Raw genomic sequence first — 42144 nt, 5'->3', positions numbered from 1 at the left:
CCCCTTGAGATGAGATTTCCCTTTGCTTTAAGCAAATAAGATCCCTCAGAGACGATGAGGTTGATAGGTCCGAGGTGGAAGCGTGGTGACACGTGGAGCTGACGGATACTAATGGATCGATGACTTATCTATCTGATCAATATCGTTCGTGAAAAGACTCTTCCTTTTTCATTCTTGAATGTTTCCTTATCCAGTTTTGAGGGTTTACCTCAAACTTTATATTGATGTGGTGGTGAAGGCGAAGAGGTCACACCTGTTCCCATGCCGAACACAGCAGTTAAGCTCTTCAGCGCCGATGGTAGTCGGGTTTACCCCCGTGAGAGTAGGACGCCGCCACATTGATACTCTTTCCTTCTTGCAGCATTGGAATATTTAAAATTATTCCAACGTAGCTCAGTGGTAGAGCAATCGGCTGTTAACCGATCGGTCGTAGGTTCGAATCCTACCGTTGGAGCCATTCTTTCTTTAGATTAAGGTTAACAGTTTATTATGGGAGTACATTCATTTCCCACATTATCGCGGGGTAGAGCAGTCTGGTAGCTCGTCGGGCTCATAACCCGGAGGTCACAGGTTCAAATCCTGTCCCCGCAACCAAATTTAATGATAGTACCTTTCTTTTTTTTTATAAAAAATGGTCCGGTAGTTCAGTTGGTTAGAATGCCTGCCTGTCACGCAGGAGGTCGCGGGTTCGAGTCCCGTCCGGACCGCCACTACTTAAAATTAAACTTTCAGCCTTAGGATGTTTTCCTAAGGCTTTTATTATGGATTTTTTTATATCTTCCCTTCTCTTGGTATAATAGGGATACTAGCTATTATACGATGAGTTGGATTCCGGTTGTCTTGCCGGAAGCAGCCATAAGAGAAAGGGACATACACATGGATGAGTTTTCATTTATTCGATCGATCCAACCGGAATACTATCAACAATCTTCTTTAATTAAAGGAATCGATGATGATGCAGCTGTCTTTCGTCCGACTGACAGGGATATAGTTACGGCAGTAGATACGATGGTCGAGGGGGTTCACTTTTCAAGAGAGACGATGGAGCCTGCTCATATAGGTTATCGAGTTCTGGCCGCCAATTTGAGTGATTTAGCAGCTATGGGGAGTACTCCCCTGTTTTACATGGTTTCGATTACCATTCCTCCGAATTGGCAACAGGAAGAATTGGAAGTTTTATATGATGGGATGAATCAATTGGCTTCCCGCTATAAAATGGACTTAATCGGTGGTGACACGGTGTCTGGCCGGGAACTTTCGTTGACAGTTACTGTGATAGGGTCTGTTCCTAAGGAAAAAGCACGCTATCGCTCTGTCGCAAAACCAGGAGATATTCTGTTCGTTACGGGGACATTAGGGGACTCTAGAGCTGGACTAGAATGGCTTTTGAATGATGGAAAAGGGGCCACGGAAGACATTACATATCTCATTGAACGACATCGAGAGCCAACCCCTAGGGTAGAGTTTGCCGAGCAATTGGAAGAGCTTGAAAGGGTAGCTCTGAATGATGTGAGTGACGGTATAGCAAATGAAGCCAATGAAATTGCGGAAGCATCGGATGTTGATCTCCATATGGACTTGGAATCTCTTCCTTTTTCTAAGCAAATTCGGATAAGCTATCCAGATCAATATGAAGAATGGGGTTTGTCCGGTGGCGAAGATTTTGAACTCTTAGGCACTGTATCCGAAGCAGAATGGATCTCAGTAAAAGAAGCAGCTGAGAGGACAGGCATTCCAGTAACAAAAATCGGCCAGGTGAACGTAAAACAAGGATCATCTGGAGTCGTTAAAATTTACAAAAAACAACAATGGGAAGTCTTGAAGCCTTCCGGTTATACACATCTGACGGGAGAGGGTGAGTAAATGGCTGTATTTGAATGGAAGAGTTCATCCGTTGAAGAAACACAGAGGGTAGCTGAGCAGCTTGGTGAACGACTGCGGCCTGGCGATGTACTTACATTAGAAGGAGATTTGGGTGCAGGGAAGACGACGTTCACGAAAGGACTTGGAAAAGGTCTTGGCGTGAAAAGGACCATCAATAGTCCAACCTTTACAATTATGAAAGAATATCAAGGACGTGTGCCTTTTTATCATATGGATGTTTACCGTCTGGAAGATAGTGATGAAGATCTCGGTTTTGACGAGTATTTCGATGGAGATGGGGTAACGGTCGTGGAATGGGCCCAATTCATTGAGGAGTTTTTACCAAAAGAACGCTTAGACATCACGATTCGTTATATGGATGACTCGACACGTTTATTAATAATGGAAGCCTCATCCGACCATTTTGAGGAACTATGTAAGGAGATTTTAGGATGAATATACTGGCGATTGATACATCGAATTATGTCATGGGCGTAGCCGTCATGAGGGATGGGGCTGTAGCTGGTGAATACATCACGAATATCAAAAAGAACCACTCCATCAGGTTGATGCCGGCTATTGATCAAGTGATGAAAGAGACAGGGATGAAGCCAGAAGATTTGGACAGGATAGCCGTTGCACATGGCCCAGGATCTTACACAGGTGTCCGTATTGGTTTGACGACCGCAAAAACAATGGCATGGTCGCTAGGAATACCTGTTGTTGGTGTGTCCAGCTTAGAGGCTGTAGCCAGGCAGGGCGCTTTTTTCCAGGGGTATGTCTGTCCATTCTTTGATGCAAGAAGAGGTCTTGTCTACACAGGATTGTACAGGTCTGATATGAAGCTTGAAAAAGAAGAGACGAATGTGTTGATGGAAGAATGGCTGCATCAACTGAAGGAGTTGGAGGCTCCTATTCTATTTCTAAGTCAGGATCTTGCTGTCCATAAGGAGACGATTGAAGAGGTCCTTGGTGAAAGTGCGTTCATACCTGGGGCCCCATATCAATATGCACGTCCGGCAATTATTGCTACAATAAGCGCAGAAAAAGAACCCTGTCCTCTTCATGAGCTTGTGCCGAACTACTTGCGCATTCCTGAAGCTGAAGCGAAGTGGCTGGAGCAGCAGGAGAAAAAGTAAGATGGCGATAATCAGAAAGATGACGATTGACGATGTTGAGGGAGTGATGGCTGTGGAGGAGGCTTCATTTGCCGTGCCATGGTCAGCTGATACGTTTCATAAGGAAATAGATGATAACCCGTATGCCCATTATTATGTAGTGGAAAAAGAGGGGAGAATCATTGGGTATTGTGGTTTGTGGCTGATTATTGATGAGGCCCATATCACAAACATTGCCATTCATCCGGAGCAACGTGGGAATAAATATGGAGAGCGATTGTTTCGGCATACATGTAAGGAAGCGATTGAGCATGGGGCGATCCAGCTGTCGCTTGAAGTAAGAGTTTCTAATACAGCCGCGCAGCATATGTACCGGAAGTTCGGAATGGTACCTGGAGGCATTCGCAAAAGGTACTATACGGACAATGGAGAAGATGCGTTAGTTATGTGGGTGGGATTAAAATGAAGCAAGATCAATACATTTTAGCGATTGAAACAAGCTGTGATGAAACAGCCGTCGCGATTGTCAAAAACGAAACAGAACTAATCACAAATGTGGTGGCTTCTCAAATTGAGAGTCATAAACGATTCGGTGGTGTTGTTCCGGAAATTGCCTCAAGGCACCATATTGAACAAATCACGATTACACTGGAAGAAGCGCTTGAGGATGCAGGAATGACCCTCGATGATATGGATGCCATTACGGTCACAGAGGGACCGGGTCTTGTTGGGGCTCTTCTTGTAGGCGTTAATGCGGCTAAGTCCATTGCATTCGCCAAACAGAAGCCGCTAGTTGGAGTCCACCATATCGCAGGTCACATTTATGCGAACCGTTTAGAGAAAGAATTTGAGTTTCCATTGCTATCCTTAGTGGTTTCAGGAGGGCATACAGAACTTGTTCTTATGCGGGAGCATGGCTCATTTGAAATCATCGGCGAAACCAGGGACGACGCTGCAGGGGAAGCGTATGATAAAGTGGCGCGTACCCTTAAACTTCCTTATCCCGGTGGTCCTGAGATCGACCGCCTTGCTCAGGAAGGGGAAGAGACGATTGATTTTCCTCGGGCATGGCTTGAAGAGGCCTCCTACGACTTCAGTTTCAGCGGATTGAAGTCAGCTGTCATCAATCGTCTTCATAAAGCGAAGCAGAGAGGGGAATATTTGAAGCCAGAAGATGTGGCTGCAAGTTTTCAGGCAAGCGTTGTGGATGTCTTGTCCACCAAAGCCTTCCTAGCAGCTGAAGCATATGGTGTCAAACAGATCATTGTCGCTGGTGGTGTAGCTGCTAACAAAGGTTTACGTGCAGCTTTAAAGGAAAAATTCCAGGATAGTAAGGCAGAACTCCTAATTCCGCCATTGGAGTTATGTACGGATAATGCAGCGATGATCGCGGCTGCCGGTGCCGTTGCTTACAATCAAGGACACCGTGCAGAGTGGGGTTTAAACGCTAATCCAGGCCTCGATCTTGAACTTTTTGGCTCAAGGAAAAAGTGAATCAGTGTCTTGATGAGTGCATGTACGTGCAAAGCTCTCCTTTTATATAAGGGGAGCTTTTGCCGTTTTAACGGGGTGTGAATAAGTGAAGAGGATAAAGGAAAGGAGTCCTATCCACATGTGTATAAACATACAGTGGACAAAATAAAGGTGGATAAGTAGAAATAGTAAAGAAAACGGTCCCAAAAATGTGGATAACATCTGCTGTTTTTGTGGATAATGTGCATAACCCTGTTGAGAACTGTAAAAAACGGTGTTCACCTGTTGAAAACTATGTGGACAATAAATACCTATTCATACACCTTTATACATTTGGAAGAAAATAGTGTACCAGGTCATCCAATTTCTGGATGACCTGGTACACCTGTTTTTGGAAGTCAGGATTCGTGGAGGGTTTCCCATTCTTCCATGAGTGCTTCCAGTTGTTTTTGGATTTGGTCGTTGTCTTCTGTAATTTCAAGTGATTTCTCGTGATCTTGATAAACCTCAGGGTCGCACAGCAGTTTTTCATTTTCTTCGAGCTTCTCTTCCAACGCTTCGATTTCTGTTTCGATTTCTGCTATTCTTCGGATCTTTCTTCGTTCTTCCCGCTTGGCTGCTTTATCTTCTTCAAAGCTGTTCTTCACAGCATAATCCTGTGGCTGTGGTTCGTTCTGCAGTCGTTCGGCTTCTTCGAGTTGGGCAAGCTCAGCTTCTTCTTGTTTCTTATTTACATAGTAGTCGTAATCTCCAAGGAAAAGCCGGGTTTTCTCTGGGTTCATCTCTATCACCTGTGTGGCAATCTTGTTGATAAAATAACGGTCATGAGAAACGAAAAGAAGAGTTCCCGGATAATCCACAAGTGCCGCTTCCAATACTTCTTTACTGTCTAGATCCAGGTGGTTGGTCGGCTCGTCTAGAATTAAGAAGTTAGCTTCCTTCATCATTAATTTGGCAAGCGATAACCGGGCTTTTTCCCCGCCACTAAGAGCGGATACTGGTTTTAGTACATCTTCACCGGAAAAAAGAAAGTTGCCGAGGATGGTGCGGATATCTTTTTCGTTTTTCATTGGGTAATCATCCCACAGTTCATTCAGAACCGTTTTCTTTGAATCCAACTTGGTCTGTTCCTGATCATAATACCCTATTTGTACGTTCGTCCCTATCAGTTTTTCCCCTTTAGATGCCTCCAAATCACCGATGATTGACTTCAATAAAGTTGTTTTTCCAACACCGTTTGGTCCGACAAGAGCGACAGAATCGCCCCGGCTGAGATCAAGGGACAAGTGTTCAAAAAGGTAATCTTTACTGTCGTCATAGCGGAAAGCATAATTGCGTAGCTTCAACACATCATTTCCGCTTCGTTTGGCCGTCTGAAAGCTGAATTTTGCTGATTGGTTATCGTCTTTTGGCTTTTCAAGCTTATCCATTTTCTCCAGTTGCTTTCTCCGACTCTGGGCTCGTTTACTTGTCGTCGCACGGACAATGTTCTTTTGGATGAAATCCTCCATCCGCTTGATCTCTTCCTGCTGTTTCTCAAAACGCTTGAGTTCATGTTCGTAGTCTGCTTCCTTCTTCTTCAAGTAATCACTGTAATTTCCGTGATATTTCTTTGAAGATTGAAAGGCCACTTCATAGACTGTATTCACAATCTTGTCGAGAAAATAGCGGTCGTGGGAAACGATTACAACCGCTCCCTGGTAGCCCTGCAGGTAGCTCTCCAGCCAACTTAGTGTATCAATGTCCAAGTGGTTGGTCGGCTCGTCAAGGATCAGAACATCAGGATTTGTCAGCAAAAGCTTCCCTAAAGCCAGACGGGTTTTCTGACCACCGCTCAAAGAGTTAATGGAGGTATTCCAGCTGATGTTTTTGAAATTCAGGCCATTCAGTACGGCCCTAATATCGGCTTCGTACTGATAGCCGCCTGCTGTTTTGAAATATTCCTGTTTTCGGTCATAATCAGCAAGCAGCTGCTGGTAGCGTTTCTGATCTTCCAACAGACCCGGATCGGCCATTTGCACTTCCATGGAGCGAAGTTCTTTCTCCAAGTCCTTCAGGTAGGTAAATACTTTCTCCATCTCATTCCAAATTGTTTCTCCGGACTCAAGTCCAGTATTTTGTGCTAAATATCCGATGGTTGTTTCTTTTGGTTTGAAGATATCTCCCGAATCGTGACTCATTTCGCCGGCCATGATTTTGAGCAGGGTCGATTTTCCCGCCCCGTTACGACCCACGATAGCAATCCGGTCATTCATTTGAACTTCCAATTTGATATTCGATAAAATTAACTCTGCGCCAAAACGCTTCGTCAATTGGTTTAATTGCATGAGAATCATGTCGTTTCACCTCAATAAAATCAGTGTATCTCATAGACACATCCCCTAGCAACAGAATGCCCTCCAAGTATGTGAAATCTTTAACGACTATCGTTTGATTTTTTGATAGAATAAGAGTAGTGTTTCAATCAGTACTTAACGATCTTCAACAAAAAGGGGTAGGCGAAAATGGCAGAGTTCACTCATTTCAATGATCAAGGGCGTGCCCGTATGGTCGATATTTCTGACAAGAAGGAGTCTGTACGGACGGCTGTCGCAGTCACAAGTATCGAAGTGGACGAAGAGATTTACCGGAAAATCACCCATCATGAAATTGGAAAAGGGGATGTGCTTTCTGTTGCGCAGGTAGCCGGCATCATGGCAGCGAAGAACACCTCCGACTGGATTCCGATGTGTCACCCATTGTCCCTCAAAGGGATTGACGTTTCCTTTGATTGGAAACTTGAAGAAAAGCCTACATTATTAATAGAGGTTTCTGTGAAAACGAAAGGGAGTACAGGGGTGGAAATGGAAGCGCTAACGGCCGCTTCAGCCACAGCCTTAACCGTTTATGATATGTGCAAAGCTATAGATAAAGGGATGGTCATCGGTCCGACATATCTTAAGGAAAAGACCGGTGGCAAGAACGGTGACTACAGTAGAATAGACCGGTAAAGGAGTCAGATGCTATGGATATAGAACAAACGAAAATTCCCCAGGCGACAGCGAAGCGGCTGCCGCTCTATTATCGCTTTTTAAATAATCTTCATACGCAAGGGAAATTACGCGTCTCCTCAAAAGAATTAAGTGAAGCAGTCAAAGTCGATTCAGCAACCATCCGCCGTGATTTTTCTTACTTCGGGGCTCTTGGAAAAAAAGGATATGGCTACAATGTGGAATACCTGCTGTCCTTTTTCCGGAAAACACTCGACCAGGATGAAACGACACGTGTGGCTTTAATCGGAGTCGGAAACCTGGGAACAGCTTTTTTGAATTACAACTTTATGAAAAATAATAACACGAAAATTGAGATCGCTTTTGATGCGAATGAGGAAAGGGTCGGTACAGAAGTCGGCGGGGTAGATGTTGAGCATATTGACCATTTAGAAGAAAAGCTTGGAGGTATTTCCGTAGCTATCCTTACTGTGCCGTCCTCAGCTGCGCAAGGGATTGCTGATCGACTTGTGAAAGCAGGTATCTCGGGGATCCTAAATTTTACTCCTGCGAGAATTAGTGTACCTTCCGATGTGCGTGTCCACCATATCGACCTTGCTATCGAACTTCAGGCGCTTGTCTATTTCCTGAAGCATTATCCATTGGACGAAGAAAATATAGAGGAAGAAGAGTAAACAAGAGGATGCTGTGTGACGGCATCCTTTTTTTCTGCCCACTCTTTTAATTCAAGCTTTCAACGGATTTAAATGTGCCGTTTGCTGCTATTATGGGTTTTGCGAAGAGGATCCCTTTAAACTTCTGCAGGGAGAGAAAGCAGGTGCGCGATCATGGTTAGAGGGAGAGACAAGTGGTATAGTAAATAATAGTTCGTGTATCGAAGAAAAGGGAGGAGGAAGCCATGAGTAAACTGCCGAATAAATGGCTCGTTGTTGTTTCTGTTTTGTTTGGAACCTTCACTGTAATTCTCAATAATAGTATGTTGAACCCTATTTTACCGAGGTTTATAGAGATCTTCGAATCCAATGCCGTCGCTGTGGGATGGATTCTAACGATCTTCATGGTATCGATGGGGATGACGATGCCGCTCACCGGCTATTTTGGTGACCGGTTTGGGAAGAAAAAGGTCTATCTAGTTGGCTTATGCATATTCCTGATTGGTTCAACCCTTGGGTTCTTTTCCACCACCCTCGCCATGGTTATTTTATCTCGTGCCATTCAAGGGATGGCCGGAGGGTTGATGATGCCGATTGCCATGGCACTTATCTTTAATTCTTTTCCACGAAATGAGAGGGGACTTGCTGTTGGTGTCTACGGGGTAGCGGCAATGGTCGCTCCTGCGGTTGGACCGACGATCGGTGGTTTTCTCATTCAATACTTCGAATGGCCATGGCTGTTTGCCTTTAATGTACCGTTTGGACTCACAGGGCTGGTTCTTTCCTATAAATTCCTGGAACGTACGGAAACGGATCCATCAAAACGGTTTGATTTCATCGGCTTCCTTATTATAGCTACAGGTATTGGCTCGGTGCTGTTTGCACTTGGAAGAGGAAAAACACTCGAGGCTCTTTTTGATCCTTTCAATGTGACCTTGATCATTATAGGAATCCTTGCCCTTGTCAGTTTTGTCTTTTATGAAAACAAGCAGGATGATCCACTGCTGAATGTATCAGTTTTCAAAGTGCCTACCTATTCAGTATCCATTTTAGTCACATCTGCTGCTTCGATCGGGCTGTTTTCAGGTATCTTTTTATTGCCTTTGTTAATCCAGAATGTCTACGGCCTCAATGAAGTGATGACAGGGTTATTGTTCTTGCCGGCGGCCGCTGCTAGTGGAATATTTATGTCGATCGGTGGCCGACTCCTTGATAAAAAAGGGCCCAAATACGTCGTCCCCCCAGGGCTTACGATTATGGCTTTAGCCACAATTGCTCTCAGCTTTTTGCAATTGTCCACACCGTACTGGCTGATTTTACTGTTAAATACAGTGAGAGGTCTTGGCATGGGGATGGGGAACATGCCGGCAACGACATCTGGTATGAATAGTATCCCGGACCATCTCGTTGCCCAAGGATCAGCAATGAACAACATCATCAGGCAGATCTCCTCCTCACTTGGGATTGTCTTTTTCTCCATTTATTATGAAGTAAGACGAGCACAGGTGTCGGCGAATCCGGATATCGATATGCAGGCAGCCACATTGCAGACGTTAAATGAAGCCTTTCTCGTGTCTGCAGTCGTGCTCATCATAGCGATCCCGTTTTCATTCATCTTGAAGGGAGTCCAGGACGACGAAGAAGTGGAAAAAGAAGCATAAAAAAAGCAGGTCCATTCGAAAGGACCTGCTTTTTTATTTTAGCGACGTTTACATATAGAGCGGCTGCTACTTTTTCTTCGCATTCTTAATCTTATGATGTAAATTGTATAGCCGGATCGAAACGGCAATATTGAACGTCGCAACAATGGCCAGGATGATGGTCATCGCATTCCAAACCGTTTCTTCAGCCGCCTGGGCAGCAATATAGGTGAACGCAATGCCCATCATCATGTAAAGAAAAGCCATGAATAAGGGTGATGTTCTCATAATTATAAAAAGCCTCCAATAAAGATGGTCTCCAGCTGTTCCTGCATCCGACGGATATCTTCCTCTGTGAGGAAGTACTGTGAAATGACAACAAATGAGTTCATCGCCATATGAGCCACGATTGGTGTAATAATTCGTTTTGTTTTGACATATAGGAAGGCGAACACGACTCCCATGGAGAAGTACACTAACATGTGACTGAAATCGAAATGGAAGGCTCCGAAGACTAAAGCAGACACGAGGACAGCCAACCAAAAATTCGTCCGTTTATAAATCGAACCGAATATAATTTTACGGAAAATAATCTCTTCCGTAATCGGCGCGAACACGACAGGAAGCAGGATGAACAACGGAGATTCACGGGCGATTTCCATCAATCCCATTGTATTTTCGGATCCTGGCGATACGCCGAACCATTCACGTTCAATACTTGCAGCAATCGCTTGAGCGAACAACGCTAGAAAGACACCAGCAATCGACCAGAGGACCACTTTTCCCGGACCGGCTTTATTCTCCTCACGCACCATGGTGTCCGGTTCATTGTTGCGCAGTAAAAGCAGAATAATGAGGGTTGCCACTGTAAAACTGAAAACAGACCAGATGGCAATCGCATCGAAGCGGGGCATCCCCGCCCACATCATCACAGGTGTAGCAATCAACGCTGAGAGCTGTGTCACAATATAGGTCACGATAATGTACCAATAATATTTTGGCATAAAGGCACGACTCCTTTTATAAATACCATTTAAATCCTTCAATATACATACTTTATGTATTCTATCACAGTTTCAAAACCAGACGTAAGGAATAAGGGTTACTGTAAGAATTTTGTCGAAAAAAGAAGTGTAAAAATTCTATAGTTTCTACTTGAAAAACGAGAGTGAATTGATTATTATAATAATTGTGTTAGCACTCACTAACGGAGAGTGCTAATAACCGACAAAAAATTGATAGAACCATATCAAGGAGGGTGTCCTAATTGTTAAAGCCACTTGGTGATCGTATTGTTATTGAACTAGTTGAAGAAGAACAAACTACTGCGAGCGGAATCGTACTTCCAGACTCTGCGAAAGAAAAGCCACTGGAAGGTAAAGTCGTTGCTGTCGGCACAGGCCGCGTAACAGATAACGGTGAGAAAGTCGCATTGGAAGTTGCTCAGGGAGACCGTGTCATCTATTCTAAATTTGCGGGTACAGAAGTGAAGTATGAAGGCAGCGAATACTTGATTCTTCGCGAGTCTGATGTACTTGCTGTCATCCAGTAGTCACTTTTTCTATAAGAATACTTAGAGATACGATTTTAATAAGGAGGGCATTATAAAATGGCTAAAGAAATTAAATTTAGTGAAGACGCACGCCGCTCTATGCTGCGCGGTGTAGATACATTAGCAGATGCTGTAAAAGTAACACTTGGACCAAAAGGACGTAACGTGGTTCTAGATAAGAAATTCGGTTCCCCACTAATCACAAACGACGGGGTAACCATCGCGAAAGAAATTGAACTAGAAGATCACTTCGAAAATATGGGTGCACAGCTTGTATCCGAAGTTGCTTCAAAAACAAACGATGTTGCTGGTGACGGTACAACTACAGCAACCGTTCTAGCACAAGCGATGATCCGTGAAGGTCTTAAAAACGTAACCTCTGGTGCGAACCCAGTTGGAATCCGTCGTGGAATCGAACAGGCAACTGCCGTAGCAACAGAAGAACTTCGTAAAATCTCCAAACCGATCGAAGGCCGTGATTCAATCGCGCAAGTAGCAAGCATCTCTGCTGCTGACGATGAAGTTGGCCAGCTGATTGCTGAAGCTATGGAGCGTGTAGGCAACGACGGCGTTATTACAATCGAAGAATCTAAAGGATTCAACACAGAACTAGAAGTGGTTGAAGGTATGCAGTTTGACCGCGGCTATGCTTCTCCATACATGGTTACAGACCAGGATAAGATGGAAGCGGTTCTTGAAGATCCTTATATTCTTATTACAGACAAGAAGATCAACAACATCCAGGAAGTCCTTCCTGTTCTTGAACAAGTGGTTCAACAATCCAAGCCACTTCTATTGATCTCTGAAGACGTTGAAGGCGAAGCACTTGCAACACTTGTTGTGAATAAACTTCGTGGTACATTCAATGCCGTAGCTGTTAAAGCTCCTGGCTTTGGTGACCGTCGTAAAGCGATGCTTGAAGATATCGCCACATTAACGGGCGGCCAAGTCATCACTGAAGATCTTGGACTTGACTTGAAGAATACAACGATCGACCAGCTTGGACGCGCGTCTAAAGCAGTCATCACAAAAGAAAACACAACGATTGTCGAAGGTGCTGGAAACCCTGAGCAGATCTCTTCCCGTGTCGCTCAAATCCGTGCCCAAGCAGAAGAAACTTCTTCTGAATTCGACAAAGAAAAACTACAAGAGCGCCTTGCGAAACTTTCTGGCGGCGTAGCTGTTATCAAAGTAGGAGCAGCGACAGAAACTGAATTGAAAGAGCGTAAACTACGCATCGAAGACGCCCTAAACTCTACACGAGCAGCTGTAGAAGAAGGCATCGTTGCTGGTGGTGGTACAGCTTTAGTTAACATCATCAACTCTGTCCAAGGCCTTGATCTATCAGACGACGAAGCAACAGGTGCAAGCATCGTTCTTCGTGCGCTTGAAGAGCCAGTTCGCCAAATCGTTCACAACGCGGGTCTTGAAGGATCCATCATCGTTGAGCATCTGAAAGGCGAAGAAGTCGGCGTAGGCTTCAACGCAGCGTCCGGCGAATGGGTGAACATGGTTGAACAAGGAATCGTTGACCCAACGAAAGTGACACGTTCTGCGCTTCAAAACGCAGCTTCCGTAGCCGCTATGTTCTTGACAACTGAAGCGGTAGTCGCTGATCTTCCAGAAGAAGATAACGGCGCTGGCGGCGGCATGCCTGACATGGGTGGCATGGGCGGTATGGGCGGCATGATGTAATCATGCCCCCATGACCCTTGATATCAAGGGTTTAGCTTCACCCATAAAGTCAAAATGACATACTTTTGACATACTTCTCTTAAAACCCTATGAATTATCTAAAGCCTCTCATGAGTTCACCGAACTTTTGAGAGGCTTTTATGCTTCTACTGCTTTTCGTACGTCATTCCTTATTAATTACTAAATGAATCAGGGAGGAAGTACTATTAATGCTAATGCTATTAAGTTGATACGGGTGACCAATGTTAATGATAATTTACAAAGAGCATCTTTTGAAGTTGACCAAGGTCGTAATATTGTTGTTATTGATTCCAATAAGAATGTTTACCCTAAAGCTTATAAAGATTATTACCAAGAAATAGTTGATATTCATAAGTTGAAACTCATTACTGAAGGCTGGAGGCATTTCTGATTTTGGCTTGTTAAGTAAAAACATTAATAGTTCAGCGATCCTTTGAAGCCATGGAATCTGCTTTAGCATTGATGTGTAAAACTAAAAAACTTTCGTGATAATATTAAATATCCAAAAATCCTCTCATGAGTTCACTGAACTTTTGAGAGGATTTTTCTTCCATGTTTTCAGTGATATGAGCGTAAATATTCATGGTTGTATTTATGTCTCCATGCCCTAATCGTTGTTGAATTTCCTTAACTCCTACTCCTGCTTCAATTAATAGAGAGGTGTGGGTGTGGCGTAAGGAGTGAGGGGTAAGTTCCTTATCGATACCACTAATTTTTAATAAACGTCTCATATGGGTGTTTACGGTCTTTAAGAATTCAGGGTATCCAAGGTTCTTAACTTCCTTAGCAAAAACAAAATCCAGTTGAGTATATTCGTTCTTCATTTTTTCAATGAGATCATCCTGGTGTCCCTTGTGTTTTTTGAGGACCTCAATAACTCCAACGTCCATTTTTAGCGTTCTTATTGATCCTTTAGTTTTAGGGGTCAATAATTGGTATTCTTTTGTATTATTGTTGGGGTTGTAATATGTTTTGGTTACTCTTAAGGTTTTTTTATCCATATCTATATCCGACCATTTTAATGCGATCAGTTCACCTACTCGTAACCCACTATAAGCAAGTGTCAGAAACATGGGGTAGTCTTTATCAATGCCACTTTCCTTGGCAGCATTAAGAAAACGAATAAGTTCTTCTTTTTCCATAAATTTAATTTCACCTTTACTGCTTTCTACCTCCTCAACGGTTTCCACTTTGCGTGGAATTTTTGCAAAGTCGCAAGGACTGTCCTTAATTATGTTAAATTCCACAGCTTTCCTAAAAACCATTCTCCCTGTTGCATGAATACCATCCAAAGTATTAAACGCATAGCCTGCATTATGCAGCGAAGCAAGCATGGCTTGATACTGTTTGCGCGTGATATCTTTTATTTTTTTATCTCCAAAAAATCTATTTAAGTGATCCAAGTTTTGCTGTCGGTTTCTCACAGAACTAATTTTAGCGGTTTCACGATAAGTGTTAATCCACTCTACAGTAAATTCTTGAAAGGTAATATTCTGTTCTTGAACATATGTGTTTTCATATACTTCCTTTTCTACTTCAACTGCAGCCATCTGAGCTTCCTTTTTAGTCTTAAACCCTCCTTTAGATGTGAATTTCTTTTTCCCGGTGGATGGATCTATACCGGTATATATTTGAAAGTACCATCTACTACCTCTTTTTCGGAAATTAGCCATATTTATCCCTCCTTTTTCATATTAAAGAATGGAGATCTAAAAGATGGTACAATTCGACTCTTAATTTTTTCTAAACGTTCCATGCAAACGTTCTTTGGAATCATAAAATCACGTGACAACTGGTCAACAATTGCAGGGTTAGCAAAGTTATATTCATTAATCATATGGGTGGGAAGTGAGGCATAAAGAGTAAAGTGCCTAGCATCTCTCTCCTGAAGTTCGTAAAAAGGATGTGGCATGATAGATTGGCGTCCTGCATGTCTTACAGCATGGCAAAGCTCATGGAAAAATTGCTCTCGTTGTTGTATATATGGCAGGCGACTATCCAAGACAATTTCTTGAAACTTCCCTACTTTCATGTAACTAGCTTGAGTAGGTCTACAAGTCACAAAGATTTGTGACTCTGATCCAATGTTGTAAACATTTAAATCATTTGGCTCTGTAAACTTGTGTTTTTTATACCACTGAGTTATTAGGTCTTCTAGAATTGTGGTTGTGTAGTAAGGAAACCTCAAACTAATCACCGTCCTTACAAGCATTATACGAACGTGTGTTCTGTTAATCAATAATTGATTACAAAAAATGGATAAGAGTAGGGGAATCGTAAATGGAATTTATATTTCTTATTCTCAAAAAAAAAATAAATATAGGAATTCATCTCCAGAAACATAATGAAATTAAGATTCATAGTTTTGGAGAGTGATATAAGATGTTCCTATCAGAAGCATGGCAAACGTATTATGTCGATAAAAAGTTATTCGTTACTAATTTTGAGAACATATTGCTTACAATTTAATATGTTGGTGAAGTACTTTGGAGATGTTGATACAGAAGAGGTGGCTTTAGAACATATGTCGATTTAATACTGATAAATTTCGTTTCTCTACCTAAAAGTTATTGCGCACCAAAAGAACAAAGGTTCTATATTTTTTATCCCCCATAATATGTAAAAGGTGATACGCTATTATTATTGAATACTTGTAAGTAATCAATTAGGAATGCTAATAAAATAATTAATACTGCACAGGGGGAATTTTGTGACTACTCGAGTAATTAACATATATAGAGTATTTAATTATAATAAAGAACAATATTCAGAGATTATTCAGAACATAAAGTATTCTCGAGCTTTTTTAAGCTTTATAGACTCAAGTAAAGAAAGAGGACATGGTAATAAAAGGTTTGAATCATATTTAGACACAAAAACACACGCATATTTTTTAGAAAGAGGAAATGAGACTATAGATAAAGGAATAGGGGTGAGGGTAGACGCTGAAAGTGATAGGCAGAAGTGGAGAGATTTTATAGAAACATTTGGTGTGGATGAGGATTATTACATTGCAGCAATCAATAAGCACAGTAAAGGACTATTTCTATATGAACAGAATTTTTATGACGAGGCAACTTATATGGATGAAAGTTTTGAGAATACATACAGAGAGTATTTGTCGAATAGTTTCAATCAAAGTAATTATGAGCGTTTTACATTGTTACCATTTTTAGGTTGGTATGAGGGGCAATTAGTTACTCCAATAGTGCAAGTAAGTATTCATAAATCTGGCATAATGAGTCTATATATACAAATTAAACATCAAACCGATCAGATAGCAAAAGAAGAGGTTCCTAGTTATTTCTCCTTAGATAATGTGAAATTTCCTGTTAGAAAGAAGGAATACAGGATACTGGATTATGCTCTTAAAGTGAATAAAGACAATGAACGTGTTTTACCTAATGATTACAATAAAGGAAAGAGTGCGAGCATAGATGAGATCGTCAATGTTTACATAGAAAATATTGAAGTTTGGGGGGGCGTTAAAGACAACTTGGAGGAAGGAGTTAGTTCTATTGGCTGGATAATAATTAATGAAGACGACCACCAAGAAATCCATGATCAATTTGTTGAAAGGAATAAATTACAGTATGTTAAACTCCTTAATAATTCCAGTGAAGCATTAGTAAACAAATATAGCACTTCGAAATTAGATTCTATTTTAGAGGAAGGAAAAGTGTATAATACTAAATCTTTTAGTTATTTTTGTAATGACGTGTCTAACATTTTAAGTATTGAATCTAAAGAACTAGAAAATTCAACTAGGAAAAGTTTAGTAGAATCGGAAGATATGTTTAGAGCTAATGGAACTTATGATTTAGAATACAAAAAAGTTTATTCAAGAATACTCTGTAAAATGATAGCTGATATTATAGGTTTTTATGAGTTGGTTTTGCTGAAAAAAGCTTATTTAAGAAATTTGCTAAATAATATTTCTTCAGGTGAATATGGAGAAATTAATCAATATAATCGAGTGAAAAGTGAGCTAAATCATATAAGGCTTAAATATGACAGTGATGTAATGTTCCAATCCGAAGGGAGTCCGAAGACTATATATAACAAAATTGAGATACTCTCCGGTACTAGCAGTCTTCTTAATAAGGTTGATTACTTTGTGAGAGAATTACGAGATGATATTGAAAAGCAAAACATTGAATATGGTAAGGAAAAGAACCTATCTCACAGGATTTTTGAAAACAATTTAGTTGTTTTAACTCTTATTTTTACATCATTTATGAGTTATTCGGGATTAGATATATTGCTCAAAAACCACTTGGATCCATACGTGGACTGGTTTTCTAATTGGATTACGTTTGGAATATGGCTACCCTTAAATATATGGATTGCTTTTACAGTGTTAATGAAAAAGCCTAGGAAAAAAGCTCATGATAACTAACCTTATAATAAGTCACCGTAAACTTAATTCCTAAATAAGTATCAATTATTTTAGATTATCTTGACTTCGAGTTATCCAGAAAAGGGGCCTTTCTTCAAATATTTCATATAAATATGACAAACAAACTCGAGATGGTGAATATGGCGAACAATTTAAATCGTCCATTTCTTTGGGGGATTTAATAGATTTGAATAGTGGGAAATTCTATTAAATTATTTAAGTACAATAAAAAGGGTTATGAAAAATAAAATAATGTTATTTCAGGGAAGGGCGCACTTCAAGAAGATTGGATTGCGTCCTTTGTTCCGTTAAAGAGGGTGAACCTGAAACACTGGTTGTTCGTTTTTCTTTTTTTTGCAATATCTCTAGTACTATGTAGCACAATCTCTGTTCCCAAGATTGTGCTAAAATTATAATAGATTTACTTTCCTACAATATAGAGAGGTGACCACTGTACAAATGACACAAGGCCCAAGGTGGACAACAAATAATTTCAGGACGATTAATGGGGAAGACCATTTGGGGATTCTTTATGTTGGGATTTCAATTGCGGATACATTGCAATCTGGAATTACAAGTATTACCCCGAGGGCGAGGTATTGGTCGTTCTTCGCATGGGTACTGAAAGATTTTATTGAAAATGTGCCGGATAAAAAGTCAGTACAAAATTTTAAAACCTATTTAAAAAAACAAGAATGGTATTATATTCTAGCAAACATTGCAGAAGCTGAAGAACGAGAAGGAACTATTAATAGTGTGATTGGAAGTACCCATGGATATAAAGTATGGAATTCGGATCAACAGGGATTTTCTGTTGATACAAAGTATGTAAAGGATCCATTTGGAGGATATGGGACGTATCGAAACGTAATGAAGATTATGGGGGTCACCAAAGCTGGTGATGCAAAAAAAGGTGTTAACATTGATAGGTTAACACCTTTTGGAAAAGAGTTAGCCGATTCGTTTGAGCTTAACGTAAAAGATACTACGTATTATAAAACACATAGAAAGCAAGATGAAAATGTCCCAAGAGAAGTCTTAGTTGAATATGGCAAAGTTGCTGCTTTAGCATCATTAGATGCTTGCTCAAAAGATAGAAAACTACTCACAAACATGTTTATGCCAGAGCAACCCAAAAGTCCAAAAGGGGAATGGCGGAGAGATTCACTTCTTTATTATATGATTTTAATTAACCACTTTAACGGGCAGAAAGTATCGATTCAAGATTGGCAACATCACATGTATGATAGCTTTTATCATAATAAAATAAACTTACAAGCTGGAGTGAACGAAGTTGCTATTGGTTGGGAAATTTATCAGGCGAGACAATTTTTCACTTATAGTCTCCTAAATATATGGGCGTATCTTTTAGATAAAATGTCCAAAAGAGTATACACAAAAGCGGAACTAATTTCTGCGGTGTTAGTGGAATTAAGTGATCAGGGCTATGATTTACGACAGACGGTTAAAGATCTGGAAAATGATCTTTCATTTCCATTTGATAGGCGAGAAACATTTCTCAAACATATGGAAGAACAAGAAAAAAGTGTGAAAAATCATCTGTGGCAGCCCTTACTAATCATGTTAGATGTAAATCTGCGGTTACAAAATCGAGCCGACTTTCAGGATTTTCACTATGAATTGCTTCGCCTTGGTGGAAGAGATAGTATTTCTTTTCAAAGTTGGACATCGTTGATAGAAGGACACAAGACTAAACCAGTAAGCAAGTTTATTAGTTATATTTTAAATTATTATATTCTTGATCAACATCAAAAAGTTGCTTTAAATAAAATGATTACGACTAATAATGAGACGTATCACTTTACTGAGAACAATGGCAAGCTATACCTAATTGCCGAAGATACCCCTGTATATAATACGTTTCGTGTATATCAAGGGTTGAGCATTTTAGAAGACCTTGGCTTAATTACGCAAAAAAAGCGCGTCTATCATGTAACACCTTTAGGTGAGGTGAAACTAAATGGATAAGATTAACATACTAGAAGAGTTGAAACATAACGGATACAAGGTCGCACTATTTTCATCCTTTTCCACAGATTTAGTTTTTTTTGAAAAGATGATTCTGCGTCATTTGTTAGATAATGGTTGTACATATATTGGGCTGTTTATTGATCATAATAGTTTACAAGAGTCGGTGAAACATCCAAATATCACCGAACTCGGAAAAAGTTATCTGGTAACACCAATGGAAACTAAACATGCTTTTCATCCAAAAGTGTATTTATTATTAGGTGAAAAAAAGGCAAAGCTGATTATTGGTAGTGGCAATTTAACCCCTTCTGGATTTATAACGAACAAAGAATTATTCAACGTATTCACCTATGAGGTTGGAAGAAATAAAGATCACCTTCACATCATTAATGCTGCTTTAAGCATGTTTTGGCAAACGAAGCCAAGTAATAATAAATTGATGGAAGAGTTGATGGCTCAACTACAGACTTTTTACTATTTAAATAACTTTAATCGGGAAAATAATGCACTATCGATGTTCATGAATCTTGAGAGGTCAATACAAGATCAATTAAGTGAGATCTTACCAGAAGTAATTAAACGAATTGATTGCATGACACCATACTTTGATCAATCCCTTGCAGTTATTAATCATTGGCAGCAAAAATATAACCCTGAAAAGGTTTCCATCTATTTACAAAACAAAACTACGAATTTCCCATTAACTAAAAAGGATGATTCGAGGTTTGATTTGTATGAAATGAATTTCACAGAGGATAATCATAAAAGGTATCATGGAAAAGTTTTTCGATTTATTGGTGAACAGGAAGAGGTTATTGTATATGGAAGTGCCAACTGTAGTCGCCAGGCATTGTTACAAACAAGTGCGGACGGTAATACGGAAGCGGTTATTGCGGAGAAAGGACCAAAGGGTAAGTTCGATCCTTTTTTTGACGAAGAATTTAATTTTGTTCCTTTAACTGATTTGTTTGAACTTATGCCGGAAGAGGTAAATCAGGAACAGCAAAAACAAACGATTCAATTTATTGAGGGCGTATTGGACCAAAACAAGCTGACCATAAAGCTAAAATCGACCATACCAATCGATCAGATTCATGTTTGTGCCGAACAAGGAAAGAAGATCGATCAGGTTGAATCCTACTACACGTATGTGTTCGACCGTAATTTAGACAAATTAAAAGAAACTTTTGACATTTTGATTACAACACCGAATCAAGTTCTAGAATGTGTTGGTTGGTATCATGATACCCAGATGTTGTTGAAGACCTTTGCTAATATGAAGGATTCGCCATACCATTATTTAGAAAAGGATTCAAATATGGAAGAGTATCAAACACTTGTGGGTTTGCTAGATGATTTGAATAATCGGTTAATTCTAACAGAAGACGATATTGAACAAGCGAATCAACAAAGGGGCTCTACAAACATACACCAACAAGCAGAATTACGTGGGGATAAGGAACACATTAGTGATAATTTAGAAGATTATTATGTATCTACGGAGGAACCAGGAAAATCTTATGGGGTTATTGGTGGGGTAGATGTCTTTACTAATTTAATCCGTGCACTGAATCGACATTTTCAAAACACTAGCGAGGAACCGATAGATGTGAAGCAGGAACCCCCACCCTCCGGTAATAATGAAACTACTATAAAAGAAGCGGATAATGTAAAGCTATTAGAGAAAAGAATGAAGCGGTTTATTAAGAAGTTCCATAGAGGTATACACTCGCGGGACTATTTAGAAAAAGTTAATAACGAGATACTAATAAAAAATATAGCAATATATAATGGATTCTTATGGAAGCTATATGATGTTGATTCTGGCTTTATAAGTACAGGGGATCTAATTCAAGAAAACTTAGACATTGCTAAAACAATGGAAAGTTATTGTGAGATGAATATTTTAGATGGGGAAAGTATGGAAGTGCGAGATATAGTAACGAAGTTATTATCCAGTATCGTTGCAAAGGAATACCTATTAGCAAGCGAGGATAACTATGATCAAGTTCGGATACAAAAGAAAGAATTAGCTCTACATCTAAAAAAGATACATCAACATGTGTATCCGATCAGAGAAACCTATAGAGACTTTTGGGAGCAAATCCAAAATCACTTAAATAAACTGAATTTGCACGTCAAACAAATAGATTTTGAAAACTTTCTAGAAACTAGATTTCCAATATGTACGTTTGAGCAATTTATACACCAATTGAGGACAATAACTACTTTTACTGTTGTTCAGGAACCATTTATCGATGAAACTAAATTAATTCTTTCAAGAGAAGTTAACATTAATGCTGAATTTAACTTATTGCAATTAAATTTATTATGTAAAATGCTAAGTGTAGAAGAGTGGGAAGGAATGAAGAGCTTCAAAATTATATGGCGAAATTCCAATGAGCAAGCACCATTAACCAGATTTATTCTTTATTATAATCAACGAAAAAATGTGATGAAACAAAAGTTTGTCTATCGGAAATCCTTAAATCGTGATTCAAAAATAAGAGAAAAAAAGCATGTTTATAAGCATAGCCTACAAGTTGCGTTAGAGAAGGGTAATCCTGAAATTATTGCTAGGGGTTATAAATGAAATTCTCTTTCAGATTTCTTGTTACACAGTACAACGATACTGTGCATTCAAAAAACATCTTTTTGTACTGATTTTATAAAAAATGTACTTAAAGTAACGGGTGCGTTAATTTATTATTTGATACAAGATATCTCGAAATCAAGTCTTCCGTAAACGGGGGCTTAAGTTTAAAGTGGGTTGCTGCGGCAATCCTTGTTTCTTATTCGACTATCGGGTCAAGTTAGTGGAAGAAATAGTTGTGACTAGGAAAATGGATGATAATATAAAAAAAGACACCGAAGTGTCTTATATACTTTCAAATCAATACCTGAAAATATGTGATTAAATAATTTCAGCAGTTTTGAGAAATTCTATTTCCTTATCGTATGTATTACGAGTATAAGGAATTTCCATTAAAGGTATATTATGTGACTTGGCATAGGCACGTTTCAATTCGTCATTCTTTACTTGAGACTCGAATTGTGAAACGCTACCGAATTCAACTACAGGCTTATAATGTTGTTCACCTTGACACTCAATAAGACATTTAATGCTATTATCTGAACCGAGAATAGCAAAATCATAACGCAACAATTTCTTTTGACCTACACCATATAAGTCTGGAAACTCAATTTCAACTCTATATGCTATATTATGTTCTTTCAATATTTTTATAGTTCGCCATTGAAACGATGAAATGTTATGACAGTCACAAAAAGCATTACAATAATATCCATCTAACGCTCTAGACCCGTATGCATCGATTTTTATCTCAAAATCTGATGATTTAAATTCATATTCTTTTCCACACAGATAACAACGACATTTATATAATTTATATACAATAACTTCGCCACCTCTCTTTTTTCGTTTGTCATGTGTAATGATTTTCCCCTCGTAATTTTCATTAATACATTCTAATATCTCTAATGATTCATGTATGGTATTGAAATAATCAATATGATAGCTTTCGTCTTTTACTCTGGGATATGAAGCCAATCTCTTTTTAATACGCTCTTGCTTTAACGCACATTTTTTTTGTTCTCCTATCTCTCCAAGTCCTTCACAATCTCTCCATCTCTTGAAAAATAACTCCCTTTCATTTAAATAAACTATTCTTCCACATTTACACTGACATTTGTATTTCTTTACTGACTTACGTTCTTGTATCCATTTATCAAAAGTATCCACTGATTCAAAATTATTATTAGGATTTTTTCCCCCATTTATAAACTTTTGCTTGTCTTGTTCTAAGCGTTCAATTCGTTTTTTAATGACTTTTTCTTGATATTCTTCAAAACCCCCGATTATAGTAAAACATCCATGTTTTATTCCAATAGGTAATTCCTTGTCCATGTATTTCGATCCTCCCCATTTTTACTAATTTGTCTGTCTATTTGCCTGTATAATATCACGTGTTTGTAATAAATAACACATAAACTAACGGGTGCGTTAGTTGAAAATCTGCTTCAATATCTCGAAATCAAGTCTTCCGGAATTGGGGGCGATTGTTCAATAAGAGCAATCGCTTTTTTATTAATGGGCAGTATTTTTCAGTAAAAAAACACCAAAAAATGAGCATTTACTGTAAAATAATATTAGATCTAGAATTGTGTTAAATAAAAAGCGATTAACTTAATTTTTTGCCTACAAATGTATAATAAAAAAAGTAGGACATGTTAGTTTAATTAGAATTTAATGAATGAAGGTACAGAGCGGAAAAACTATGTAGGAGTGTCCAAAATGAAAAAGGAAATAAACTATTTAACTTTACTTTTGATGATCTTTTTTATGATTGGTTGCACCAATGCCGAAGATCCAGCCACTTCAGAAGGAGAGGTGGAAATAGAAACACAAGAAGTAACCACAGATGATGCAACGAAAGATAATGAATCAGACGGAGAAACAGATATACAAGAAGGAAATTCATCTGCTGATACCACTACTAGTGGTGAAAAAGAAGAAAGCACTGTTGTTGAGAAGGAACCCACAGAGGAAGACTCAACCGAAACACAGGATGACCTATTTTCAGGATATGAACGACTGGAAGTAGATGGTGGGGACCTCAGTGGAGATCGAGCCTCTAATGTCGTAGTAGATATAGGTTACGGAGACAGGGAGTACTGGGCCTTTACGAATGAGTACGGACAGTTAGTGAAAGTCGTGGCTGATGAAATCATTCTGCAGGACGATAGTGCGGAACCGGTCTTATCATCCGGCAGATACTTCTCAGACGAAGCAAAAGTACCTGGTGTCGAAAGTGATAAGTTAGATGAAGGGCATATCATTGCCGACTCTCTAGGAGGGGTTTCTAACGCATATAATATTACCCCACAAGAAAGCACCCTGAACCGGCATGGGGATCAAGCGTACTTGGAAGATGCTATACGGAAGGCAGGGGGCGCTACAAATTTTGAAGCAATAATCACTTATCCTGATACGAAAACGCACATTCCTTCCGATTATCAATATACTTACACGTTACATGGCAATGAAATCATCGATACCTTCGACAATGTAAATCCAGACGAAGTGAATGAATCACTCGGACTAACTAATGACGATTCCTCCAATTCCACCGGCTCCACCGAGGAAGGGGACGTTTCTAGCGTTGATACGAATGGCAATGGTCAGGTGACGATCCAGGAAGCAAAGGATGCTGGTTTCAGTATGCCGATTACGAGTGATCATTGGTTATATCAATACATGAGAGATAATGATGGAGATGGTATGGTTGGGGAGTAAATTTCTTGGACGCTGAGAACAAATAAATGAACGCAGAACATGTCTGTAAGTTTTATATTTATATTAATTTAGAATTCTCTTTAGTAAAGGGTGGTTTCAATAAAAATCGCCTGAAGTAATAGAGCGTGTCTTCAGATACGCTCTATTTTTTGTTTTCCTCTTCAAGCTCTTTTGACTTTCTTAACAGATATTGAAAATAACTTTCCAACTCCCGAATTTGTTCCGGCCCCATAGCCTTCCATTTTTCTAAATCGAAAAATGCAGCATCTTCAATCCCATACTTATCCATGAGCTTATTTATTTCATTGATAGTATTGTATTCATTTTCTTTTGTTTGGTTTACTGTAGTCTCAGACCTACCTAATAAATAATCAACACTCACATCTAATGCATTAGCAAGACTAATAAGCATCTCATTTGAAGGTGTACTATAATCATTTTCGTAGTTACTAATTGTACCCTTGGTCGTTTTAATCTTATTTGCTAATTCATTTTGAGTGAGTCCCTTGGTTTTTCTAGAATATTTAAGTCTTTGTGAGAGCATTTTTAGAATCCTTTCACTTTTTTAGGTACAAGATTATTGTACCATCTTTAGAGTTATTTATTGATGTTTTTAACTAAAGTACAAGAATCTTGTTTTTATCTGTTGACATACAAGTAACTTGTACATATACTTTTAAGTACAAGTTATTCATACAAGGGAGGTGAAATAATGAAAAATAGACGTTTGAAAGAAGCAAGGATTAAAGCTAACATGAGTCAAAATCAACTTTCTGAATGTTTGGGGTATAAGGGAAAACAAAGTGTAGCTAATTGGGAAAATGGATATTCAACACCAACTCTTAAAGTAGCTATTCGTTTATCAGAACTTTTGGGAAAAGATATCCGTTATTTATTCGGTCAAAAAGTACAAGAAAATCATACTTTTAGTTCTGAAGTATTAAAATCTAATTGAAGAAAGGAAATGATTTAATTGTTTGAAGCAAAATTACAACCTGAAGCCGATTTTAATAATAAGGTGTACGATATCTTTTATGATATTGCAAAAAAGGCTCAAGAAGATGTCGAAAGAGAAGCAGAGTTGCCATATTTATTGGACCGAACTAAGTTAGCCGAATATGTCTTTAATGTAAGTGTACAGTCATTAGACGCTCATATTCTAAAGCGAGAAGACTTTCCAAAGATTCACGTTGGAGGTAGAACACTTTATCCTAAAGATTTAGTAATGAGTTGGATTAGAGATCATGTTGAGATCTCCGAAAAAACAGCACCAGAAAGAAGATTTGGTGTGATATAACTCTATAAATCTATCATAAATTAACCGGAATATAGCTGATGGTACAAAACAAGGGGGGAGTTCAATTAATTATAGTAAGTCTGCAAATTATATGAGAGCAGAGAGAAAGGGTATTAATAAAACACAGCAGCAATTGGCAATTGATATGTTTCAATCTAGGGAGTATATCTCTAAGCAAGAAAGAGGAGAACGGAAGATCCCCCCTGTAACCACCAAATACTTTATCGAAAAATATAATAGTCCATGGCTAGCTCTGGAAGCCGTTAATGAATATATCGGATGGGGGATTACACAGTTAGATAGTATTCCTAGAGCCAATAACGATAAATACTTTCTCCAATTGATATTAGAGAAAGAGTTAAAGGAAGCACTTAAACGCATTTCTCAAGTGAAATGGACAGAAGACTTATATAGTATCCACTCTATGGATTTACAAGACATCCATAGGTCTGCAGATATAATGGCTAGTGTAGTTCACTTCTCTACTGTGTATCTGGCAACTTTGTGTGATGAGTACGATATAAGTTGGTTGAAAATATGGGAAAAACACCACACCTGTTTAAAATCTAAAGGCTATGTCGTCTGATTATCCCATGTATAGAAGGAAGGTGAAATAATGCAAGGGTGGCTGAAGCTTCATCGGAAAATCCTTCATAGTGAAATTTTTGAAAATGAAAAGATGCTAAAAATCTTCATATATTGTCTTACAAAGTCAAGTCATAAAAGTACGGAATCAAGGGTAGGGAGGCAAAGTGTAAAACTAGAACCTGGACAGTTTATATTTGGTCGTAAGAAAGCTGCTTCTGAATTGAATATGAATGAGTCTACTGTTCGTGATTACTTGAAAATACTCGAAGAAGATGGAGTTATTTCTATACAATCCACCAACAAATATAGTGTCATAACCGTTGATAACTGGGCAATTTATCAATCAAACGATGAGGATAATGACAACAGAACAACACCATATAACCAGCAGAAGAACAACACTTCACCATCAGATAGACAGCAAAAAGACACATACAAGAATGGAAGAGAACTTAAAGAAGTTAAGAATGTAAAAGAGTTTATTACTACTACTACTTCAGAACAGATGGAATGTCCCATTCAATTTTATCAAAACAACTTTGGCGTTATACGTCCTAAAATTTCAGAAGATATAGTGAGCTGGAGTGAGGACCTTGGAGAACCATTAATCTTGGAAGCTATGAGGCGCTCGTTGGACCGTAATAAACCAACGTGGGGATATGCGAAGAGTATTCTTCAGTCTTGGATCAATAAAGGAATTCGAACAATAGAAGAAGCAGAGACAGAAGAGGTGGAATATAAAATTAAAAAGAATAGAAATGGTTCAGTAACTAATAGGTCTTCCCAAAAGGAAGTAATTCCTGAATGGTTCAACAACCACGAAGAACAAAAAAAGCAGGATATAAATAAACAACCTAGCATTGATGATACAGCTCGGACCATTGAGTTAGCGATTAAGCTAAAAAGATCGAGGGAGAATATTCTTGAATCTATTGATGATCGATATAACCTTTCTGAAGAAGATATAGCTTCTATTCGGGAAGGAAAACGCTCAGCGAAAAATGTTTTATTAGAACAATTAAAGTTTAGAGTAGCTGGTGAGCCATAAACATGGGAGGTGGTAAGTTGAAAACCAATAAAAAGCACTTTGCTTACTATGATATTTCTTCACAAGCTGACAATGTAAAAACCTTTGAAGGAAAAAGGTATAATGTGCATGGCATTTGGGCGGTGGATCGCTATGGTACTGCTGAAAAGCTGTCTAGTATCTATTATCGAATTCGAACTGTAAAGGATGGTCAATTTAGAACCATTGCTAAACGTAAAAACCCTATGAGTGAACTGAAACCCGTTAAGTAAATATAACGATTTTAATACGTGCTTAAATAGCACATTTAGATCCTTGAAAACTACATATCTATGCTAGGAAAAGAAAGGTCACAGAATTTTCCTAGCTGTTGATGAGTGTTGGGTGCGTGTTACTCGAAACGCATCTAGTGACCGGATAAGCGTTATATCAACGATGGTTTTTCTATTTAAAGTGAGGGGACGACTGATGAAACTTTTAATATTAAGACCTAGATATATAAAGTTCTTCGTATATGCTAGAAACGTTGTGCTTTGCAGTACACTATAATCATTAGTGAATGCTGCATAGGGTTGATTGTATCTTGCCAAAAACAATCTTTAAACCATTAAGATAATCTTCCAAATCATGGATTTATATTTGAGTAGGTGTTAGAATCGTTATACAAATCACTTGAGAGGAGATTGATCTGATGGCAAAGCGTTGGATCGGTGGTTTGACTGGATTTGTTATAGTTCTAATCCTGGTTGGTTGCGGGTCACAAGGAGCTACAGGTCAAGTCGAGTCTTTATCACCAGAGGAACTAAGCGAATATATTGAAGGCAATGATGAAGCTTTTATATTGCTTAATAATACGGAAGATAAAACAGAGCGAACAGATAATATTTCATTAGTAGAGAAAGAAATTGATGAAATTAGTGTAAAAGAAATTAATGCTAAGTCAGATGAAATGTTGGATAAGGATTTGAAACCTAGAGACTTAGGACTCAAGGATATTCAATTTGAGACTCTAGGTTTTTATGAAAATGGAATTTTGAAAAAGTATGTTTCTCTGAGGGATGTTGATTATTCCTCAACTGGTGAGAAAGTAGATGCATTAGAAAAATTCATAAAAAATAATTAATCGTGATAGAAGTGATCTTTTAATAGGTCGCTTCTTTTTTTATGGACGAAAACCTTGAAAGGGGGTGAATGTTAATGGGCGTTACTAATCGTGAACTTAAGCAATCAAAAGACTTAGTTCAGACGCTGCTGACCATTCAAGACATTTCTTACAATGAGTGGCTTCATGAAAAGCACCAAGACTACATTCAACAAAACCAAGATGTCGTTATGAAGTCATTGCTCCATTACAAAGGGGTGGATGAAGAAAACAAGAACAAAAATATTTAATAAGGGGAGATTTTAATGAAGTACTTTGCAGATCATTCCATGCTTGCTGCCATTAGTAATTTACAATCTACTGGGGCATCAATTTTAACCGCCATGCAGCTTTTGGGTATTATCTCGGCTGCCATTGCTTTTGGTATAGGAGCCTACCATCTTATATGGGGTGGAGTTAGAGGCCGCCAAAGCTCTATTGTGTGGTTCATTGGTGGTGCCGTTGGACTTGTCGTTCTAATGGGAGCTACAGCTATCGCTGAATACATTGACAGTCAGGTGATCTTTTAAAGGAGTGTAGGTTCATGAGGGTATTATTCACATCAAAAATGGATGGTGAAATTTCGAGCTTTCACCCTTATTCCTTCCAGGAAGTAGTCTTGCTAACGGCAGAATTGGATACTAAATTAAAAAAGAAAAATGCTAAGCCAATTACGCTTGATTTTATGATATTTAATGAAGAAGGAGATAAGCTGTACAACGGATCATATGAAATGGGAGCAGAAGGGATATCAAATATTTATGACCATGTTTGTCAAAAGCTTTTAGAGTTGCCCATGGAAAATAAAAATGAAGAAACAAAAAGGGATGTCTTTCTTCAACAATTAACTTCTAATACACCAGCATCTTATCAAATTGATATGACAGAAGTATTGCAAGAGAAGAAAGTACAAAAATCCAGTTGGAAGCAACTTGGTAAGCGTGGCAAAATTTTTGTGAGTGTTGTCAGCACTACATTAATGATGGCCATAGTTACATCCATTACTCTATTTATACTTTTAAGCAATCAAGGCAAAGACCTAAAAGCCACGACGCAAGAGCTGGAAAAAATGGAGAATGTAAAAACGGCTTATGAAGGTTACTGGAGAGGTGAGCAGAAAAAAGCTGTTGATCAGTTACAAGGAATGGAAACCTTAACGGAATCGGAACGCCAAACATTGCTTCATTTTCTTGTGGAACTTAAAAAGTATGATCAAGCTTTGCAGTATGTAGGAAAGGAAAGCACTTCTTCACTGGCTGAGCAAGTCATGAAAGTTCATGGTCTGGAAGAATTGATTTCCTTTCAAGAAGCTTACCCAAGTCCTTTGGGTGAATTTAAAATAGCCTTTCATCATGGGGAATACAAACAGGCGGTGAATATTCAAGATATCGCGATGTCTCCTAAACTGTATAAACAAAAGGGGATCGCTTATTTGAGGCTTGATCAATTGGAAGATGCAAAAAAGATGGCCAGTGAAGCGAAAGACGATGAACTGAATAAAAAGATTAATAAGTATCAAGAAATTGAGGAACAGTTGACTAAAATAAACAGCCAAATAGAAACAGAGAAAAAGTCAGAAGGTCAAAATCAATCTAAAATTGATTCGCTTCAAGAACAACAAGATGATCTGGAAATTCAAAAGAACAATATATAAGAGGGTGATTCATTTGAAATCAGTCATTGCTAAAAAACAGGTGCTTATTCTACTAAGCATCTGTTTTTTTATATCCACGATGCTGGTCAGTACTTTCCTATGGAATCTGGGAGATGCCATGTGGTCAACCTTAAAGACTTTCCCAGAATTCAGTAAACCAATAGAAATTAAAGCTTCATTTTTGACGGATTTTCATATGCAGGAACAGCCTCTCTACTATGGAATAGCGGCCTTAATCGGTCTTGTCGGCATAGCCCACATGATTTACAAACTTAGAAGTAACTTTAAACCCGTAGGTACGGACGAAAAAGGTTCTCAGAGATTTGCAACGAGAAATGAAATTCAACAACAGTACAAGGCCATTCCTGATCGAAAGCAACCATATAAAGGTCAAGGAGGTCCTGTGTTATCTAGAAAAGGGAACAAAGCTTTTATTGATCCGTCACCTGTCAATAATTTGATTATTGGTACGACAAGGAGTGGTAAGGGTCAAACCTATGTTATTCCAACCATAGATGCTTACTCCCGTGCTGAACATCAGCCCTCTTTAGTCATCAATGACCCTAAAGGGGAGTTATTTGCTTCTAGCCGGGAGACGCTGGAGAGAAGAGGGTATGAGGTTGAGGTTTTAAACTTAATGAATCCAATGCAAAGCATGAGCTTCAATTTGCTGGAGTTAGTTAAACAATCTTATAAGGATGGGGATTATTCTACAGCTCAAACGCTTTGCGAAACCATTACTCATATGCTTTACCACAATCCTAATGCTAAAGAACCTATGTGGGATGATTCAGCTAAATCCCTTGTGAATGCTATGATCCTTGCGGTTACAGAGAAAAGCATAACCGAAGGGATGGAAGAAAAAATTACGATGTACACGGTCGCTAACATGCTCTCAGAGTTAGGGACTAGAAATGAGATGGATGAAGATGGTCAAGAATACAATGCATTGGATCAATTTTTCCAAGAACTACCCCAATCACATGTAGCGAAAGGTCAATATGCAACGAGTAATTTTTCCAAAGGTAATACTCGATCAAGCATTTTTACGACAGCGATGAATGGATTGACGAAATTTACAATGAGTGAAACAGCTAAGATGACAGCAAAAAACTCTTTAGACTTAAAAAGAATGGGCTTCGGTCAAAGTATTAAGGGGCGAGGTCGCCCTTTTTCCAAAGTAATGATCTCTTTCCCGGATGGAGCCACTGAAATCAATCAATCAGGAGAGAGTGGGACATGGACCATTAACTTTAAAACCTCATTAGAAGCTGGAGATCATTTAGTTATTTCTCAAGACTCGGCTCCTGGTACTTCAAAAGATAAAGAAGTTCAAAAGGATAGCTCGACGATTCGGATTGATAAAGTAGAGAAGGAAACGGGCAAGGTTTCCTTCTCTTATATTTCTGCTAGCGGCACTATGGAAGTAAAAGAAATTATTTACTCCAATAAGCCTATTGCTGTGTTTATGGTTACACCCGATTATGATACGTCTACTCATGCTATTCCGTCTATTTTCGTTAGCCAAATGTATTATGTATTATCAAAAAATGCAGCCATTGCCAAAGGACAAAAATGCTTGCGAGAAGTGGTCTTTATGTTAGATGAGTTTGGAAATATGCCTGCGATAGCAGATATGGAAAATAAAATCACGGTATGTTTGGGAAGAAACATTCGCTTTCACTTAGTTGTTCAATCCTATGCTCAATTAAAAGATCTGTATGGAGAAGATGGGCAAGCCACCATACGTGGTAACTGTGGGAATGAAATTTATATATTGAGTGCTGACTATGATTCTGCTTCCTATTTTTCTTCCAAGTTAGGAAAGAAAACGTTAAATACTCAAACACGGTCTGGATCTACTTTTTCACTGGATAAGTCGAAAACGGAAAGTACGGAAGGAAGAGATCTTCTAACCGCCAATGAACTGCAGGAATTGGAGGAAGGAGATACGGTAGTGCGACGTGTACTATTACGTCGTGATAAGAAAGGAAGAAAGATTCGTGCCTTTCCTATTTATAATACAGGAAAATACAGTATGAAATATGCTCACACTTATCTTAGTTCAGAATTCCGTCCAGGGCGATCGATTACGGAAGAAGAGATTTCTACCCCACACCGCCATGTCCATCCAGCAGAATTAGTTATTGATTTCCAAACTGGCTATTCTAATAAAGCACAGACAGACGAGGCGGCAGAGGATATGGAAAATCAATCGCAAAATGGACCATTCAGTGATTCAGAACAATCTACGGAATGGTGGAGGAAGGAAAAAGTCGGAGAGTTCTTTGATAAAAGCACAATTTCACTTATCCATCAGCAAATTGCTCCTCATTTAGAACACAGTGAGGAGGAAATGAATGAGGAACCTATGGAAGCTTTTCTTTATAACTTAAAGCTTTTAGGTGATCATCAAGAAATTAACCGACAAGTGTATAGTCACATTCGTAAACAAATAGATAAGTTAATTGAAGAACAGGAAACACCAGTGGAGCAGGGATGAGAAATGGGAAAATAAAATAATAAAGGTGGTGATGGAGTGTCCGATGAAGAGCTTTTAGAGATATTGTTAAGGTTTTCGGAAGTCTTATCAACGAATAATATCTTCACATCTGGGTTAAGGATTGTAGGGTGGGGAACGATATTATTCTTGAAAATGATTGTTGATGGTTTGGAAGGAATGGTTGATCAGGTCTTAACCTTAACTGACTTCTTTTCGAGCGATCCCGTGACTAACTTTCTCGAAACCATCCAGCCTGTTCTCTATATTCTGCTGGCCATCTCATTGGGAATGATCGGCTTTCGATTAATCTTTAATAAAGAAAAGAATAGATCTGACATTCCAATGAACCTATTTATATCCATCATGACAATTACTCTGTTGTCTTTTGGAATGGGGAAAGTGAATGACTTTACTGGAGATGCAATGGACGTAGCGAAAGTACAAACAGATTCTTTTACCACCTCTGATCGAGTAATGGAAGACCATATTACAGATATTTCTGTTTATGATGAATATGGATGGGAAGACCCAGAAATAGAAAACCAGCACCATGTTGCTCCTAGTAACATTGATAAAATTTCTATAAATGAGACGATGACTAAGGAATTCGAAAAAGCAAATGGAGATCAACTGACATCTAAAGGGAAAGAAATTTTAATGAATAAGGTAGGATTAGAATCAAATGGCGAAGAAGGGCTTGTTGAGTTAGGAAAAAGTGGTCTGTTTGATTTCCTTCCAGAAAATTATTACAGGTGGCATGTGGATTGGTTTACTGCCATTGTAACCCTATCCGTTATGGCTTTTACTATGATATTAATATCCATTAAAGTAGCCAAGCTCTGTTTTGAGCTTGGCTTTAATCATATCGTAGCGCTAATTATGGCGTATTCGGATATATCCACGGGCCAGCGATTGAAAGCGATCATTAAGAATATTGGAAGCATTTTTGCTTCTCTTATCATGATTTTCTTAAGTTTACGTGTGTATATGTATTACACAACCTTTATAAATAATAATCTTGAAGGACTTGGATATTTGATTGCTTTGATTGCAGGAAGCTTGGCCGTCATTGATGGTCCTAATATCGTACAGAAGCTCTTTGGAATTGATGCTGGATTGAAAAATGCCTGGCATGTTGCGATGGGTGGTTACCTAGCTTCTAAAACGCTCGGACCTCCCGTGAAGAAAGCTGCAGGAGCTATTACAAGTGGTGGAGCCTCAGCCTTGATGAATACAGGTGCCGGGACAGCTGGAGCAGTCGCTGGTATCTATGGGCGCAAAGGTGAAGGAAAAGCACAGACAAATAGAAAAGGTGAATCATCATCTAGTTTCTCTTCAAAAGAAGGAAATAGAAGTCAAGGAAACCCGCAAAAGCAAGAGCCAAGTCCAATGACATCCAATCAGAAGGGCCGAAAAGGTTCTTTGCAAGGAAAGGAAGCCAGAAGATCTGAAGAAACAAATAATCCATCTACCCATGAAAATCAGGTGCAATCACAAGCATCTTCGGAAAAGGGGTCCTCTATGGTCACTCCACAAGATGTTTCCCCAGGAGGGTTGGAGGCCCCATCTAAGAATCACAGCTATGAGCGACCTTTATCTAATAAACCTATGAAAGAAAATAGACAAGGAAATATAGGTAGTAGTGAAAAAGGAAGCGAACGTATAGCGAACGATAATGAACCTAAGGAGGGAACAGATCAAATAGCAGCAAGCACCAAAACAGAAATATCCGATGTAAAAGCTCCAGAAAGTACAGATGATATTCCTATGCCAAATCAAAATAGAACAGAGCAGCGAACGATAGGGAATTATATGAAAGATCGCATGGGTGAGCGATTCAATCATAATCCTAAGATTCAGAGTGCAAAACGGACATATAACCTATCACGAAACACTACGGAGAACTGGATAAATAAAATTAAGAAACGCGGGCCTGAGTCTTAACTTGGTCCGCGTTTTGTTATGAAGGAGTGTTTTTATTGCAATACAAGATTCCATCTGAAATTGGAAGTGAGTTGAAGATCAACCGTCTATTTTACCTTACGGACTTACTTGTGGTCCTCATCCTGGGCGGTATAGGTTTTACATTCCGGTATGTCGTTCATTCTTCATTCGTTTGGTACTATGCGATCTTTTGGGTCTTATTGATGGTTGCTTGGTTAATCCGACCCAAGACGAACCCAAAACTGCGAATGGTTAAAGCCCTGTTCTTAGCTGTCACAAGGGACCGAATTGCTTATTGTGCCATCGATAAAAAGGAAAGAGAGGATGGTAAGGATGAGAATCAAATATGAAGAGTTTAATGACGAAGAATATGCGTTTCAAAAGTTTAAGGCACTTCTTGAAGAACAGCTTGGACGAGACTTAACAAAAATAGAAGCACGGAAGATTCGGTGGTTGTCTGGATGGGAGCATGAGACGGTCGGCGTACTTTTTGACCTGGTTCAAGAAGTAGCAGGAAAAGAAATAAAGCCAGATAACCATAAGTGTCATAGGAGGGAGGGCTTTAAATGAAGAGGAATAAGAAAGACCACCCTTTCTTTAAAGAAGAGAGTTCCGAAAAAATGGCTCTTTTTGATGAACGAAAAACTACTGAGAAAAAGAAGAAGCAGCAAAGATCGAACGCTAAAAAGAAAAAGAGAGAGGTGGCCACTCCATCTACAGCTGAGATTCTTCCCATTCAGGACATGACCGAAGAAGGATCCTTTCAATTAAAAGGAGATGGGGGCTACATGGACGTGATGCAACTTCATAGTAAAGACATATATTCGCCATCTACCCAAGAAACTGAATACGACATCATGAAGATGGCCAAGTTCTTTCAATCATATGCGCCTGATATCAAGATCGTATCTATGAATTTTCCAGTTAATATGAAAAAACAACTGGATGCGATTAATTACAAGATTGCTCAAAACAAAGCGCCCCTATATGAGCGCTTTTTAATTAGAAAAAGAGAGGAGCTGCATTTTTTAGAGACCTACCGGACGAATAGAGAATTTTATTTATATATTTACGCGATTAGCCTGAAACAGCTTGCTGAGTATAGAAACAATTGTCGGCGCTATCTTGGTCGAGTCGCTCCGGTCATTGAGTTAAACGATGAAAAGAAGCTTGATTTGCTCTATAAGCTATACAATCAAAATTCTAAATTAGAAAAGAGGGGTTAAGGAATGTTCTCATTTCTAAAAAAGAAAAGTGATGCCGAAGAAACACAAGACAAAGGATATAACCCTTTCTTACTGGCCCATATCCAACCGCAAGGAGGAGTTAAATTTCACGAAGCCTTTACCCGGAAAGGAGACGGTTATGAAGTTTGTGTCCATGTCTATTCCTTCCCTAAAAATGTTTCGGATTTTTGGTTAGAGCCTATTTTCAATATGGAGAATGTCATTACTACGATGGATATTGTCTCTGACGATCGTTACAAAGTCCGAGATGGTTTGAACAAAGGGATGGCTGAACAGAGTTCCAGAATGATTAATGAAAAAGATAATGCAGGGATTATTGAAGCGCAAAATAACTATGATGATTTGCGGCAGCTATATAATCAGGTCTCTGAAGAAGGAGAAATCATAAAACGCGTTCATCTTAGGCATTATGTAAGTGCCCCAACAAGAGAAGAGCTGGAAGACAAAGTGAAAGTGGTCTTATCGACGTTACAGGACGAGAATTTTCGAGGATCCATCTTCTTAAACGAACAGGAATTTGAATGGAAATCACTACTCACGAATTATACCGAACAATCCACTTATCGAAACAAGAGGGAAGGTCATCCGATACCCGCACTAGGGTTAGCAGGTGGCTTTCCTTTTCATTTTACTAGCTTAAACGATCCTTACGGTACATTCTATGGCACGACACTCACCGGAGGAAACGTCGTCTTTGATCTTTTTCATAGAGATCAGCAGCGTAAGAGTTATAACGGAGTCATGGTCGGAGCGATGGGAGCAGGAAAATCCACCACGCTTAAGAAAATAATGCTGGATAATGCGATTAAAGGATATAAGGTCCGGACGTTTGATGTCACAGGAGAATTTGTGGAGTTAACGGAAGCTTTAGGTGGGAAGCAGATTGCTCTCGATGGTTCAGATGGGGTCATCAACCCTTTGCAGGTGTATCGAACGGCAGAGGATGAATATACGTCCTTTACTCAGCATTTATCGAAACTGACGACGTTCTATAAATTCTTAGCACCTGAAGCGAATGATAGTGAATTGAAAGAATATGAAAATCTATTAAGAAAGCTCTATGAAAACCTTGGATTATGGAACGACGATTCAGAATCAAATATAACCAATCTTGCCGTCCATAAGTATCCTATCTTCACGGATTTTCTTGCCTTTGTTGAAGAACAACTCTATGAAAATATCAAGGAAGGGAAGCAAAGGGAGAAGTTGAGTCAGGAAAGGAAACGACGGCTGGAAAGTATTGAATTAAACATACGGAACCTTGTAGAAACTTACGCGCATCTTTTTAATGGAGTATCAACCATTGAACATTTCGATGAGCAACAGGTTGTCACTTTTACACTGAGGGGCTTATCTCAAATGAGGGCAGAGGTTTTCCAGGCACAATTGTTTAATGTACTCAACCTCTTATGGGACTCCATGCTAACGAACGGTTCTCCTCAGTTTGGTGCTTATAATCGAGGAGAATTAGCTTTTGAAGACGCTGTACGATATCTCATCTTGATGGATGAAGCTCACCACATTATTAATACAAAGAAGAAAAGTGAGAGTGCTCTTGATTTCCTAACAAAGTTTAGTCGTGAGGCCAGAAAGTATTTTGGCGGTCTTCTCTATGCGAGTCATACGATTCGCGATTTTGTTCCTGAGGGTTCGGATCAAAGCATGGTAGAGGAGATCAAGAAGCTTTTTGAACTGACCCAATACAAGATTATTATGCAACAGGATAGTAACAACTTAGAGATGATGCAGCAAATATTCATGGGGCAATTAAGCCAAAGTGAATTAAAAGATATCCCTTACCTACAAACAGGGGAGACGATGTTAAGCATCCGTGCGGTTGAAAACATTCGTTTCAAGGTAGAGGTATCGGACGAAGAATTAGCCTTGTTTGGAGGAGGTGCATAAGGATGCCTTGGTCCCTTCTCCTGGGGTTAGTCCCTCGGAAAGTATGGCTTTGGTTGATTGGTATTCTGGTAGCTCTTTTCCCTCTACAAATGCTTTTGTATGCTTCCGTCATTACAGGGTTGATCGGTTATCAAAAGTCTTCCTCCAGTGAGGATATGAGGTCCGTTGATATGGTAAATGGAACAGCGCAAGTTTCAGCTGCACTAGAAGAGTACCGTCCTCTGTTTGAAGAATATGCTGAAAAGTATGGGGTGTCCAAGTATGTGGAGCTTCTCTTGGCCAAAACGATGCAGGAATCTGGTGGACGTCTTGATGATGTGATGCAAGCAAGTGAGTCTCTCGGTCTACCTCCAAACACGATAGAGGATCCTGAAAGAAGTATTAATGTCGGGATCCGATACTTCTCTGAAATGCTGGAGAAAGCAGGGGGAGATATTAAGCTAACCCTCCAAGCTTATAACTGTGTGAAACGTTCTTAACTGAAAAGGTTAAGCCTTCGGCTTCTTATGGTCGAAGAGAACTGTTACTTCAAGAAATCAAATGATAGGGTAACGCCTATAAGGGTTTCCTCTGATACTCCGACATGCGTGAAGCAGTGATAATAACTGTAAATGTATGAAGCTCGGTAAAGTCGGCTGAGAGTGACCGTAAGATGAAATTTGTCACGAAAGTCATCCAGAGGTGGATGATGTCACCTATAGGTCGGGAGTCTATAAAATACTTAAGGATAGAATGGATTCTAAAAACTATTGGTTAGATGAATCTGACGAATCTCCGAATGTACAGGTCTAAAAAGCTTACTGCATAGAAATGTGCAGACCGCGTGCGCGGTGTTAGTGCGGGTGAGTAAGATTAGTTGTTATGAAAATCCGTATATTGTTACAGGCAATATCAAGCTAACAGGCTTAAAGGGGAGTCCTAAAGGTATATGTACAGATAGAAGTAACGGAACGTTGGAAGCTGCCAACATGGAGAGATTATCCTCTATGAAGTGTTTAAAAGGAAAATTGGCATGAAAATAGTGTCAATATAACTTTTATTTATGGTAGTGAAAGTGATGGCATAGTACCCACGAAGCGTCTAATCAGCGTGGAGGGATGGCCATTAGTCTAAAAAGAAGGTGTATCCATCCATTTAATAGTTGTTTGTTAGTAATAATAAGGTTCTAGTGAGACTAAAAAGGTGTTCCTCAGAGGAGGTACCAACTTATTAAGAAAACAAATAAACTCCGACATGCGGAATACTATGATATGCAACACCTTTTCGATCAACTGTATTCGCAAAGTCAAAATGGAAACAACTTCTATAAGCTCGTGAAGCTTATGAAGAAAGAAGAAAACATTCGGTTAGCCTACCGCAATATAAAAAGAAATATGGGGAGTAACACCCCTGGTGTTGACGGAAAAACAATTAAAGAAATAAAAGAATTATCAATAGAAGAAGTCACCACTACTATTCAACAAATGTTTACTTGGTACCAACCAAAAGCAGTAAGGCGAGTATATATTCCTAAAGCAAATGGGGACAAACGTCCTCTAGGAATCCCAACAGTATGGGACAGACTTTTCCAACAATGTATATTACAAATTCTTGAACCGATTTGTGAGGCCAAGTTTCATCCAAGAAGTTATGGCTTTAGACCGAATCGTAATGCTCACCATGCGTTCGCTCGCGTTAATAGCTTAATTAATAATCGTGCAGATGGTTATCACTACTGTGTGGATTTAGATATTAAGGGTTTCTTTGACAATGTGAACCATGGAAAGCTACTAAAACAAATCTGGACGTTAGGACTAAGAGATAAGAAATTAATTTCCATTATCTCTGTTCTCATAAAATCCGAAATTATTGGAGAAGGAAAACCTGAAAAGGGAACACCGCAAGGTGGAATATTAAGTCCTTTACTTGCCAACATTGTGTTGAATGAACTGGATTGGTGGGTCAGCAATCAATGGGAAACATTTACTTCCACAAGGAAAAGTTATACTACTCAACGTGGTAGATTAAGAGCATTAAGAGACTCCAAAGTAAATCTCAAAAGGTGTTATCTTATACGCTATGCAGATGATGCGAAGATCCTCTGCCGAGACTACCCAAGTGCATTAAAAATCTATCATGCAACCAAAGATTTTCTTGAAAAAAGACTAAAGCTGACCATTAGTCCAGAAAAATCAAAAATCGTTAATTTGAGAAAAAGAAGTAGTGAATTTTTAGGCTTCTCAATAAAGGTCAAATCCAAAAGAAAAGGGTTTGTTGCTCATAGTCGAATGAGTCCTAAGGCACGTCTTCAAGCTCATACTAAGTTGAAGAAAGCTATCAAGAATATAAGGACAAAACAATCAACCGAATCAGTATGGCACTACAATACAGTAGTGATGGGGATTCACAATTACTATGAGGTAGCAACACATATAAACCTAGATTTAGATCACCTAAGTCAACACTTAACCAAAACGTTATATAACAGGCTAAGAAGAGATTGGAAACGAGCTAAAAAATCTGATATGACAGATGGACTAAAGAAGAGATACTGGCGTTATAACCCTAAGTGGTATAAGGCACATAATATGGTGATTATTCCCATACATGCTTGGCGTCATAAATATGCAATTAACTTTTCTCAAGAAGTATGTTCCTACACCCCTACGGGGCGAGAAAAACTTCATGATAACTTAAAAGCAGTCAATAAGGAAGTTCTAAGACATGTCCAGAGATACTACGAGAACTTTCGTTCTGTAGAATATAACGATAATCGCATCTCAAAATTTGTCGCACAGTATGGAAAGTGTGCTTTAAGTGGACAAGAGCTAGGACTGTTTGATTGGGAATGTCATCATAAAATTCCTTTATACTTACATGGAAGCGACGCATTTGACAACCTAATCATAATTTTGAAGGAGTTTCATATTGCCATACATCATAAGACAAGGGAAAAGTTAGAACATCTCTTTGGAGAATATCAGTTATCAGAAAGCAAGATAAGACATTGCAATAAATTATACAGACAAGCTCATGGTCAATCTCATTGAATGTTTGGATACATCGAATATTAGATGGAACGCCGTATGAGGTGAAAGTCTCATGTACGGTGTGAAGTGGGGGAAAAGGTGGAGAAGAATTCAAAACCTTACCTATCACTATTCGGTGGAGGATTCATTGATTACGCAAACGAACACAACAATGGAGAATACAGCAAAGAGTTAGCGATCGAATTTTCAAGAATGAAGTACCAGGAATTGAAGCAAACAGGCATGTATTCCTGCATTCGACCTGAGTCGGCAGAAACAGGAGCTTGTTATGGGGATATTGTGCGCCCATAAGGGGGCAAGGAAACACGGTAGATTGCAAACCGTTAGGTCTGGCCTAATGACCTAGTATCACTTGACTGACCTTGAAAGGAAACTTTAAGGGGACAATAGCATGTCAAGAAAGCCGTAAGTTGGCTAAGCACTAAGCCACGACTGAACGGCAAGATATGACGCATGAATAAGGATGAAAGCTAAACTGCTTGAACGATAGCACTAGGGAGGCCACCGTAACTAGTTTCGGAAGGTGCTTATATACGAAACTCGACAGGAATCATAGAGGTATTGTATGTCATCTCTATGAATAGGTCGTCCTGTCGCCCACTTCTATATGGAAGAAACGTGTGAAACTCGCATCCGATATCATGCAGGCAAGTTCCTTGCTTACTAAATGGGGATTGCCTAAGTCAGAATGCCACTAACAATGGCTATTAAGGAGAACTTCAAGACCTCGCGGTCAAGAAGTATGGCTTATGAATATCTGATAAGGCAACGGAGCTCTCGTAGTAGTCAGAGCTAGGGAAAACCTAGTACAAGGCGAAGGAGAGCAGTCTGTCAGCTTACTACTAAATTGGGGAGGTGCGAAAGGCACTATGCAATGTCCAAAAGTAGTATTAAGCAATCTGCAAAGAAAGAGTCTTGACCATGCGTATAAATATAAAAGACTCTATCGTCAATTATACAATCCAGATTTCTTTTTACTTGCTTATGACAATTTAAGTAAAAATGATGGTGCTCTAACCCTTGGGGTAGACCAACGGTCTATTGATGGTTTTTCCATGGATCAGATTGACAAATTGATTAAGGTTTTAAGAAACAA

39 protein-coding genes, 3 tRNA genes, 2 rRNA genes and 1 pseudogene are annotated in these 42144 nt (G+C 39.0%); 38 read left to right on the top strand and 7 right to left on the bottom strand.

All coding sequences use genetic code 11. The features are described from left to right. From BLW54_RS19535 to tsaD, 10 genes are all read left to right on the top strand, one after another. A 23S ribosomal RNA gene (locus tag BLW54_RS19535) occupies nt 1-132 on the top strand; the annotation flags it as partial. 93 nt (nt 133-225) lie between these two features. Continuing rightward, nucleotides 226-339 (top strand): 5S ribosomal RNA (gene rrf / locus BLW54_RS19530). A 43-nt stretch (nt 340-382) separates the two neighbouring features. Then, nucleotides 383-457, top strand: a tRNA-Asn gene (locus BLW54_RS19525). A 60-nt stretch (nt 458-517) separates the two neighbouring features. Then, a tRNA-Met gene (locus tag BLW54_RS19520) sits at nt 518-594 on the top strand. A 39-nt stretch (nt 595-633) separates the two neighbouring features. After that, a tRNA-Asp gene (locus tag BLW54_RS19515) sits at nt 634-710 on the top strand. 109 nt (nt 711-819) lie between these two features. Continuing rightward, complete coding sequence (gene thiL, locus BLW54_RS19510) at nt 820-1863, top strand: thiamine-phosphate kinase (RefSeq protein ID WP_341853322.1); 1044 nt, start codon at nt 820-822, stop codon at nt 1861-1863. Beyond that, on the top strand, nt 1864-2319 hold the full coding sequence (tsaE, locus tag BLW54_RS19505) for a tRNA (adenosine(37)-N6)-threonylcarbamoyltransferase complex ATPase subunit type 1 TsaE (RefSeq protein ID WP_074736376.1): 456 nt from the start codon (nt 1864-1866) through the stop codon (nt 2317-2319). Continuing rightward, a complete protein-coding gene (gene tsaB, locus BLW54_RS19500) occupies nt 2316-3002 on the top strand; it encodes a tRNA (adenosine(37)-N6)-threonylcarbamoyltransferase complex dimerization subunit type 1 TsaB (RefSeq protein WP_035507866.1) in 687 nt (228 codons plus the stop codon). Before tsaE ends, tsaB begins: the two co-directional genes overlap by 4 nt. A gap of 1 nt (nt 3003) precedes the next feature. Further along, nucleotides 3004-3447: a ribosomal protein S18-alanine N-acetyltransferase gene (gene rimI, locus BLW54_RS19495; protein WP_035507868.1), complete on the top strand. Its 444-nt coding sequence runs from the start codon at nt 3004-3006 to the stop codon at nt 3445-3447. Further along, complete coding sequence (gene tsaD, locus BLW54_RS19490; protein ID WP_035507869.1) at nt 3444-4475, top strand: tRNA (adenosine(37)-N6)-threonylcarbamoyltransferase complex transferase subunit TsaD; 1032 nt, start codon at nt 3444-3446, stop codon at nt 4473-4475. The genes rimI and tsaD overlap by 4 nt, the downstream gene beginning before the upstream one ends. 377 nt (nt 4476-4852) lie before the next feature. Here tsaD and BLW54_RS19485 read toward each other — a convergent pair whose 3' ends face one another. Beyond that, nucleotides 4853-6790, bottom strand: coding sequence for an ABC-F family ATP-binding cassette domain-containing protein (locus BLW54_RS19485; protein ID WP_074736374.1), 1938 nt, complete (start codon nt 6788-6790; stop codon nt 4853-4855). A 168-nt stretch (nt 6791-6958) separates the two neighbouring features. Between BLW54_RS19485 and moaC the strand changes: the two genes are divergently transcribed. The 3 genes from moaC to BLW54_RS19470 all read left to right on the top strand — a co-directional run bounded on the left by moaC (nt 6959) and on the right by BLW54_RS19470 (nt 9758). After that, nucleotides 6959-7444, top strand: coding sequence for a cyclic pyranopterin monophosphate synthase MoaC (gene moaC / locus BLW54_RS19480; protein ID WP_035507873.1), 486 nt, complete (start codon nt 6959-6961; stop codon nt 7442-7444). A gap of 14 nt (nt 7445-7458) precedes the next feature. Further along, nucleotides 7459-8118 (top strand): redox-sensing transcriptional repressor Rex, encoded by a 660-nt coding sequence (locus BLW54_RS19475; RefSeq protein ID WP_035507874.1) that lies wholly within the window; start codon nt 7459-7461, stop codon nt 8116-8118. Nucleotides 8119-8342: 224 nt separating this feature from the next. After that, nucleotides 8343-9758 (top strand): MDR family MFS transporter, encoded by a 1416-nt coding sequence (locus tag BLW54_RS19470; RefSeq protein WP_074736372.1) that lies wholly within the window; start codon nt 8343-8345, stop codon nt 9756-9758. A gap of 66 nt (nt 9759-9824) precedes the next feature. Here the strand turns inward: BLW54_RS19470 and BLW54_RS19465 are convergent, their stop codons facing one another. Together BLW54_RS19465 and BLW54_RS19460 are read right to left on the bottom strand one after the other, a co-directional pair. Continuing rightward, on the bottom strand, nt 9825-10025 hold the full coding sequence (locus tag BLW54_RS19465; protein WP_035507878.1) for a YdiK family protein: 201 nt from the start codon (nt 10023-10025) through the stop codon (nt 9825-9827). 2 nt (nt 10026-10027) lie between these two features. Next, a complete protein-coding gene (locus tag BLW54_RS19460) occupies nt 10028-10741 on the bottom strand; it encodes a CPBP family intramembrane glutamic endopeptidase (RefSeq protein ID WP_035507879.1) in 714 nt (237 codons plus the stop codon). Nucleotides 10742-11004: 263 nt separating this feature from the next. On the opposite strand from BLW54_RS19460, the gene groES reads away from it, so the two are divergent. Both groES and groL read left to right on the top strand, forming a co-directional pair. Continuing rightward, nucleotides 11005-11289 carry a co-chaperone GroES gene (groES, locus tag BLW54_RS19455; RefSeq protein ID WP_035507881.1) on the top strand — a complete coding sequence of 95 codons (285 nt, stop codon included), beginning with the start codon at nt 11005-11007 and terminating at the stop codon, nt 11287-11289. A gap of 57 nt (nt 11290-11346) precedes the next feature. Further along, a complete protein-coding gene (gene groL / locus BLW54_RS19450) occupies nt 11347-12984 on the top strand; it encodes a chaperonin GroEL (protein WP_035507883.1) in 1638 nt (545 codons plus the stop codon). A gap of 515 nt (nt 12985-13499) precedes the next feature. On the opposite strand, the gene BLW54_RS19445 is transcribed toward groL, so the two are convergent. Then, nucleotides 13500-14678, bottom strand: a complete 1179-nt coding sequence (locus BLW54_RS19445; RefSeq protein WP_074736370.1) for a site-specific integrase — start codon at nt 14676-14678, stop codon at nt 13500-13502. 2 nt (nt 14679-14680) lie between these two features. Then, complete coding sequence (locus tag BLW54_RS19440) at nt 14681-15193, bottom strand: ImmA/IrrE family metallo-endopeptidase (RefSeq protein ID WP_074736368.1); 513 nt, start codon at nt 15191-15193, stop codon at nt 14681-14683. 522 nt (nt 15194-15715) lie between these two features. Between BLW54_RS19440 and BLW54_RS19435 the strand changes: the two genes are divergently transcribed. The 3 genes from BLW54_RS19435 to BLW54_RS19425 all read left to right on the top strand — a co-directional run bounded on the left by BLW54_RS19435 (nt 15716) and on the right by BLW54_RS19425 (nt 21989). Beyond that, on the top strand, nt 15716-17404 hold the full coding sequence (locus tag BLW54_RS19435; protein WP_074736366.1) for a hypothetical protein: 1689 nt from the start codon (nt 15716-15718) through the stop codon (nt 17402-17404). 459 nt (nt 17405-17863) lie between these two features. Further along, on the top strand, nt 17864-19393 hold the full coding sequence (locus BLW54_RS19430) for a hypothetical protein (protein ID WP_074736364.1): 1530 nt from the start codon (nt 17864-17866) through the stop codon (nt 19391-19393). After that, nucleotides 19386-21989, top strand: coding sequence for a phospholipase D family protein (locus BLW54_RS19425; protein ID WP_074736362.1), 2604 nt, complete (start codon nt 19386-19388; stop codon nt 21987-21989). The genes BLW54_RS19430 and BLW54_RS19425 overlap by 8 nt, the downstream gene beginning before the upstream one ends. A 321-nt stretch (nt 21990-22310) precedes the next feature. Here BLW54_RS19425 and BLW54_RS19420 read toward each other — a convergent pair whose 3' ends face one another. After that, on the bottom strand, nt 22311-23324 hold the full coding sequence (locus BLW54_RS19420) for a hypothetical protein (RefSeq protein WP_074736360.1): 1014 nt from the start codon (nt 23322-23324) through the stop codon (nt 22311-22313). A 387-nt stretch (nt 23325-23711) separates the two neighbouring features. On the opposite strand from BLW54_RS19420, the gene BLW54_RS19415 reads away from it, so the two are divergent. Then, nucleotides 23712-24713, top strand: a complete 1002-nt coding sequence (locus BLW54_RS19415) for a DNA/RNA non-specific endonuclease (RefSeq protein ID WP_074736358.1) — start codon at nt 23712-23714, stop codon at nt 24711-24713. 142 nt (nt 24714-24855) lie between these two features. On the opposite strand, the gene BLW54_RS19410 is transcribed toward BLW54_RS19415, so the two are convergent. Beyond that, entirely contained in the window at nt 24856-25257 is a 402-nt protein-coding gene (locus BLW54_RS19410) for a helix-turn-helix domain-containing protein (RefSeq protein ID WP_074736356.1), read from the bottom strand. A 168-nt stretch (nt 25258-25425) separates the two neighbouring features. Between BLW54_RS19410 and BLW54_RS19405 the strand changes: the two genes are divergently transcribed. The 19 genes and pseudogenes from BLW54_RS19405 to BLW54_RS20870 form a co-directional block, all read left to right on the top strand. Further along, entirely contained in the window at nt 25426-25668 is a 243-nt protein-coding gene (locus BLW54_RS19405; protein ID WP_074736354.1) for a helix-turn-helix transcriptional regulator, read from the top strand. 18 nt (nt 25669-25686) lie between these two features. Continuing rightward, on the top strand, nt 25687-26010 hold the full coding sequence (locus BLW54_RS19400; RefSeq protein WP_074736352.1) for a DNA-binding protein: 324 nt from the start codon (nt 25687-25689) through the stop codon (nt 26008-26010). A gap of 91 nt (nt 26011-26101) precedes the next feature. Then, on the top strand, nt 26102-26596 hold the full coding sequence (locus tag BLW54_RS19395) for a transcriptional regulator (RefSeq protein ID WP_074736350.1): 495 nt from the start codon (nt 26102-26104) through the stop codon (nt 26594-26596). 30 nt (nt 26597-26626) lie between these two features. Further along, nucleotides 26627-27646, top strand: a complete 1020-nt coding sequence (locus BLW54_RS19390) for a DnaD domain-containing protein (protein WP_074736348.1) — start codon at nt 26627-26629, stop codon at nt 27644-27646. Between the two features lie 17 nt (nt 27647-27663). Next, nucleotides 27664-27897 (top strand): hypothetical protein, encoded by a 234-nt coding sequence (locus tag BLW54_RS19385; RefSeq protein WP_244153554.1) that lies wholly within the window; start codon nt 27664-27666, stop codon nt 27895-27897. A 419-nt stretch (nt 27898-28316) separates the two neighbouring features. Then, nucleotides 28317-28748 carry a hypothetical protein gene (locus BLW54_RS19380; RefSeq protein WP_074736344.1) on the top strand — a complete coding sequence of 144 codons (432 nt, stop codon included), beginning with the start codon at nt 28317-28319 and terminating at the stop codon, nt 28746-28748. 74 nt (nt 28749-28822) lie between these two features. Beyond that, the gene (locus BLW54_RS19375) at nt 28823-29017 is read left to right on the top strand and encodes a hypothetical protein (protein ID WP_074736342.1); all 195 of its coding nucleotides are present in this window, start codon (nt 28823-28825) and stop codon (nt 29015-29017) included. A 15-nt stretch (nt 29018-29032) separates the two neighbouring features. Further along, nucleotides 29033-29296, top strand: a complete 264-nt coding sequence (locus BLW54_RS19370; RefSeq protein WP_035541924.1) for a hypothetical protein — start codon at nt 29033-29035, stop codon at nt 29294-29296. Between the two features lie 104 nt (nt 29297-29400). After that, nucleotides 29401-30420 carry a BAR domain-containing protein gene (locus BLW54_RS19365; RefSeq protein WP_244153553.1) on the top strand — a complete coding sequence of 340 codons (1020 nt, stop codon included), beginning with the start codon at nt 29401-29403 and terminating at the stop codon, nt 30418-30420. Between the two features lie 13 nt (nt 30421-30433). Next, complete coding sequence (locus tag BLW54_RS19360) at nt 30434-32923, top strand: VirD4-like conjugal transfer protein, CD1115 family (RefSeq protein WP_074736338.1); 2490 nt, start codon at nt 30434-30436, stop codon at nt 32921-32923. 36 nt (nt 32924-32959) lie between these two features. After that, nucleotides 32960-34867 carry a pLS20_p028 family conjugation system transmembrane protein gene (locus BLW54_RS19355; protein WP_074736336.1) on the top strand — a complete coding sequence of 636 codons (1908 nt, stop codon included), beginning with the start codon at nt 32960-32962 and terminating at the stop codon, nt 34865-34867. A gap of 26 nt (nt 34868-34893) precedes the next feature. Further along, a complete protein-coding gene (locus tag BLW54_RS19350; protein ID WP_439330205.1) occupies nt 34894-35217 on the top strand; it encodes a DUF5592 family protein in 324 nt (107 codons plus the stop codon). Beyond that, on the top strand, nt 35201-35437 hold the full coding sequence (locus tag BLW54_RS19345; protein WP_074736332.1) for a hypothetical protein: 237 nt from the start codon (nt 35201-35203) through the stop codon (nt 35435-35437). The genes BLW54_RS19350 and BLW54_RS19345 overlap by 17 nt, the downstream gene beginning before the upstream one ends. Next, complete coding sequence (locus BLW54_RS19340; protein ID WP_074736329.1) at nt 35434-36093, top strand: TraC-like domain-containing protein; 660 nt, start codon at nt 35434-35436, stop codon at nt 36091-36093. The genes BLW54_RS19345 and BLW54_RS19340 overlap by 4 nt, the downstream gene beginning before the upstream one ends. A gap of 3 nt (nt 36094-36096) precedes the next feature. Continuing rightward, entirely contained in the window at nt 36097-38019 is a 1923-nt protein-coding gene (locus BLW54_RS19335; protein ID WP_074736327.1) for a VirB4 family type IV secretion system protein, read from the top strand. Nucleotides 38020-38021: 2 nt separating this feature from the next. Then, entirely contained in the window at nt 38022-38498 is a 477-nt protein-coding gene (locus BLW54_RS19330; RefSeq protein ID WP_244153552.1) for a lysozyme family protein, read from the top strand. A 771-nt stretch (nt 38499-39269) separates the two neighbouring features. Beyond that, nucleotides 39270-41048, top strand: coding sequence for a group II intron reverse transcriptase/maturase (gene ltrA, locus BLW54_RS19325; RefSeq protein WP_074736325.1), 1779 nt, complete (start codon nt 39270-39272; stop codon nt 41046-41048). A gap of 78 nt (nt 41049-41126) precedes the next feature. Continuing rightward, nucleotides 41127-41339 carry a lysozyme family protein gene (locus BLW54_RS19320; protein ID WP_074736323.1) on the top strand — a complete coding sequence of 71 codons (213 nt, stop codon included), beginning with the start codon at nt 41127-41129 and terminating at the stop codon, nt 41337-41339. Between the two features lie 578 nt (nt 41340-41917). Then, nucleotides 41918-42144: pseudogene (locus BLW54_RS20870) on the top strand (group II intron reverse transcriptase/maturase); the annotation flags it as partial.

It is taken from the genome of Halobacillus karajensis (assembly GCF_900108515.1).
GTDB classification, from domain to species: Bacteria; Bacillota; Bacilli; order Bacillales; family Halobacillaceae; genus Halobacillus; species Halobacillus karajensis.
Note: the sequence above shows the minus strand (reverse complement) of the source record. Positions and strands in the feature narration are given on the sequence as shown.

Bases quoted from the DNA above. Each gene is read 5' to 3' on its own strand.
- thiL (WP_341853322.1), top strand. From the start codon at position 820: ATGAGTTGGATTCCGGTTGTCTTGCCGGAAGCAGCCATAAGAGAAAGG.
- tsaE (WP_074736376.1), top strand. From the start codon at position 1,864: ATGGCTGTATTTGAATGGAAGAGTTCATCCGTTGAAGAAACACAGAGG.
- tsaB (WP_035507866.1), top strand. From the start codon at position 2,316: ATGAATATACTGGCGATTGATACATCGAATTATGTCATGGGCGTAGCC.
- rimI (WP_035507868.1), top strand. From the start codon at position 3,004: ATGGCGATAATCAGAAAGATGACGATTGACGATGTTGAGGGAGTGATG.
- tsaD (WP_035507869.1), top strand. From the start codon at position 3,444: ATGAAGCAAGATCAATACATTTTAGCGATTGAAACAAGCTGTGATGAA.
- BLW54_RS19485 (WP_074736374.1), bottom strand. From the start codon at position 6,790: ATGATTCTCATGCAATTAAACCAATTGACGAAGCGTTTTGGCGCAGAG.
- moaC (WP_035507873.1), top strand. From the start codon at position 6,959: ATGGCAGAGTTCACTCATTTCAATGATCAAGGGCGTGCCCGTATGGTC.
- BLW54_RS19475 (WP_035507874.1), top strand. From the start codon at position 7,459: ATGGATATAGAACAAACGAAAATTCCCCAGGCGACAGCGAAGCGGCTG.
- BLW54_RS19470 (WP_074736372.1), top strand. From the start codon at position 8,343: ATGAGTAAACTGCCGAATAAATGGCTCGTTGTTGTTTCTGTTTTGTTT.
- BLW54_RS19465 (WP_035507878.1), bottom strand. From the start codon at position 10,025: ATGAGAACATCACCCTTATTCATGGCTTTTCTTTACATGATGATGGGC.
- BLW54_RS19460 (WP_035507879.1), bottom strand. From the start codon at position 10,741: ATGCCAAAATATTATTGGTACATTATCGTGACCTATATTGTGACACAG.
- groL (WP_035507883.1), top strand. From the start codon at position 11,347: ATGGCTAAAGAAATTAAATTTAGTGAAGACGCACGCCGCTCTATGCTG.
- BLW54_RS19445 (WP_074736370.1), bottom strand. From the start codon at position 14,678: ATGGCTAATTTCCGAAAAAGAGGTAGTAGATGGTACTTTCAAATATAT.
- BLW54_RS19430 (WP_074736364.1), top strand. From the start codon at position 17,864: ATGACACAAGGCCCAAGGTGGACAACAAATAATTTCAGGACGATTAAT.
- BLW54_RS19425 (WP_074736362.1), top strand. From the start codon at position 19,386: ATGGATAAGATTAACATACTAGAAGAGTTGAAACATAACGGATACAAG.
- BLW54_RS19420 (WP_074736360.1), bottom strand. From the start codon at position 23,324: ATGGACAAGGAATTACCTATTGGAATAAAACATGGATGTTTTACTATA.
- BLW54_RS19415 (WP_074736358.1), top strand. From the start codon at position 23,712: ATGAAAAAGGAAATAAACTATTTAACTTTACTTTTGATGATCTTTTTT.
- BLW54_RS19410 (WP_074736356.1), bottom strand. From the start codon at position 25,257: ATGCTCTCACAAAGACTTAAATATTCTAGAAAAACCAAGGGACTCACT.
- BLW54_RS19405 (WP_074736354.1), top strand. From the start codon at position 25,426: ATGAAAAATAGACGTTTGAAAGAAGCAAGGATTAAAGCTAACATGAGT.
- BLW54_RS19395 (WP_074736350.1), top strand. From the start codon at position 26,102: ATGAGAGCAGAGAGAAAGGGTATTAATAAAACACAGCAGCAATTGGCA.
- BLW54_RS19390 (WP_074736348.1), top strand. From the start codon at position 26,627: ATGCAAGGGTGGCTGAAGCTTCATCGGAAAATCCTTCATAGTGAAATT.
- BLW54_RS19380 (WP_074736344.1), top strand. From the start codon at position 28,317: ATGGCAAAGCGTTGGATCGGTGGTTTGACTGGATTTGTTATAGTTCTA.
- BLW54_RS19375 (WP_074736342.1), top strand. From the start codon at position 28,823: ATGGGCGTTACTAATCGTGAACTTAAGCAATCAAAAGACTTAGTTCAG.
- BLW54_RS19370 (WP_035541924.1), top strand. From the start codon at position 29,033: ATGAAGTACTTTGCAGATCATTCCATGCTTGCTGCCATTAGTAATTTA.
- BLW54_RS19345 (WP_074736332.1), top strand. From the start codon at position 35,201: ATGAGAATCAAATATGAAGAGTTTAATGACGAAGAATATGCGTTTCAA.
- BLW54_RS19340 (WP_074736329.1), top strand. From the start codon at position 35,434: ATGAAGAGGAATAAGAAAGACCACCCTTTCTTTAAAGAAGAGAGTTCC.
- BLW54_RS19335 (WP_074736327.1), top strand. From the start codon at position 36,097: ATGTTCTCATTTCTAAAAAAGAAAAGTGATGCCGAAGAAACACAAGAC.
- BLW54_RS19330 (WP_244153552.1), top strand. From the start codon at position 38,022: ATGCCTTGGTCCCTTCTCCTGGGGTTAGTCCCTCGGAAAGTATGGCTT.
- ltrA (WP_074736325.1), top strand. From the start codon at position 39,270: ATGCAACACCTTTTCGATCAACTGTATTCGCAAAGTCAAAATGGAAAC.